The organism is Flavobacterium plurextorum (genome assembly GCF_002217395.1).
Taxonomy (GTDB): domain Bacteria; phylum Bacteroidota; class Bacteroidia; order Flavobacteriales; family Flavobacteriaceae; genus Flavobacterium; species Flavobacterium plurextorum.
This window is the reverse complement of record NZ_MUHD01000016.1, coordinates 1-57,671: the sequence shown is the minus strand read 5'-3', so window position 1 is coordinate 57,671 and position 57,671 is coordinate 1. Positions and strand designations below refer to the sequence as shown.

Here is a 57,671-nt window from a genome sequence, read left to right as displayed (position 1 = left end):
ATCTCAAAGTCAAACTTTCATCAAATTCAATGGTGCAACAGCATTATTAGCTGTTCCAAATATTGGAGTAGAAACTAGTATTGGCGAGAAAACTACTTTTAGCTTTGATGTAATGGCTTCGTTTTGGGAATCATTCAATGGACATAGTCCAATGAAATTTTACACCTTTACACCTGAAGTTCGATACCATTTTAAAGAAAAATACAATGGTTTTTATGTAGGTGGTCATGCGGGTGCAGATATGTATGATATTCAAAAATGGAATTATTGGGATAGTAATCGATATGAGCACGGATTTGGTTACCGTTTTGGAGTTACTGTAGGATATAATATAAAATTAAGCGATAAGTTTTTACTAGATATTTTTGCAGGAGGCGGATGGCACCAAGGTTTTTATCATGGATATTATAATGATGGAACTCCAGGCAGATATGAAAAAGCAGAACACTGGAATAAAAGCGGCGAATGGCTTCCTTATCGTGGCGGCGTAATGATTTCTTATAAATTGTAATTAATTTAAAAGTTTAGGAAGTGTTTTTACATACAAATCTTCTACTTTTTTTCGAGCCCAATCTGTTTTTCTTAAAAAAGTAAGACTTGATTTTACACTAGGATTAGAACTGAAACATTTTATTGGAATCAATTCTGCTAACGTGTCAAATCCATAAAAATCTACTAGAATTTCTAGAATATTTTGAAGTGTAATACCGTGAAGCGGATCTTTAGATTTATTTTGCATTTCTATATAATATTTTAAAATAATAATAAAAAGACCGTACTTAAAAAAGTACGGTCTTTCTTTTTTACAAAATTAATGAATTGATTTAAAACAATTCAATATAATTAGAATACAAATTTAAATCCAACAGAAAGTGGAGTTGTTAAGTTTGGTGCACTTCCAGCTAATGCAGTATTGTAATAAGAATCAACATTTGCAACGTGAGCCAATCCAAAATTTGTTACAGTTGTTTTCTCTCCATTCTCTGGTTTTAGAGTTGTAGAAGTAAAGTTTGCTAAATCATAAGAAAACTCAACTGAGAAATTTTTTGTTACAAAATAATCAAAACCTCCTGATACAGATAGTCCAACTTGATTTACTTTTAAGTTACTTTCTTTTTCTTTCCCTGTAATAACCGGCAAAGCTAACTGTCCAAAGAAGTATAAAGATCCAGCTACATTCCAATATTTTCTTACTAAAGGCTGAATAACAAACAAGTTAGTATTCGCAGCGGTTTTAGCATCTGTTTCTGATTTAATATTAATGTAACCCAATCCTGCTCCAACGGCGATAGATGGTGTAACAAATGTTCCTACAATAGGCAGTACAGTAAGATTTGTGCCTTTTGTATCTCCACTTTTTGTTTGCTGATAACCAAATTGTGAGGTTGCAAACCAAGCTCCTTTTAACCCTTGACTAGCATCTTGTGCTTTTACTGATAATCCAAATAATACAATGGTTGCGATAGTTAAAATTTTCTTCATTTTTAATAATGTTTTTAAATTATGAAGCAAACTTATGAGTAAGTTTTTTCCTCAAAACTGATTAAAATCATTGTTTAAAAGAAATCTTTATTTATTTTAGATTGCATTAAAGTTTTTCAATTTTGTTTACATTTGCACTTATGTTAAAATCAGTCAATATACTTAATAAAAGAGCTAGGTTTGATTATGAAATAATCGATACTTATGTTGCGGGAATTGTCTTGACAGGAACCGAAATTAAATCTATCCGATTAGGAAAAGCTAATATTACAGAAAGCTTTTGCGAGTTTAATAACCTTGAACTTTTTGCTATCAATACTTACATTGAAGAATACTCTTTTGGGAATCAGTTTAATCATAAATCACGCAGTGAACGAAAACTTCTTTTAAATAAAAAGGAGCTAAAAACACTGCACAAAAGTGTTCAAGCAAAAGGTCTTACTATTGTACCTTTAAAATTATTTACCAATGAAAAAGGTCTTGCTAAACTGCAAATAGGTCTTTGCAAAGGAAAAAAGAATTACGACAAACGTGAATCGTTAAAAGAACAAGACACGAAACGCGATTTAGACCGTATTAAAAAAGCTTATAATTAAACGCTATTTTATTTTTAATCTGCTTTATTATTAATTTTTTATAGTTATTTTTACTACAAACAATATAACTATACCATATGAAAAAGCACTTAATTATGTTAATCGTTATTCTGTCACTTTCAAGCTGCGGCAGTAATACCTCTATTGTTAACAGTTGGAGAGATCCAAAGATAACAGTAGCTCAAGAACAATTTAAAAAAGTTTTAGTTGTTGCGTTGGTAAAAGATGAGGCCTCCAGAAGAGTTGCAGAAAACAGAATTGCAGCCAGTAATCCAATTTTTAAAACTTCTTATCAGTATTTAAATGAAACAACTAAACAGCTTTCGCAAGAACAAAAACTAAAAATTTTACAAGACGAACATTTTGATGGTGTTGTAACAATGCGATTGGTTAGTACTGAAAAAGAAACCAATTACGTTCCCGGAACTTACACTGGAATGTACTACGGTGGTTTTGACGGCTTATACACTGGAATGTATGGTTATGGTTTTGGAAATTGGTACGGAATGTATTCGCCAAATTTCTACGATCCAGGATATTATCAAGAAACAACCTCTTACATGGTCGAAACCAACATTTTTTCATTAAAAGAAAACAAGCTAATCTGGACAGGAACTACAAAGTCTGATTACGTTACAGATTTAGGACAAACAGTAGATGCGATTATGCAGACAGTTGTTAAAGAAATGAGAAAAGATGGTTCTCTTCCTCCAAAATAAAAGACACTTAAAAAAGCAACATCCAATTGTTGCTTTTTTTACGACTGAAAAAATGACTAATTTTGTCAAGACTTAAAATTTCATTTATATGAAATCACTTTTAAAAAATGCACGAGAACAAAAAGAATTAAAAACTCGTGAAGTTGCGCAACTTCTTGGTATTGATCAAGCTTTAATTAGCAAATTTGAATCTGGAACACGAAAACCTACAAAAGAACAAATTTCAAAACTAGCTGCTCTTTTAGAGATTGATTACGAAACCTTGATGATTGCGTGGTTAAAAGAAAAAATTCTTTATGAGATTGGCAGCGAAGAGTTCGCCTTGAAAGCTTTACTTTTAGCAGAACAAGAAATTCAGAACAATAACAAAAAACTAAATCCTGAAACTTTCCCATCTATAAAATCATTATTAGATGAAATTGAGACATTAAAAAATAAGATTTTATCTTTTCAGCACTTTGATCTGCATCGAATTTCTAAAATTTTGGAGCTTGAATTCATTTCAGAGATTAATAAAATGAATGGAAATTCTTTGACATTTCAGGAAACTAAAGCTGTAATAAATGAAGGTTTAATGATTCCCGGTAAAAATATGCAGGAACATCTTGAGGCCGTAAATCTTAATGATGCAATTGGATATATAAAAGATATAAACCAGAAGAAACTTCCAATATCAGAAAAAGATCTTCTTGCTGTTCATAATCTTATTTTTAGAGGAATTAAAATTGAAAACTCTGGAAAATATAAAGAGGAACCAATAATTATCAAGGAAATGAATTTATTTTTCAATTGGTATGAAACCAATAAAAATAACATGCATCCTTTACTATTAGCTACCGAAGCGCATCTTAAAATAATGTCAATCGGTCCTTTTGAAAATGGAAATATTCAAATTGCAAATCTTTTAATGAATTGGATTTTATTGAAAAGCGGTTTTGTTTTTGCCGTAATAAAAGGAAATGAAGAAGAAATAAACGATTATTTATCGACATTAGAATTCGCTCAAAATAAAAACGACAAATCATTATTCATCAATTATATCCTCCAAAAAGAAAAAGAAAACCTACTTCATGCCATAACATTAGTCCATTAAAAAAGTCCCGATTTAATCGGGACTTTTTACTAATTTTTATCTTCTAATAAAGGAACAAATCTAAACTCTCCAAATTCATGTTTTTCAAATTGAGTTTCGTTTTTTCTTATCAACAAGGTCATGATTTGAACATCTTCGCCTAACGGAATAACAAGTCTTCCTCCTATTTTTAATTGTGCCATTAATGGCTGTGGAATAAACGGTGCGCCTGCAGTAACAATAATACTATCAAAAGGAGCATAACTTGGCAGCCCTTTATAACCATCTCCAAAAGACAAGTGTTTAGGACGAATATTTAATTTTGGAAACAAATTGGAAGTTTTCTTAAACAATTCATTTTGTCTTTCTACACTAAAAACTTTAGCTCCCAGCATACACAAAACTGCCGTTTGATAACCAGAACCCGTTCCGATTTCTAAAATTTTATGTTCTTTTTTCACTTCCAATAACTGTGATTGAAAAGCAACGGTGTAAGGCTGTGAAATGGTTTGTCCTGCGCCTATAGGAAATGCCACATCTTGATAGGCATAATCTTCAAAACTTGAATTAAGAAAAAGATGTCTTGGAATTTTTTTTATCGCCTCTAAGACCGCTCTATCAGTAATTCCTTTTTGTTCTAAAGTGCTTACTAATTGATTACGAAGTCCTTGATGTTTGGCAGTGTCTTTCAAAATGGGTGGGTTTTATTTTGGCAAAAATAAGAAAACAAATCATCAAATATCAAGTACTTTTTAATCATTTAATTTCTATTTTTGATTTATTCTCTAACTCAAATGAATTCTAATATTTTATGAAAAAAAAACATACTTGTTTTATCTCTAATTTTTTCAATTTTGGGCTTTATTAGGTCTTTTTTTTTCGTTTTTTATGATTTTGACGATGTAACAGAGTTTATAAATCTTTCCTTATTTAGCAGTCAGGCGTATTATTATACAGGATTAGAAATTTACATTCCTAGATACTTAATTCATGGAAATTCTGTGGGCAGCAGTACTTCTCTGGATCTTCTAAACTTTTTTTTCTTTCTTACTTTTCTTTCAGGAACTCTTATTTATTATTTTTCAAAGTATAAAGAAACCAAATTATTAGCATTTAATTACAGCTTAATATTTTTAAATTCAATACTGCGAATAATCACTTTTCTACTTTATATAAATATTGAAAAACTAAGCTTTTACAATATTCTATTTTTAGTAATTTTTGTATTATATACTTTTATCTCATATTATATTATCACCAAACATTTAAATCCTATTAATGAAAATATTGTTAATGATGATAATTCTATTATAGAAAATCATCTTGAAAACGCATCAAATTATAAGCGTTTTTTAAACTTTGTGATTGATTCATTTATTATTGCCAGTATTACCTTTGCGTATATAGCTTACGCAGAACAAAACATTCAGTCAGCGACTTTTTTCAGCCATTTTAAAAGTACTTTCGGATATAATTTTGGTGTGCTGATTTTCTTTTCTGTAATTAAATTCATTTACTATTTTATCTTTGAATCTATCTTTAAAACTACGCCCGCAAAATTTCTAACAGCATGTTATGTAACCGATGAAGAAGGAAACTCACCTGTCTTTTCAATGATTCTAAAACGAACAATACTGCGATTTATTCCTTTTGAAAGCTTGTCGTTTTTAATGTCAAAAAATCTACATGATGATTACTCAAATACCTATGTTATAAATAAAAAGAGAGATTTTAAAATAGAGAAAAGATATTTACAAGTTTTATCCCTTAGTTTTCTGACAATACTCGTAATCTACTTTTATCATATATTTAGAAGAAATCATTTTTAAATGTTAAAAAACAGGAAATTGTATTTACAAATGTTTTTTTCTAAATATTAAATCGCTAAATCTTTATTGCATTAACTTTCACTTTAAACAAATAAATTATATTTTTGTTTAAAATACATTCTCATGTTAAAAGTAGGAGTTTTAGGTGCTGGTCATCTTGGTAAAATACATTTACGCTTATTACAACAATCTGACAAATACGAATTAGTTGGATTTTACGACGAAAATCAAGAAAATGCCGAAAGAATTTCAAAAGAATTTGGCTATACAAACTTCAGTACAATTGCAAAACTTATACACGCTGTCGATGTTATCGATATCGTAACACCAACACTTTCGCACTATAAATGTGCAAAAGTGGCAATAAAATCTGGTAAACATATCTTTATTGAAAAACCAATTGCCAATACTGTAGAAGAAGCTGAAGAAATTATTGCTTTAGCCAAAGAATACAATGTAAAAGGGCAAGTTGGGCACGTAGAGCGTTTTAATCCCGCTTTTATTGCTACAAAAGGAATGATCGAAAATCCGATGTTTATAGAAACACATCGTTTGGCCGAGTTTAATCCTCGCGGTACAGATGTTCCTGTAGTTTTGGATTTAATGATTCATGACATTGATGCTATTCTAAGCGTTGTCAATTCGAAAGTAAAAGATATTCATGCAAGCGGTGTTTCTGTAATCAGTGACACTCCGGATATTGCAAATGCCAGAATTGAATTTGAAAATGGCTGTGTTGCAAACTTAACGGCAAGCCGAATTTCAATGAAAAACATGCGTAAAACGCGTTTTTTCCAAAAAGATGCTTATATCTCAGTTGACTTTTTAGAAAAAAAATGCGAAGTAGTCCGCATGAAAGATGCACCAGAAGTCCCAGGAGATTTTGATATGATCTTACAAAATGCCGAAGGTGTAAAAAAACAAATCTATTTTACAAATCCAGATGTTGAACAGAACAACGCAATTCTAGATGAGTTAGAATCATTTGCAAATGCGATCAAAACAGATACAACTCCAGTGGTAACGCTTGAACAAGCAACTGATGCTTTGCGTGTAGCGTACCAAATAATCGATTGTTTCGATAAATAAAATAGTAAATAAATTTTAAAACTTAAATTAGCCACGTAATTTGCTTCAAATAGTGAATTCGTGGCTAAAATCATAAATATAATATCAAAATTCAAATGAAAACGATAGCTGTAATTGGTGCTGGAACTATGGGTAACGGAATCGCTCATACTTTTGCACAGAGTGGTTTTGTTGTAAAACTAATTGATGTTTCAGAAAAATCATTAGATAAAGGAATGGCAACTATTGCGGCCAATTTAGATCGTATGCTTGCTAAAGGTTCAATAACTCAAGAAGACGTTGCAAAAACCATTACTAATATTATTACTTATACTGACATTAAGGATGGAGTTGTTGGTGCTGATTTAGTGGTTGAAGCTGCTACAGAAAATGTAGAATTAAAACTTAACATTTTCAAACAGTTAAATGAAGCTTGCTCTCACAATACCATTTTAGCAACGAACACTTCTTCTATTTCAATTACACAAATTGGCTCTGTTGTAGCACATCCTGAACGTGTTATTGGAATGCATTTTATGAATCCTGTGCCTATTATGAAATTAGTCGAAATCATTCGTGGATACAATACGAGTGATGAAGTTACTAAAATCATCATGGATTTATCTGTAAAACTGGGAAAAACTCCTGTTGAAGTAAATGATTACCCTGGTTTTGTTGCTAACAGAATTTTAATGCCAATGCTAAACGAAGCAATTGAAACGTTGTATAATAAAGTTGCGGGAGTTTATGAAATTGATACTGTAATGAAATTAGGAATGGGACATCCAATGGGACCACTTCAATTAGCTGATTTTATTGGTCTTGATGTTTGTCTTGCTATCTTAAACGTAATGTACGAAGGCTTCAAAAATCCAAAATATGCACCTTGTCCATTATTAGTGAATATGGTTAGAGCAGGAAAATTAGGAGTGAAATCTGGTGAAGGTTTTTACGATTACAGCGAAAGCAAAAAAGCAGAGAAAATCTCTAAGCAGTTTTTATAAAAAAGAATTATCATGTCGATTCAATCGAATTTAAATACAATCAAAGAAAGCTTACCTGAACATGTAACTCTAGTTGCTGTTTCAAAAACAAAACCTGTTTCAGATTTGATGCAGGCTTATGAAGCTGGACAGCGCATTTTTGGAGAAAACAAAATTCAGGAAATGACTGATAAGTGGGAAGAAATGCCTAAAGATATTCAATGGCATATGATTGGTCATGTTCAGTCTAATAAAGTTAAATTCATGGCGCCTTATGTGAGTTTGATTCATGGTGTCGACAGTTTGAAATTATTGCAGGAAATCAACAAACAAGCTTTAAAAAACAATAGAATTATAGACTGCCTTCTTCAAATATACATAGCCGAAGAAGAATCTAAATTTGGTTTAGATGAAGATGAATTAAATGAACTTTTAGCATCTTCAGGATTTAAGGAATTAGAAAATATCCGAATTTTAGGATTGATGGGAATGGCTACTTTTACAGAAGATCAAAATCAAGTAAAAAAGGAATTCACCCATTTGAAATCAATTTTTGATTCATTAGAAAAAAATGACGCATATGGTAAAGGCGCACTGCAGTGCGTCTCTACAATCTCAATGGGAATGTCGGGCGATTACCAACTTGCGATCGAATGCGGCAGTACGATGGTACGTATAGGAAGCAGCATTTTTGGAGGAAGATAAAAAAGACTAAAAAAAACAATAATTCTTAACTAAGAAAGAACAAACGAATTAAACACAAATAAATGAAATCGATCATTTTACGAGAAATAAAATCTTTTTTCGGCTCACCTATCGGCTATTTGGTCATCGCAATTTTCCTGATAAGCAACGGCCTTTTTTTATGGGTTTTCGAAGGAGATTACAATATCTTAAATACTGGTTATACTGATCTGACTCCGTTTTTCACTTTAACTCCATGGATTTTAATTTTCTTGATTCCAGCCATTACAATGAGAAGTTTCTCTGACGAAAAAAAACAAGGAACACTAGAATTACTTTTAACTAAACCGCTATCGATTTGGCAGATTGTAAACGGAAAATTCTTTGGTTCTTTAATTCTTATTATTCTGGCAATCATCCCTACTTTTATTTATGTAAAAGTAATTTCAAGCTTAGGTTCTCCAGAAGGAAATATTGATATGGGAAGCACAATTGGTTCTTATTTTGGATTACTATTTTTAATAGCTTCTTATTCTGCAATTGGAATCTTTACTTCTACCCTTTCAGAAAATCAAATCGTTGCATTTATCATTGCCGTTTTTTTATGTTTTTTCTTCTATTTTGGATTTCAAGGCTTAGCAGGATTACTTCCTGGTTCTTCAAGCATCATTGCTGCATTTGGTATGCAGGATCATTTTAAAAGTATAAGCCGAGGCGTTATTGATACTCGTGATGTTATTTATTTTTTAAGCATCACAATACTATTTTTATCCTTTACCGTTTACCAATTAAAATCATTTAAAGCGTAATGAAGCCATATACTCAAAAAAACCTCAAAGCGTTAGGCATTACAATTTTTGTTTTAATTGTTTTAAATGTTCTCGGAAGCTTATTTTTTAACCGTTTCGATTTAACTAAAGACAAAAGATACACTTTATCTGAGACCTCTTTGCAAATTGTAAAACAGGTTAAAAATCCATTATCTATTAAGATTTATATGCAGGGAGATCTTCCTGCAGATTTTCGTCGTTTACAACAAGAAACTAAACAGTTACTAGAGGAATTTCAAGCTTACAATAACAATATTGTTTTTGAATTTGTTAATCCAATGGAAAACGAAGAAGAAAGCATGGACGTTGTAAAATCGCTTTACCAAAAAGGTCTTACGCCAATAAACATTACTGTTGATGACAAAGGAAAACAATCTCAAGCGATGGTTTTTCCTTGGGCAATTGCAGTTTACAACAATAAAGAAGTCAACATTCCTTTATTAAAAAATATAATGGGAGCTTCAACTACTCAAAAAGTAATTGGTTCTATCCAGCATTTAGAATATTCGATTGCCGATGCAATTAATAAAATCACTAAAGACAGACAGAAAAAAGTTGCCATTATTAAAGGAAACGGTGAATTATCTGAAATTCATATTGGCAAATTACTGAGACAAATTAAAGAAAGTTATTACATTGGTCCTTTTACTTTAGACTCTGTTGCTAAAGATCCAAACGGAACATTAGCTGCCCTTAAAAAGTATGATTTAGCGATAATCTCAAAACCAACTGAAAGATTTTCAGATGAAGAAAAGCAGGTTTTAGATCAATTTATCATAAACGGTGGAAAAACGATATGGCTTATTGATCAAGTTGCTGCAGACATGGATAGTTTATACAATCAATCCGGCGCAATTTTAGCTTATCCGAGAGATCTGAATTTAAATGATATGTTCTTTAAATACGGATTTAGAATTAATCCTGATTTGGTAAAAGATGAACAAGGAAGTCCAATAAAACTGGCGACAGGAGAACAAGGAAGTGCAACGCAGTATCAAGATTTTATCTGGAAATTTGCTCCGCTTGTTCGCCCTAACACCGAACATCCAATTGTAAAACATTTGGGAGGTATAAAATTTGATTTTGCCAGTCCAATTGATACTTTGAAAAACGGAATTAAAAAGACTATTTTATTGCAATCTTCTCAATATTCAAGACAAATTGGTTCTCCAGCTGAAGTTAATCTGAACGTTGTTGCCGAAAAAACATCTCCGCAAGATTATATCAATAAAGGATACTTAAACTTGTCTGTTTTACTTGAAGGAAATTTCCATTCCGCTTTTGAAAATCGTGTTTTACCATTCAAAGAAGACTCATTTCAGTCGAAAGGAAAGCCAACCAAAATGATTGTTATTTCTGATGGAGATTTGGCAAGAAATCAATTGGACAAAAACATGATGCCGGTTGAATTAGGTTATGATCAAAGAACTGGGAATCTTTATGACAACAAAGATTTTATGATGAATTGTATTAATTATCTGCTGGACGATACTGGACTTATTAACATTAGAAGCAAAGATGTTGAACTGCCTTTATTGGATAAAGAAAAAGTTTATGAAAATTATACCACAACACAATTCATAACTATCGGACTTCCAATTCTAATTTTACTGGTTTTTGGACTTATATTTACATTTATAAGAAAAAGAAAATACAGTAAATAGATGTTGATAAAAAAATTGGAAAACTAAGAATGTTTACGATATATTTGTAATCTGTATCTTCAGCATATCAATGCTGATGAATACTTCAAAAAATAAAACAAAAGACGATGAAATTTATAGTATCGAGTTCGTACTTATTAAAACAATTACAAGTTTTAGGCAGTGTTATTAACAGCAATAATACACTTCCTATTTTAGATAACTTTTTATTTGAACTAGACAATAATGAGTTGACAGTTTCAGCATCAGATCTTGAAACGACAATGTCAGCTACATTAACAATCGATTCTACAAGTAAAGGAAGTGTTGCAGTACCTGCAAAACTTTTACTTGAAATTTTAAAAACATTTCCTGAACAGCCTTTAACTTTTACAGTTGAAGATAATAATACGGTTGAGATCAGCTCTAACTCAGGAAAATATGCTTTAGCATATGCTGCTGGAGAAGAATTTCCTAAATCTGTAAATCTTGAAGAGCCTTCAGTAACTTTAGTTCCTGCTGATGTTTTAGCAACTGCTGTAAGTAAAACTATTTTTGCTGCTGGAAATGATGATTTACGTCCTGTAATGTCTGGAGTTTTCTTCCAGTTTTCGCCAGAAGGATTGACTTTTGTTGCTACAGATGCTCACAAACTTGTAAAATATGCACGTACAGATGTAAAAGCATCTCAAGTGGCAGATTTTATTATGCCTAAGAAACCTTTAAATATTTTAAAAAGTATTTTAGGAGCTTCTGATGCTGAAGTAAAAATTGAATACAACGATTCAAATGCAACTTTCTCATTTGACAATTATATTTTAACATGCCGTTTAATTGATGGAAAATACCCTAATTATGAAGCGGTAATTCCTAAAGAGAATCCAAACAAATTAATGATCGATCGTTCATTATTTTTAAGCTCTGTTAAGCGTGTTGCGATTTTCTCAAATAAAACGACGCACCAAATTCGTTTAAAAATTGCTGGAGCTGAATTAAATGTTTCTGCAGAAGATATAGATTACTCAAATAAAGCTGAAGAAAGATTGACTTGTGATTATCAAGGAGATGATCTTCAAATTGGTTTTAACTCGCGTTTTTTAACTGAAATGCTTACTAACTTACAATCAGACATGATTATGTTAGAAATGTCATTACCTAACAGAGCTGGAATCCTTACTCCAGTTGATGGTTTAGAAGAAGGCGAAACAGTTACTATGCTGGTAATGCCTGTAATGTTAAATAGTTAACATCAAAACTTCTTTTTGTTACAAGGATTTTTTTTAATTTCAAATTAAAGCCATATCATTGTAAAAAAAAATAATATCGCTATTAACCAACCATTTTTTATACCTAGAAACCGCAATTCTTTTTGAGAGTTGCGGTTTTTTAGTTTTAAAATATTTTCTATTCAAATTTCACTTTACTAGATTGTATTGATTTAACCGCAAAGCACGCAAAATTTTGTAAAAAACTTAGCGATTCTTTGCGCAAATCTTTGCGTGCTTTACGGTTAAATTTCATCCTTAACTTAAAAACCGAATCTTGAAACAAATATTTCTTATTTTTGTAATATGAAAATAGAAATTTGGTCGGACATCATGTGTCCGTTTTGTTATATCGGAAAAAGGCAATTGGAAACGGCTTTAGAACAGTTTCCTAATGACGAAATTGAAATTGAGTGGAAAAGCTTTCAGCTTGATCCAACAATTGAACCACAATCTGGTAAAGATGTTTACTCTTTTCTAGCGGAACGAAAAGGTATTTCTGTAGAACAATCTATAGAAATGCATAAAGGTGTCGTAGAGCGAGCTAAAAGTGTTGGTTTAGATTATCATTTTGATAAAGCAATTATCTCAAACTCTCTAACAGCGCATAGAATTATTCATTTAGCAAAAAAGAATAATCTTGGCGACGAGATGGAAGAAATTTTCTTCAAGGCTTATTTTACAGAAGGACGAGATTTAAATGATGCTCAAACTCTAATCGAATTAGGAACAAAAGCAGGTTTAAACTCAGAAGAAGTTAAAGAGGTTGTTGAAAATGAAAATCTTTATTTAAACGATGTTCATTCTGATATTCACGAAGCCAATCAAATTGGTGTACAAGGAGTTCCGTTTTTTGTTTTTGATAGAAAATATGCTGTTTCTGGCGCACAACCGGTTGAAGCTTTTGTTCAAACCATTAAAGAAGGGCTTAAATAATGATTTTAGATTTTTTATTTTAGAATGTAGATTTTAGATTATTTCCCATATGGTAAAGTTGCGCTCTTCGACTTCGTTCAGAGCAGCAAAATCTAAAATCTACATTCTAAAATCTAAAATTAAATAACTCCCATTTTCTGCATTAAGAAAGTAGCACTTTTATTTTTGCAAATTCCAGAGCGAAGTTTATAATCAAAATGAAGTTCGTTATTTTTAATTTCAACTTCAAAACATTGATTTGTTAAAATCTCTGGATATTCATTTGTTGTTAAACAAACCTCAATATCGTGTGTCGCAATTGCACCAATTGCTTTTCTAGCAATTACTTTCTTCACTACCTCGATAGTTCCATTTCGTTTATCATCAGAGTTTGTTCCTCTTAAAATTTCATCGAGCAATACAAATGCAGGACGTTCTTCTAAAGCGTCCATAATTTGTTTTAAACGCTTAATTTCGGCAAAAAAGTACGATTCACTGTCTGCTAAAGAATCCGACAATCGCATTGAAACTAAAACTGGAAGTGGATGAATATTGGCCTTTGAAGCACAAACAACTGAACCAATTCCGCCAAGAACCATATTAATTCCTAAACTTCTCAAAAAAGTACTTTTTCCAGACATATTTGACCCTGTTAAAATCATAAATGATTCAGGATAAAAGTGCGTGTCATTCCCTACTCTGCTTATCGGATTTAATAATGGATGACTTAGATTTTCGAAACCTATTTTGTATTCCGTATTAATTTCAGGATACACAAAGTCTGGATTATTATGTCCTAAATTTGCTAAGCTGTTCAAAGCTTCAAATTCTCCAATAATCGAAATCCATTTTTCAAGTTCTTCAGAATAATTTTCTTTCCATTTTAAAAGCGATCTTAAAACATGAAGATTAAATAAAAAGGTACCATTAAAAACAATTGCGGTCACCAAATTATTAATTGTATCCATTCTTGAAAACAATTCAGATAACTGTTTTAAATGTGTACTGGCAGTCGCATTTTTAAAAATCAACTGTTTCTGCAAATCGATTAATTTCTTAGATTGAAAAGTCTCTTTTTCTATTTTTTCAACTAATAAACTATATTGTTTTATGATTTTATCAACGTTATCGGCTTTAGCAATTTCTGAATGAATTCGCTTGAAAGATTTTCCCATAACCATCATATTGAATATAAAAATATAGGTCAAATAGGACAACAAAATGATTTTAGACGTAATAAAATACGCAATCAAAAAGCCGAAAAAAAGAGTTGGAAGAATAACTGAAAGTGCAATTAAAACTTTAGGTAAAGTATTATTTTTAAATGAATTCCAATGAAGTAATGATTCATAAGAACTTTTAGAATCGTTGCTGACGATTGCTAAAGCATGAAATTCCTGACGCCAATCGATCTTTTTATTTAATTCATGAATTGCCTCCTGATTTTCAAGAATTGTTTCATTAGGGAACAGAACTAATAATTTTTCTGCTAATGTTTTCTTACCAATAAAAGTAGCAGTTCGGTTTAAGTTTTGAAATAACGAATGATCTCCAAAAACATCTAAATCGTAAGCATACGGATGATGAAAATCATTGAATTCGATTCCGTTTTCGAAAGGAAGCTTCTCTCTTTTTAAAAAAGAAATTTCATTTTCATTGATCTTTAATAATGCTTTTGTAAGCTCTTTTTTAAAGGATAATTTAGAATGGATTCTCATTAAAATAAGAAAACCAACAAAAGATAAAAAAGCAAAACCAACATAAAATAATTGATTTGTTTTGATGTAATAAAACAACATAAACAAGCATAAAAAAACGCTTAACAGTCTTAAAATACTGATGCTGTTGTATCTTTTATTGATTTTATTAAAAACTTTTGTGAAGTGTTCAACTTTATTCTGATATAATTCCATCTTTAATGTTTAATGAAATACAAATATAGGTTTTACACTTACAAAAAGCTTGAGTTTAAGAACGAATTCAATTTTCGTGCATTATCAAAACAGGTATAGAAACTTCTTTTGTAATTTTTTTACTAAAACTAGATTCAAAAATCGATTCAAAAAAAGATCTCTTGTGCGTGATAGTTGTCAGAATATCAATGTCTTTATAAAGAATAAAATCAAGAATAGTTTCTTTTATTTCGTCACTTGGCAGCACTAAAAATTCTACATTCTCAGCTGCAAATTCTTTTTCCCATTCTTTAATAGTTGCATCAGCAACATCGGTATCAGATGATCTTACATATAAGCTTTTTACTTTTGCATCTGTTTTCTTTGCAATTTTCAAAATCTTTTTAAGTACTTCTTTGTCTTTCTCACGATAACGGGTTGTAAAACCAATTGTTTTGATTTTCTTAAACTTAGCATCGGCAGGAATACACAAAACCGGCACATCAACTCCTGAAATTACAGAATTAGTATTTGATCCTGTAAAGAATTTTGTCCAGTCAGAAGCGCCGCTTGTTCCCATTATCACAAAATCTATCTGATCTTCTTCTACTGCATTTTTGAGATTGTAGATTAAATCGCCATCCATTAAACGGTGTTTAATAACAATATCTTCTAAATTTCGTTCTGCTGCAATAGCGCGAAGCTTCGGAATTTCATCTTTAAACATTTCGAACTTTGCCAATTCTATCGAACTATAAATCGAGGCATAATTCTCTGGAAAGAACTGGCTGTCATAAACCGGAATCTCAAATGTATGAAGCAAAACAAGCTCGGCTTTGACAATCTTAGCAAATTCTAAAGCGTGTACAAACGCATTTGTTGCTGCTTCAGAAAAATCCGTGGGAAATAATATCTTTTTCATTTTATTTGAGTTTTATAGGTTTGTTACTCAAATTTAAACATTATAAAAACAAAAAGGCCTGATAATTATCAGGAATTTAACACTTAATAATTTCTTAATAGGACAAATAAAAGAAGTTATTCTCTGCCATAATTCAATCACTAAGCTCTTTTAATGATTTCTGCTTTTTTTATACCTTTGCACTATGATAAATCAAGATTCTATAGTTGCATTGGCTACTCCATCTGGAGCTGGCGCTATTGCAATAATTCGTATTTCAGGTGCTGAAGCTATTTCAATTGGTAATTCTGTTTTTAAATCCATTAAAAATAAAGACTTAACGAAGCAAAAAACACATACTTTGCATTTAGGTCATATTATTGATAATGAAAAAACACTGGACGAAGTTTTGATATCTGTTTTTAAAGGTCCCAATTCTTATACAGGCGAAGACACTATCGAAATTTCTTGTCACGGTTCTACTTATATTCAGCAGCAGATTATTCAGTTATTATTGCGAAAAGGATGCAGAATGGCTGATGCCGGAGAATTTACTTTAAGGGCTTTTTTGAATGGAAAACTTGATTTATCGCAAGCAGAAGCTGTAGCCGATTTGATTTCATCAGATAATGAAGCTTCGCACCAAATCGCCATGCAGCAAATGCGCGGCGGATTTAGTAATGAAATTGCTAAACTTAGAGAGGAACTTTTAAATTTTGCTTCTTTAATTGAACTTGAATTAGATTTTGCTGAGGAGGATGTTGAATTTGCCGACAGAACGCAGTTTCATGAGTTATTAAACCGAATTGAATTTGTTTTAAAACGTTTAATTGATTCGTTTGCAGTTGGAAATGTAATTAAAAACGGAATTCCAGTTGCAATTGTTGGTGAGCCGAATGTAGGAAAATCGACGTTGTTGAATGCTTTATTAAACGAAGAACGTGCAATTGTCTCAGACATTGCAGGAACAACTCGTGATACTATTGAAGACGAATTGGTGATTGGCGGTATTGGTTTTCGTTTTATAGATACTGCTGGAATTCGCGAAACTAAAGATGTTGTTGAAAGCATTGGAATCAAAAAAACTTTCGAAAAAATTGATCAGGCTCAGGTTGTGATCTATTTATTTGACGGTTTAAAGTTCCAGGTTTCTAGTTCTGAGTTTGTTTCTGAAATTGAACAAATCAAAAATAAGTATCCACTAAAACCTTTAGTAATTGTTGTAAATAAAAAAGATATATTGTCTGCTGATGAAGTTTCAAACATTACAACTAAGCTTGAAAATTTAAATGCAAAACTTTTATTGATATCTGCTAAAGAGAAAATTGGTGTTGAAGATTTAAAGAATGAATTGCTTTCTTTTGTAAATACTGGAGCGCTTCGTAACAATGAAACTATAGTTACAAATACAAGACATTACGATTCTTTACTTAAAGCTTTAGATGAGATACAAAAAGTAAAATACGGTCTTGAAACCAATCTTTCAAGCGATCTTATTGCGCTTGATATCCGTGAAGCTTTGTACCAATTTGGATTGATTACTGGTCAGGTTTCTAATGATGAATTGTTAGGGAATATTTTTGCTAACTTTTGCATCGGGAAGTAAATACACTTTCTTTAAGTTTCTAATACTTTCTCTTACTTGACTGCCATTGATTTAGCTTGATTTTTACTTTCTAATATTATCTTTAGTTTGTACATTTGTTACACTCCTCGTACACCTTATCAAAAATAAGGTGTAAAAATGTACACCTTATGATAATCAGTTTAAAGAAGAAAAAATTACAAAATGGCAGATATAGTTTATATCTAGAATATTACAAAGGATCAACCGTTAACGCAGCAGGCAAACGTGTTCATTTGAGAGATTTTGAATATTTAAAACTATATCCATATCAAGAACCAAAAACTGCTAATGAAAAAAAAGAGAATAAGGAGATAGAGGTTTTAGGCGAGCAGATACTTTCAATCAGAAAAGCTGAATACTTTCAGGGCAAATTTGATATTAAAAACAATACAAAATCTAAAACTCTATTTTTAGAATACTATAGCAATCAAGCCGAAGAACGAGTTGACTCCCCAAAGAATTACGGAAACTGGACAGCTTCTTTTCTACACTTAAAACGATTCTGTAGTCCAAATACAACTTTTAATGAAGTAGACGAAGAATTTGTAAAAGCATACAGAAATTACCTGGATAAAGATGCTAAAACCAAAAGCGATCTTCCATTATCCCAAAACTCTAAGTACTCATACTATAATAAATTCAAAGCAGCGATACGCTCTGCTTTTGAAGATGGCTATCTTACTACAAATCCAGTCAAAAAAGTAAAAGGATTCGAGCAAGGAGAAAGCCAAAGAGAATATCTAACTTATAATGAGTTAGTATCAATGAGTAAAGCTTATTGTAAACACGATGTCCTTAAAAGAGCTTTTATCTTTTCTTGTCTGGTTGGTCTTAGATGGTCTGATATCAATACACTCGTTTGGAAAGAAGTTAGAGATGAAGGAGATATTAGCCGAGTAAATTTTAGACAAGAAAAAACCGACGGGGTAGAATATTTATATATTTCTGTAGAAGCAAGAAAACTTCTCGGAGAAAGAGAGAATCCTTCTGATCGTGTTTTCAAAGGCTTGAAATACGGAGCTCATTTTAATGCTGAAATTTTAAGATGGTGCATGCGAGCAGGATTAACAAAACACATCACATTTCATAGTGCCAGACATACCAATGCAGTTTTGCTTTTAGAGAATGGAGCTGATATTTATACGGTTTCAAAACGATTAGGTCACAAGGAATTAAAGACAACTGAAATTTATGCCAAAATCATTGATTCTAAGATGAAAGAGGCCGCTAACTTAATCCCTAACATTAATATCTAAATAACATGCTAGATTCTTACTTCAGATTCAAAGACAAACATTACAAAACTTTAGATTCCTTAAAAGACAATTTAAACTCTGAGGGAAATAATTTATTCACTGTCAAGAAAATTAAAAAGCTAAATGACTATCAGTTTTTTCATTTATTGAGCCATTTAATGTACCACCACCCTATTGAATATTTTACTTTAGATACCTTGAAGTTATTTTTTGAAACCAAAAAAATAATTTTAAATGACAACGATTACGATGACGATTATTTACCATTTCAGGATTTTGATAAGAATTATACAACAGTACCTCCTATAACTACCTTTCACCACTACATTACTCATAATTTTGCTGAAGGAGTAGGTTCTTTGGTTAATTATTATTTAAGCACAAAAAAGTACCCAAAAAAAATCTGGCTTACGAAACTTTTTATTTTATCAGATAAAATTCTTGAAGATATACATCAACAAGTTAGTACGGTAAAATATTACTTTCGTAGATACATTGAAAATGAAGAAAACCCCGATAATTACCTGAAGGTCAACTATTCAATGGAGATCGTAGTAGCATTAGAAAATTATGAAATAGTACTTCAACAATTATATAAAAGAATTCACGAAAAAATCTCTATCCTATCCAGTTCTATCTGTAAGACTGGGAATTACAATTTAACCACAAATGATGAAATTTTAGAAAAATTCTACTTTCGCTTGGAAAAATTCATGTTCATAGATCAGAACAAAACTACATTGAATCAATTCATTGAAGTATTGAAACTTGATTGGCAATCTCATAACTCTATTATTCATTTTCAAATGGATAATATACAATTTAGATATTTCATTAACTGCATTAATCAATTTTTCAAAACTAATATCTCAATGACATCCATGTTTTACTCTGGAAACATTGAGACCAAAAATGGTAAAATAAACCCAAGTGCCATTTATACTTCAGTCTCTAAAAGCATTATAAAACTGCCTAAAAAACACAAATTGATCGAATCTATTTTTGAAAATTTATAGAAAAAGGTTAAGGTGTCTTAACCCTTTAACCTTTTTCTATTTTCCTTTATTGACATTTGCTACCATAACGATAAAACAAATCACTTATGGAAAGCAATGCTATTATTCAAAAACTAACTCAAATCGAGAAACTTATTATTGGGACAAACAAACAAATCTTCACAGTAGATGATGTTGTAAATTATACGGGGTTTTCAAAAAGTTATGTATACAAATTGGTCCATACAAACATCTTACCCTATTCAAAACCAAATAACCGAACACTGTTTTTTACCAAAACAGAGATTGACGAATGGTTACTTCAAAACAAATCAAAATCTATTTCACAAATCGAAAAAGAAGCAATTAATTATACAAATTCTAATAAAAAATAAAAGCGTCCAATTCCGACAAATTGTGACGCTTTACTTAATTTTTTAATCCCTTTGTATCTGACAAAGATACGATAAATCTTTGTTACATAATGAATAGTATAATCGAAAACAACCAGTTCAACGAAGCAAGGGTAATTTCTATACCCCATAAAAAATCACAAAATGGAGATCAATTAAGTCATCATATTGATTTACCTTATTATGTCACTGCCGATTTTAAAGACATAGAAAATGACATAAAAAAATATAAAATCTTTATGTCAGACAATAGAATCTATATCAGAAGAAAAAAAGATAAAGACGAAGATGAGTCTTATTATTTTCAGGAAATTTCCAATTTTGAAATTAAAATTTTGCAACACATTCAGGACGAAAAATTTCCAATAAAACTTTTGAAAGTTAAAAACGTATTTAATTTAGAAAAGATTTTTGATATACCTTCAGATCTATTCAATACGCTTGGAAGTTTTGAAAACTGTATCGCTCGTCAAGGAAATTTTTTATTTACGGGCAATGCTTTAGATTTTAAAATGCTAAAATCCTATTTATTTGACAAGATGGGTAATGGACATAAGATCGATAGTTTAGGTTATCAAGTTGGCTTTAAATTCTGGCTGTGGAATAACAAAGTCAATTTGTTAAACGGAGAAAGTTTAGCAATAGACGAGAACGGCATTTTTACTTACAACAATAAATCGTTCTATGTACCTTCAGCAAACAAAATCTATTTCAATAATATGTCCGCTTTTCTACCTCAGAAAAAAATGATTACGATTGAATCTGATGTGTCTATAAGTTCTTACCTTCAAATGATGATGGAGGTACATAAAGACTACTCTATTACTGCAATTCTCTTTACCATTAGCAGTATATTTCAAGACATTATTGTCAATGAAATTGGAAACTTCCCCATTCTTTTTTTGTATGGTCCTGGATCTAGCGGTAAAGACCAGCTAGCTGATTGCTGTCAAAGCTTCTTTGGTATACCTCAATCTGCAATAAATTTAGAAGGAGGTGCATCAACACTAAAAGGACAAATTAGAAAATTTGCTCAGTTTACAAATATTATTTGTCATTTATCAGAGTACAAACGTGGAGATACTAAACTAGATGGAACCATAAAAGGTTTTTGGGATCGACGTGGATATGAATTTGGAACAATTGAAACCAAAGTGAGTACGGACACTGTACCTATTTTATCTTCAACTTTATTGACCGGAAATGAATATCCTGAATCCGAAGCTTTAATATCAAGACTATTATGGCTCGAATTTCAATCGAAAGCATTTACTCTAGAAGAGACTAAAAATTACGATATCTTAAAAGACTACACTAAAAAAGGAGTCAGTCATTTTACAGATACATTATTAATGCATCGCTCATTGGTTGAGACCACTTTTAAAAGTAAATTCAGGCAATGTAAAGAAAATTTCATACCAAAATTTGATGTTAAACATACTAGAGTAATCAGTAATCTTGCTGTTCTTGGTTCTATATATGACATTTTCAAAGATTTAATTGTATTTCCATTCACCTATAACGAAATGATCAAACATTTTGAAAAATGTACCGAAAACCAAACTAGAAAGCTAAATTCTTCAAGCATTAGTACCAAGTTTTGGGATTGCTTTTTAGCTTCTATGCGTGGTATAAAAGATGATAGGATTGTTGTATTCAGAGACCTCAGATTAGACGGGAATAACCTTTGTTTTCAATTTACTAGCTGTTACAACAAAATACAAAGACAGTGGATGCAACAATACAGAGAAACAGCTCCAAATAAAGCTGCATTACAAGATTATATAAAAAAAGATCCTTGCTACCTAAAAGAAGTTAGCAGTATTAAATACGAAAAAGGAAAGAACGCAAGAAATACTTCCGGCTATTTAATTGACATTTCAAAATTGCAGATTCAAGATGAAATTATCAATGCTATTGAATGGCAGATATGCGAACAATTAGCCCAATAATACCTATTTACTTTCCTACCCTTCCTACTTTTACTTAAATCATTATACATTAATACTTTAAGTTAAAAAAGTGGTAGGAAACGTAGTCGGAAGTAGTCGGAGATAGTCGGAAATGATTTTTGAGTTTCCGCCCACTTCCGACTACTTCCGACGTAATTCAAGTGACAATTACGAGCTAATCACTTAAAAATAAACAAAGTAGGAAGTGTCGGATAGGTCGGAAGTGATTTCGCTTTTAATAGAAGCCTTTTAAAGTTCTCATTAAACTATTGCTATTGAAAAAAAACATAAAAAAATTATCTCATGAACTCGTATCAAGCAAAATTAATTCCAGTCGAAACAATTTTAAATTCATTGGGATTCCATGCAGTAAGACAAACAAGCAATGATCTTTGGTTCACAAGCCCTTTTTCAAACACTGAAAAAACACCATCCTTTCATGTGAATACACAAAAAAATTTTTGGTATTGTTTTTCAAGTGGATTTGGTGGCAACACATTAGATCTAATTATAAAATTTCAAAAATGTACCATTAGCGAAGGTTTGGCATTTCTAGAAAACTTTGATTCTTTTTCTTTTCAAAAGCAAATTACAGCTGTTTCTCAAATAAAAAAGACAGAAAGCGAAACTCAGATAGTAAAAATTGTTCCAATCGAACATATCGCCTTAAAACAATATTTAGCAGGTAGATGTATAACCAAACCTTTTATTCATTTTCAGATAAAAGAAGTTCATTATGAAGTGAATCAAAAAAGATACTTCGCAATTGGATTTAAAAATCGAAGTGATGGATGGGAACTTAGGTCAAAATATGCAAAAATATGTATAGGCAAAAAAGACGTGACATTTATCGACAATCGAAGTGCAACATTGAGGATTTTCGAAGGTTTTTTCGATTACCTCAGTTTCTTGCAAGTTAAGAAGAATAAAATTGAAGATCAATTTGATTATTTGATATTAAACTCAACAGTTCTACTACTTAAAAATGTAAACATATTAGAAGATTACAAAACAATTGAACTCTATTTAGATAATGATAATACAGGCGAAAAATATACCAATATCATTAAAAGTAAACATCCTGAAGCATTCGATTTTAGATTAATGTATAAAGATTCCAAAGATATAAATGAATGGTTGATAGCAAATCATTTGAAGCTAAATCAATAGTGTCAAATCGGTTTTTTGATTTTTTAAACTAACCAATCCAAACAAAAGGGAATGAATAATAATTTTAAATGAAGTCAATTAGCGAGGTGTGTTAAGATACGTATCTAAATGAAAAAATCTTCGATTTTTTCATTTAGACGAATCATAACTCCTCGCACTACGTGAAAGCAAATACTCCAAAGTCGTATTTTAATATAATTTTTTATTTATGAGTAATATCAATAAAAGCGGCAGACCAAAAAAAGAAATTAAAAAGAATTTCAGAAAAGAAATTTTATTTTCAGGAGACGAATTCAAACTTATAACTATAATGTTTTCTGAAAGTGATTATAACAACATGAACGACATGATTAGAGATATTCTTTTAAAAAAGAAATATAGAATCGTAACATTCAATAATGATGCTAGAATCGAAAAAAACATCTTAATTGAAGAGGTTAGAAGAATTGGAAATAACTTCAATCAATTAATAAAAAGCTTTAATGAACGGAAAATGGATTCATTTAGCAAAATTGAAACGGAGATGTTATTAAAAAGTCTTGCGGAAATAAAAGAAGTTTTTTTCAAAATTGAAGATATAGCTAAAGAGAATTACTTACCAGAATCATGTAAACCACTATCGTAAGTAAGTAAGTAAGTAAGTAAGTAAGTAAGTAAGTAAGTAAGTAAGTGCTTAATTAATTACTTTAGTAATACATTACTATAGTCCTATAGCAATATACTTATCAGTTAAATCTTGATCTATAAACCCATAAAAAAACATGAGTAATATATTACTCAATAATCATTATTTTGTTAATTTATAACCTAAACGTTACATAATGGAAGATATAAAATCCCTAGAAGAATACATGCTTCTAATTGGTCAGAAACTTGAAAAGCTCCGTCAAAATATGGATTTTGTACAAAGCGACATCAAAGATGAAGTTGGAATAAGCAGAAAAACCGTGAGTTCTATTGAGAATGGAAATAATTTTTCAGTAGAAAATTTAGTAAAATTATTAATTACTTATAACCGAATAGAACCTTTTTTAAACGCCCTCACTCTACCCTATGATTTTGATATTAAACAATATAAAAAAGAACTGAAAGAATTTAATAAAAAATACAAAAATGAATGGTGGTTCAATCAAAAAAAAGAAGTTTAATAATTGAAAAATTATGCTTAAAAACATCAATACACTATGGAACAGTATTATAAACTTATGAATGAATATTCCGGAACAGAATTATTCAAAGAAACCATTCATTTTATGAATATGTCTTTTCCTGAATGGAAAACCAACCGAGGAATTGGGTTTTCTGCTGCTGAATTTATATTGCATTGTATGGAATTTTTAAATCAATGTACTATGGACAAAAAAGATGAGGACTTTAATCTTGAATCTTTGAAAACAATCTATCTGAGCGTAGCGGAAGATTATCAAAGATTTAAAACAGAATATCAATTTTTATTTTCATCTTTTGCATTGGAAAAATTTACTGCTGAATATGAGAATGAAATTGAAGACGAATATTTGACTGATTTTAGGTATAATAATTTGTTTGATACTTTTTTGAATCAGGAAATTGAAAAGATGACATACGATTTTAAATAATTAATAAAAAATATATCAGGAATTTTGATTGAAGATTATCAGATAATTTATTACGTAATTTTTTTTTAAAATTAAACATTTGGCCAAATTTTTTTTATTTCCATGCACATAGTTTCAATTTCTTCCAAAGTTTTTTCAATTTTTTTTGGTGCAGAAATAATACTGTCCGCAAAAACATCAACCGAAAAACATAATTCAGGTAAAATGATTATTTCTTGATCTTCAAAAATTAAATCGAGATACTGATAAATACAAGTTGCGACATATTTAGATTGATCTCTATCAAATAACTCTGATTTAGATACATGTAACTTTAGTCCACCCAAAAACCACTTACTGTCTATTAAAACCTTAATTATTAAATCAGGAGAAACTAATATCTCAACATCAGCCACATAAAATGATCTTACCTTTTGTTTTGCTATTATTTCATATTTATGTTCTTTCAAAATGCTTGGTAAGGTCATTTTAATATAACGTTCCATAGCATCAATCGAAACCGTTTTGTCGTTCTTCTTCCACGGAGTATCTGGATTCCTTTGTTTGAGTTCTTCAATACCTTGTAAAACAGGTACAATATCTCCTCCATTTCCTATAGCTTTTTTAATTCTAGCTTTTGCCATAGCGTATCTACCAACTAAAATAGCTGGTGGATTTTTCTGCTGCTTAACAATAGCCCTTTTTTTTGCATCAGATACTTTTGAAAATGTTGCCAATTGATTAATGGAAATTCTATATTCGGCCATATTATTTATGTTTTATTAAAATTTTTAATTTCAATCTATGTCAAGCTGCTATTTAGAATAGTCTAACCTTACATTATTAATCATTTTCAAGCTATATTTCCTCGACTATCTCTTCGACATCTTCATAAACCTCAAGTTCATTATTTGCAACATCTTGCGGAATAATCATCTTATTTAAAGCATTTGCAATTCGTTTTAATCGGTTATCGTAAAACAAATCAAAATCATTCTCCCAAATACCATCTTTATCAATATCAATAAAATGAGTTTTCATAGTTTCCGCTAACTCATCATTTTTTGAATTAAAGCTTTTCATGTAAACTCCTGGGCTTTTAGCTTTTATTACATTTTTATTCAAAAAACCATCAACGATAGTGATATTCACAATATGATTAACAAAAAAGTACTCTTTCTCCTTTTTGTTTTTATTCATCCATGCCTTAGGAAAAAAATGATGATAATTTTTACTTGAAGCAATTTTTAACCAACTGTTGTCTATAATAACATCCAAATTATTATCAAATGATTTTGGTTTTTGTTTTGCGAATAAACATAAAATTGCCTTATTGAAAGATTTACCAGTACTAAACCAACCATGAGATTCGACAAATTCTTTATTAATTATAACCGCCCATTCGTACCTTGGTAGCTCATTTGCAATTATTTTATCAATTTTTGCTATATCCTGTACTAATTTACCTTCTACACCCGAAGAATATCTAAAACCCAATGAAACCCTCCAAAAGAAATCTTCTAATCTTTTTTTCATTTCACCAGTAGGATTGTGTTTATGTTTGAAGAAAAAGTAACTAAATGGAACGATTAAGGCATTATATGGCAAAATTCTACCAACAACAATGCCGTAACTTCTAAAAAAATCAATACTACTTTTTATACAATTAACAGCTTCATCCCAAATATTAATGAAAGCCATCTTGTCTAATTTTAAGATTGTTTTTCTAGTGCAATCTTTTTCCAATAAAATAGATATAACTTGAAGAATAGTTGCTGAAGGAATAGTATCATAATGACTTGCGCTTAATTCAGACGAAAGTTCTTCATATTTTACTGATAAATCAAAAATTTCCTCTTCAGTAGAGTTGCCTTTTTTATATTCGAAAATATGATAAGTTTTGGCTACCATAATTTCAAAAAGGGACAACGATTTACCTCCCACATTCAATCTTGTAAATACTTCAGTAGCGACATCTATTTGAGCATTTTTAAGGTTTATTATTGAAAAAGTGTAACCTGTCAGAACATTTCTATAGTAATCTAGTTTTTCATGATGTTCGTCAGGATAGGCTTTGAAAATTGCATATCCTCCTTTCATTAAATCTGTAATTTTTATTTTGTTTTCAAAAGTTCTATTTTCAAGATCTGTACTTACAACATCATCATCGTCAGAGGCCAATAAATCAATATAAATTTCCGAATAATCCGTTGTTTTCCCATCTTCCTCTCCAATTTTCACCCCTTTTAAAGCTGAATACAGTGAAGTCAATCGCTGTTGACCATCAAGTACATAGTTTACAAATTCACCGCTCTTTGGTTCTGGTAAAGAAATATTACCCAAGTTTCTTACAGATCTTAATCGCTCGTTTGTTCTCCAATAAATAAATGTTCCGATCGGATAACCTTTTATAATACTATCTAATAATTTGGCAGAATCCTTAATACTCCAAACAAACTTTCTTTGAAATTGTGGGATTTTTACTTGACCAGTTTCGATTTCACTTAAAAGGTCTGAGTATTTAACAGATATATTTTGTAATGATGTGCTCATTTTGTTTCTAAATTTTATCAACTAATTATTGTTTAAGCGATGTTGTTCCCAAGTAATCAAATCAAAATTATCAATAACTCCTTCTATGAAAGAAATACCTTCAGCAGTTAATAACCCCATGAAAATAAATTCTCCCATTTGATGAAATTTATGAAGCTTTGCTTTTACTAAATAAGAATTCTTATAATTTACTAAATATGGCTCACCTAAAGCATTTTCATTATAAAAATGATCTTTTGCTAAAGCGACATTTTGATTTTGATAATCTGTTGAAGTAATCATTGCCCCTTGAAAATCTAAACCATCAAGATGATCATAAAAAACAATAAAATGCCCTCTTTCAAACTTTCCATTTTGTATTTGTCCACGATGATTTTCCACTCCTTTTAAAATGTAACCTCTTTGACATTCTTCAACTGTGATTATTTCCCCAATTACCATTTCATTTTTTTTTAGTTTTAACATCTATTCCTTCTTCCATCTTTTGATTACTTCATCAAAGTTTACATCATTCCAAGTCTTTTGCCATTCATCTTGAAATTTAATAGACTGGGATTTAGGTTGAGGATTTGGCATATCTAGTTTTACTACAGATGGAATTAAAGTTGCATCACCTACAATCAAGCATTCTCCAGCACTAAGATTAGGCAAAATATCTGCAATTGCATTTGAATTTTCGGGCATTAATGCTTTTACATAATTTTGATCATTTACATTAGTAAGTCTTAAAGAAATAAAATTATTGCATTGTGAAAAAATAGTTTCTGAAACCTCTGAAGGTCTTTGACTAACAACCATTAAACTTAAACCGTATTTCCTTCCTTCTTTTGCTATTCTCTCTATAGATTTTTTGGAAGCTTTATACTCTGCCCCACCTGATTTTGGAATGTAATTATGAGCTTCTTCACAAACAATCATAAAAGGAATATCGTTATACTCTTCTGTAGTATGTTTAATTTTTGAATAATGGAAAGCAAAGTCAAAAACTAATCTTGATACCAAACTGACCGTTATACTTAATACTTCAAAAGGAATTCCACTTAAATCAATAATTGTAACATTAGATTTATCCAAGTATCCTAAAAACTGTTTTAATACATCTCCAAAATCTTCAGTAGAGTGGATATTTCCATCAGGTTTAGTTGATTTTAATATAAAATCCAATCTCTTATCAGATAATTTAGTTTCAAGTCTAGATATGAACCTGTTAAATTCTCCATGAAAAGCACCATTAGATGCTTTATTCGCAACGGCAGTAGATTGTGTAACAAAATCAAGTTTATCATCAAAATACAAAAGCTTTTCCGGATCCGTTATTAAAGTGGTATCACTTAACTTTGGACAATTTTCACCAGCTAACTTACTAACTACTTCATGATTCAAATTCCAAATATATGTATAAACTTCTTGGATACTAAAATATACTGGAGTATCATAATTTATTTTATCTTTTAAAGTATGGTTATATTTTTCTTTGTTTAATATAACTGCACGTTTAAATTGTGATACTTGGTTATGATGATTGTTTTCATTTCCTTCAATAAATAAACTCTCTAGTTCTTCCGAATTCATTAACCAATAAGGTAATTGCAAGGTGTCTACATCTAAGTTATTAAGTGTGAAATTTTCTTGTGTTTGCAGATCAAATGCAGATTTATATTCCGAGTGGATGTCAAAAATTATTATATGAGAATTCTTCTGATTACCAACATTAATGTTCTTTCCATTATCTATTCCTACAACATCTTGTAGAATTTTTGAAACTGTACAAGATTTTCCTGATCCTGTCGAGCCAACCAAAGCTATATGTTTACCAAAGAATTTGTTTGCATCTATTTTAAAATCAACACCATAATTTTGTACGAGCTTACCAAAAGGAAAATTAAAATCTTTATTTGAACTATAAATTAAATCCATCGTTGTTTCTTCCATTACAAAAACTGGTTCTGTTGGACTGGGTATCAAAGATGCTCCTCTAGTAAATACATCACCTTCTATATATCCAATAGGCTGAGTTTGTAAAACAAACTTTAATTGAGATGATAATTCAGAAAAAGTTGATTTAATATTCTGAATTATTGCAACAACTTTATTTAAATTACCATCTGAAATTTCAACATATTTTCCAATTTGGAGTTTCTTTTTATTTTTTTCAAATATTTCCGTACTAATAATTTGAATTGATATTGAATTTGGGGATGATTCTAAAACTTTTCCTATTTCTGTTGTACTCATAATGTAGTTGTTAGTGAAAGGAGATATTTTATTTCATTTATCTCCGGGGTTTTTATTTTTTCAATATTACTAGTGCTTGTTATTTCAAAAGGGAAATCATTATCTGATATAATAAATATTTCATCTGCAACTCCTGAAGCGTGTACTTGGTCAAAATCATTTTCATGATTGCATAACCTTACTTTAAATTCTATATTACTATTTGAATTTTTAAGAGGTTCTCTTAAAAATCGTTTAATATCAAATACTCCTGCTTCAATACCTCTGACAGGAATTACATTTTTAGAAGCAATTTTTCTCCAAATCGAATTAATTACATCCTCTTCACAGATTAAACTAAAAATAGGACATTGATTTAGTTTAATCTTATTGTTGTACTTTACTACAAAATCTAAAATTAGATTGGACGCTTTTGTTTCAAAATCAGAAATATAATTACTGTCTAATACAATTAGCCTTACTCTAGAATTTATATTTAAATTATCTCGAAGTTGCTTTCTTCGTTGCTTTAATAATTTATCATATGATTGTAATTCTCTCGTCCATCGAGTAATTGCTGTCTTCTTTTTCGACCTCAGATTATTTAAAAAAGTAGATTTTTTTACAATTCGTTCAGTTTCTATGTGCTTGATACTGTATTCTGCAATTGCATGAATAGCATTTGGATAAAATATTTCTTCAGCATCTTCAGTACTAAATCCTTCTCGGGATAGTGAAACTATAACGGATTTTTCTGTATCGGCTAAGGATGCTCCAAAGTGAATTTCAAATACATCTATAAATTCATCAATTTGAGCAAAGCCTGTTAGCTCTGCAGTATACATTTTATACGCCTTTGCTTCACTTTTTAGTATTTGTTCAATTTCAGTTTTATTGAGTTTCTTAATAGAACCAACCGTTTCATTTGGGAAGTGTGCATGAAGTCTATATTTTATACCTGCTGTTTGATTATTCTTAAAATGAAACAACATTTGTAATACAGGCTTATAAATATCTGAAAGTGTAAATTTTGTTTTACATTCATGATATTTACATTGAAAAACTTCATAACCTAATGGTGTTAAAATATCAATATCTTCAATTATCCCTTCAATAGTTATTTCAGAATCACTAGTATCTTCAATAATTTTTTGTAATGTTATAATAAATTGGTAAATAAAACCTTGTATTGTATAATCTGCCGTCCTACTCATGTTTGTATTTTTAGACAATTGTTATTTTTTCTTCTCTTTTGCAAACAACTCACTTGTATATTTCTCATACAACTCAAACAAAAACTCCATGCGTTTGGCCTCAGAAGTAAAAGTTTGTTTACTATAAGCTAAATCAACGGCTTTATCTAATTCAGTATGTGCTTTTATTAAAACCGGAGGCATTGTTAATGGATGATATAAATCTGCTAGTGAACTAGTAGGGAAAGATGCTCTTGTATCTAAAATATTTTGAGCTTTTTCTTCAATAGATTTTATTTGCTTAATAGAGGGATTTTCTGGCCATGGATAGTTATTGTAAACTATATCTTTTGAATATCTATAGTCGCTTTTAATTCTTCCACAAGTTGTTTTTATCCAAGTTAAGTGCATTATTGATTGGATGATTCCAAAATGAAATAAGCTTGCATTCGCAATCGTCATGCAAGTATCTCCTGCAATATTATTTTTAAAAAAATATCCAAGAGGTATGTATTTTCTATTTTCTGACGAATGTCGCGGAATTAAAATAAACGTATCAGGCTGATTTTTATCACGGAATAAACTTGGAATAGCTGCAAATTTTTGTGTAGATGTTGATATACTAGCAAGTCTAAACTTTTTCACTAATTCGATACGTTTTAAAACTTCTGGCATTTGTTTTAATTCGTTAGGTTCTGCATCAACTAACCATAGACACCAACGTTTACCATTGTTTAAAAATTCATAAGCTGAAATTAATGGCAAAATAAATTTTTCAGAACTTGGCTCTTTTAAAATAAGTTCTCTTTTGTCTTCATCTGACAGGAGTAAATAACCACCATCTAGAGGCATATTGCCAAAATTCATTTTTGGAACATCACAAATTGGATTTGTTTCTTTTGTTATTAAAATATCTTTTGCATCAACCAAATAGGGATTAATATTTTTTGCTTTTATCTCGTGTGCTTCCCCTTTTATATCTTCATATTCAAAAATACTTTTATTAATAGTATCAAAGTTTGCGAAACCAACAATTACGCAATATACAGCTGCATTCCCCTTTGCTTCATTACTCCATCTAAAAGTACGATGTGCAAAATGAATTTTTATTTCATATTTATTTAGCATTTGTCCCCAAAGTATACTGGTTTGCTCCCCTTGTACAATAGAATTTGTCGAAACGAATGCTACTTTTATTTTAGTTTTTTGAATATATTTTGCAGCTTTTAAGTACCAACCTGTTACATAATCTAAAATACCACATCCTCGTACGTTATTAAATTCCTTTACAATTTGATTTCTCTGAAATTGGCTCATAATTTTTGAGCCAATAAATGGTGGATTTCCAATAATAAATGAAAGTTCATTTTTGGAAACAACCTCTTCCCAATCAACTTCCAATGCATCACCATGATATATTTTAGCTGATTTTTTCAATGGCAAACGTGCAAAATACTGTCCAAATTCATTACTAATCTGCATGTTCATCTGATGGTCAATTAACCACATAGCAACTTCAGCAATACGTGCAGGGAATTCTTCATATTCAATACCGTACATCATATCTACATCTAACCAGATTATATCACTTATATCTAAAACCCCTTGCCCAGATTTGTATGTTGCACGTAATACTTCCAACTCCAATAAACGTAACTCACGATAAGTAATAACTAAAAAGTTACCACAACCACATGCAGGATCTAAAAATTTTAATTGACTAATTTTTTTATGAAATGCTGGCAATTTATTTTTACTACCTTTTACAGTTTCAAACTCAGCCCAAAGTTCATCTAAAAATAAAGGCTTAATTAATTTTAAAATATTGCTTTCACTAGTATAATGAGCACCTAAGTTTCTTCGCTCTTTAGGGTTCATAACACTTTGAAACATCGAACCAAAAATTGCAGGTGAAATTTTACTCCAATCGATATAACAGCAGTCCAATAATGCTAATCGCATTTTGGTATCAAAACTTGCCATTGGCAAAATTTCTTCGAATAATTTACCATTTACGTACGGAAAATCATTCAATTGCTCATCAAGATTTTTAAAACGTTTCTCCTTGGGTGTATTTAATACCTGGAATAATTCTTGAATTTTGGAAGCTAAATCACTTCCATCTTCAGCCGTTCTGTACTCTATATAATCTTGAAATTGTTGCTTGTCAAAAATGGTAGTATCTTCTGCAAATAGGCAAAATAAAATTCTAACTAAATACACTTCTAGCGGGTGTCCTTCATATCCAATTTCTTCTAATCGATCATGAAGTTTTCCCATAAATTCTGCCGCTTTTATATTGGCAGGATCTTGCTCTTTATAAGTTTTCTTTTGATAGCCTAATAGTGCCCCAAAACTTTGAACATTCAAAACCAATTCATCTAATGCAAATTGTAGCGTTGTTTGGTCCTCTGTATCATACAATCTAAAAATGTTAAAATCGCATACTAAAACATATTTTGGTAGTTCATTTTGTTTTAGACCATGAGTATAATCTATAGCTTGCTGAAAAGCTTTATCAAGATTTTTTCCTCGACTTTTCATTTCAACCAAAATTGTACCTTTCCAAAGTAAATCGATATAGCCATCAGCGTCCGAAAGTTTTTTTACTCTATGCTCGAAGGTTCCTATTTTTTTTCTAGTAATTCCAAAAACATCAAAAAAAGCGTCTAAAAATGGCTTGGCATCAGCCTCTTCATTAGTAGTATTTTGCCATTCTTTAGAAAACCCTAATGCACGATCCTTTATTTCATTCCAACTTAAAGCCATAAATCTATTTTATTTTGTAATGTTTCAAATATAAAGTAATTTTAACAAGAGTATCTACATATATTTTAACAACATGGGTTAACAAATATATATATTTATGAATTAATAGATTTACGTTAAACCGTAATCATATATTTTTTACATTCCTTTGCTTTCTTTTAGTAATAAAATAATAAATTTTAAACTTGCGGTGAAAAAACAATATAATCACCGCATTTTTTGCGGAGAATAATCACTATATTTACCGCATAAACCTAAAATCCATGGCAATCTATATTCATCAACTTAAAAATTGGCCTAATCTACAGTGGGAAGAGACAGAATTTATTTCGTTACTAAGCGAAGTCAGAAACTTTCAAGGTAAACTTATGGGCAAGGTTGAATTGCTAGGTTTCGAACTAAAGGATGAAGCTAACTTAGAAACCTTAATTCAAGATGTAATACAAACTTCAGAAATAGAAGGAGAAATATTAAATCCTGAATTGGTTCGCTCCTCAATTGCAACAAGACTTGGATTAGAATATTCGGGTTTAGAGCATTCCGATAGACACATTGATGGAATCGTAGAATTAATGCTAGATGCTACTCAAAACGATAACAAAATATTGACAGATGATCGTTTGTTTGGTTGGCACGCAGCATTATTTCCAACAGGAAGAAGCGGTATACATAAAATTGAAGTAGCAAATTGGCGTTCAGGAGACATGCAAGTGGTTTCCGGTGGAATGGGACGAGAAATAGTTCATTATGAGGCCCCAAAAGCTCAACAGCTTGTGCTAGAAATGAAACAATTCATTAATTGGTATAATGACGAACAAAATTTAGAATCATTGTTAAAAGCCGCCATAGCTCACCTTTGGTTTATAACCATACACCCTTTCGATGATGGAAATGGAAGAATAGCTAGGGCAATTACAGATATGCAGCTTTCAAAATCTGATGGTATTAATCAAAGGTTTTACAGTATGTCTACTGAAATAAACAAACAAAAGAAAAGCTACTATACAATACTAGAGCGAACTCAAAAAGACAATTTAGACATTACCGAATGGATTATTTGGTTTTTAGAATGCTTAAAAAACAGTATCCTTTACTCTAGTGTAATCGTTGATAAAGTGGTGAAAAAGCATCATTTTTGGGTCAAAAATACAAGCAAAATAAGTAATGAGCGTCAACAAATTATGCTTAATAAACTTATGGACAATTTTGAAGGTAACTTAAATACTAGCAAGTGGGCCAAAATGGCTAAAACTTCTCCAGATACTGCTCTTAGGGATATAACAGATTTAGTCAACAAAGGTATTTTGATTAAAGCTGATTCAGGAGGAAGAAGCACACACTACATCTTAAAAGATGCATTTTAAGAAATTTAATAAAAGTTGATCGTTAAGAAAGTTAAATTTGTTACTCTTTCTTTTTAAAATATTCAGTATAGCCATAACCCAAATTAAAATATAAAAAAATGAACGATATATTAATAGAAACTAATAGTATTTTAGTTCATTCATTCACCACACTAATTATTTGTTAATATTAGTACCAGCACATGGATTTTATGAATAATTTACTATTAATTTCAGGAAATGGATAAAATATTAGACAAAATAATTAATTTTCTTGATAATAAATCAATACATTTTGGCTTAAGGACTTCTATACTTATCATTTCTATCTTTGTTCTAACTACTTGTGACTACTATTTTGAATTTTCTTATGATTACCATCTAAGTAATAAAATAGAAAAATTAGAATCAATTGATAATCTAAAAAAAATATATAAAAATGATGCTCAAAAACTTACGGAATTGACTGAATTAGAAGATCGGATTTATAAAAGAAGACACTATTCTGATAGGTTACGGGATTTGGATTTAAATCAACTCAATCTTTTTAAAAAATCAGATAAAACTGAAATTAAAAGTCCAGTTATTAAAAATGATAATACACCTGCTAAAATAAATGTTCGGTCATTGTTTTGGATGGTTTTGACATCTAATTATTTTTTTATTATTTTGATTATTGGCTTAATAATTATGCCTTTTACTGGTTCTGTTCATAGAGAGTTAAAAAATATTTTAGGCTCTATTGCGGGAATAATTATCATTATTGGCATTATATATATAGTCACTGGGATTGCTTATAAGATTCCTTTGTTATGGAATAGACCATACTTGAATTATATACTTAATATATTAATTCACTCACCTTTCATTTACTTGATGTTTTGGTTTAATAAAGCAGGGAAAAACTAGTATTTATACGTAGAAGAGAGCGTGTGGGAACACAAATTTTAAAACACGTTGAAAAAATAGCAAAAGAAAAAGGAGCAGAAATTTCAATGCTTGATACGTTTGATTTCCAAGCAGAGGAATTTTATTTAAAAAACGGATACAAACAGGTTGGTGAAATTAAAAATTTTCCAATAGGATGTAGACGAATATATTTCTCCAAAGAACTAGCCTAATAAAGATCCCTATCTTTCAATTATACTAAATTTCCATTATTGATAATATCGCTACACCTCCTGTACACCTCTCCCCTCTTGAGAGCTTATAAACAAAGAGAAGTTAGATATTGTATCGGGAAATAAATGACAATACAAGATTTAGTTGGTGATTATTCAATTTCGGGAAAGAATCAAGACGAAAACCATGAAATAACCTATAAAGGTATTTTGAGTTTATCTTTGGATAAAAACAACCGAATTAAAGCAAAGTGGCTTATTAATAATTCACAAGAACAAAAAGGTTCTGGTTTCTTTAAAGACAATATTCTGGTCATAAATTTCAGCTATAAAGGTGAAGACAACAAAACTTACAAGGGAGTTGCTGTCTATCGATGCATAACTAAAGATGTTTTGGATGGATTTTGGTCGGAAAAAAACGGAAATCCGCTCTATTTAGGAGCTGAGCATTGTTTGAGGATAAAAAGTACTGAAAAGCTAAACTAAGTTCAAGGAATAAAAAATTATCGTTTTATGAACGCGGTTTAGCCAAGTTTCTATCGTACATAACAATAGTTCCTGCCACGGCAACATTTAAACTTTTTACTGATTTGAATTTTACTAAATGGTGGCATTTTTCCATTACTTTTTTGGATAAACCGTGATCTTCTGCGCCTAATAAATAAACACAACGTCTTGGATGTTCGTAGGTTTCTAAATCAGAAGCTCTTTCGTTTAGTTCAACACCTACTAATCGCGCTCCTTTAGGTAAGTTTTCAAGAAATGCTTCAAAAGTATCGTAATGAAAATAAGGAATTGCTTTTACGGCATCGTGAGTATCACAGGCTTGTTTGGCATATCGATTTCCTATGGTAAATATAAAAGTAGCGCCTAAGTTTTGAGCTGATCGCCACAAAACACCCAAATTTTCAGGCGTTTTACCATTTTGTATTCCTATTCCAAAGTATTCGTTTGTAAAATTATCATTCATAAGGGCAAAAATACAAACTGTCTAAGTATAAATCAATTTTTTATCTATGACTAGGGAAATTATATTCATTATACTGTTTATCATTTTTGCTTCATAGCTGATATGTCAAATAATTACGAAATTCGTTTAATTCTAATTTACCACCAATAAAACACTTGAATTCAATGCTTTACCAAACATAGCTGTATCGAATTCTATGGCGTATTATTCTTTGGCGGAAAAAAGAAATGCGAAGGCTTGCTTAAAAAATATCTAAAAATTGCACGTGCCACTTGTCTCAATTCTAAAAGAGGAATGTTTCGCGAACGAAATGCAAGACCAAGTGACAAACTAAAACTTACCATAAAATTGACTAAACCGATAATCCCAATCCCCAAAATAGACCAGAAAAACATCCATTCAGTGACATAAAAATCGGCTCCATATAATGCCATTGCAAAATTTCCACTAGCAAAAGTAATATGCCTGATATCGATATTTAATCCGAAGAAAATTCCAATGAAAACAGTACTTCCCATAAAAACACCAAACCAAAAATTGGAAATAATTCCTGCCCATTTTTTCTCATATAACGATGCTAGTTTCTTAGTCCACTTTTTACCTAAGCTTAACTTCAACAATGGATGTTCCTGAATACGATAGTAAATATGGTTGTGTTTATCGCGATTGGCAATACTACCGGCAATAATTCCAGATAAAAACAAAAAGACTCCTGCTATAGCCGCGTGAAATATTGCTGCTGAGTAAATAGGATTTAAATCGTAAATTAACGTCGGCCACTTTTCTTTGGCAATATTGACATGAAATGTTTGATTGATAAGCCAGATTCCAAGCAATGAAACTGGAAAAGCTATCATTACATTCCCAACAAATGCTATAAATTGTGAACGAAATACTCGTGCAAAGAATACGGCAAATTCTTTATACTTATAGTTTTTCTTGTCTTGCGATTTATGCTTAAATCCTTCTTGTAAAGCTCTAACTAATGCAGAAGCTGTCATTGCAGGTTGTTTCGTAGCAAGTGTAAAACCAAGAATATATATAATGATGAATCCTATAGAATAATTCATGCTGTATAGAAAAATATGTCCAAATCCACTGGTATGAACTTTTCCTAGCAAGAGTTTGATGATACAAAGTATTCCAACTATAAAACCTCCTCCTGCTGCTGAGTAAAACATTTTATAGTATTCCTTACGATCATTGGTAATATAATGTTCGCCAGTATTGGCAGTATGCTGTGTTATTTCGTATGATAAAAGCTGGGTACTTTCATTGACCAGTTTCTGAATATTGTTTTTATCGCAATTGTATTTAATAAGTTTATACGAAAGTGAAATCGTATTTCTTTTAGCCTCTTCATTATTACCTTGTATTAAAAGCGGCAACAATGCTTTTAAACGCTGAAGCTGCTGGCGGATTCGTAAAAGGCTTTGATTAACATGTAATGAAATTCCAAATTTACTGCTGTTTTTAAATGCAGTTTCTATATAATCTACGCACTGTTTGTGCAGAATAATTAATTGTTTGTAGCCTAAATCATATTCATTAATTGATTTTTCAGAAGATTCGATTAGTCTCTCATTCATTAGCAATAATTCTCGCTGAAAAGCGATAAATGGACTTTCGAGATTTTCATATTCTGGAACCATGCGTATTACATCTGTTTCCATTGCAGAACCACAAATTCTGTAGGTAAGAACTTCCATTGCAAAAATAAGCTCATTAAACGATGAGTTATCTTCATCGGTTTCATAAATAGGACGAAACTGCAACAATGAAAAAAGCTCGAATATTTGTTCTTGCGGTATTTTTTTAATCCATATTGGATCAGTATTGACAAAGAATATCTGATTTAAGATAAATTGTAATGTATCTTTTTCAGGCTGTTCGGGAATTAACTTGGCGAAAATCCTTTTTCGGACTTCAAAAAAGAAATTAGCATCTTGAAGAATTCCTGCATCTGAAAGAATTTTATTGAACTTCTTTTTTTCTAAATGAGCGTTGATGCAAACCATCAATCCTTCACGATAATTTTGATTCTCTTGCAGAAGATTAATTAATTCTGACAAATCAACTAAAGCATCTGTTTTTGGATTTTTAGGTCGAATTAAATTTACTAATTCTACTAGCAGCTCTATATTTTCTATTTTAGATTTCCATAACTGGTCATTATTAAAGTTTTTTTCGAAAAAGTATTTTAATGTCATTTTAGGTTTTCTCCTCAATTTCATTCTATCAAGTTTAATTATTGCTGTTTTTACAAATAAACACATTCTTTTTATTAAAAAAGGTCAAATTAGTATTGAATTAAGGCATTTAAATCAATTCTTGATTACATATTGTGTAGAAAAGAATTTTACTTATAAAAAAACTGTCCAAAAATAATCTGGACAGTTTTTAATTTGCTGTTCTAAATAGCTGGTTTATTCAAAAAAATATAATTTAATACCTATATTTTAAATTTTAATTAATTGTTTTTAAAGTTATTCACGATTACCAGAATTAGTTAATGTAAAGATAACCGCTTTTTTCATCAACTGAACCATCGATTTTCACATAACGAAGTATATAAAAATAAGTACCTTCAGGTAGATTATTATCTCCTCCTATTGTCGATCTTCCTTCAGAATAGCCTTTAAAGACCTTATCTGTGTTATCATATCCTTTGACATTGTAAACTTTTGCTCCCCAACGATTAAAAATTGTTACTTCGTTATCAGGATAACATTCGATACCTGCTATTTGGAAGGTGTCATTTTTATTGTCACCATTAACTGAAATCGCATTAAAAACTTTAATAACACAACCACTTAATTTCAGTACAGTTGGGTTATCACCACTTTCGTCAGTATCGTCAGATAAATCCGAAATGGTAACATTTGTATAATTTGTACCTAAAACTGTAGCTTGATTTGCCACTGTTCCCGCATTAACATCTGACTGTTTAATGCTATAGATCCCTTTAAATGTGGTAACATCTCTTTCTCCTGCTGCTAAGCTTATTGGTCCTCCAGTCATCACAATTCCCGGAAGCGGATCTTTGACGGTAATGTTTGTTAAAATTGATTCTCCTTTGTTGATAATGATAAACGAATAAGTAATTGTTTCTCCTGCCTGTACCATACCATCACCATTATTATCATCAAATACTGCATGTTTAATAATAGCAATTTCTGATTTTAGTCTAAAAGAAACTACGGTGCAATCAGGACAAACTGGACTATAATTTGGATCATCAGCACTTACTGGTGTTGGATCTTTTGAATCTGCAATCACAAGAATGCCTTTATCTGTTTGCCCATGAACCTCAGCAGTATTATACACAGCACCCTTAATTAGGTCTTGTGCGGTTATTATATGCAAAGCTGTAAATGTTGTGGCATCGAAAGCTCCTGGTGCCAAACTTGACAAAGGTCCTCCCGTAACCGGTGCTGTTGCATCAGTAAGCATAATATCTCTTAAAGTAACTGTACCTGTATTTTCTACTTTAAAAGTATATAATACGCTGTCTCCTACATTAATTTTGCCATCGTTATTAGTATCTTGATATACACCTTCTTTCCACAACACTAAATTTGATAATTGATTGAATACCGTTACTGTTGGATCATTTGGTCCTACAAGATTTGTATCATCACTATCAGATAACGTTGTTACAGGTATATCTTTAGGCGTTAAGGCCGATACACTTGCTTGATTACTTACTGTTCCATTGTCTGCATCCAATTGTGTTATAATGTATTCTGCCTTAAAAGTGCTAGAGTCGTTTTCTCCAGGTTTAAGAGTAATTGGTCCGCCTGTTACTGCAACGAGCGGATCGATGATTACAATTGTACTAAGTGATACATTACCCGTATTAGTTACAGAAAAACTATACCTAATACTTTCTCCTGCCTGCACAAAACCGTCTCCATTTGTATCATTAAAAACAGCAGACTTTATTAGGGTAATACTTGAAGTCTGAGTAAGAGCTGTAATCGTTGCATCATCATTATCTTGAGCTGTACCCGAAATATCTGTTATGGTACTTAAATCTGTTAATGTACCAATAGTCGTGGCTGTATTGGTTACATTTCCCGTATCGATATCAGATTGCTGAATCGTATAGGCTGCTGTAGCTGTCCCTGTATCTCCAGGTGCCAAAGCAGCTGGTGTGGTTGCCAAATTAACGCTTCCTGTTAAAGCATCGTTGACTACAACATTGCTAAGGCTGACATTTCCTGTATTGGTTACTGCAAAAGTATACGTGATAAGATCGCCAACTTTTCCTGTTCCTCCAACTGCCGCTGTTTTAACAAGGGCAATACCTGAAGCCTGATTAAGAGTTGTAATCGTTGCATCATCATTATCCTGAGCTGTACCCGAAATATCTGTAATGGTACTTAAATCAAGCAATGTACCGATAGTTGTGGCTGTATTGGTCACATTTCCGGTATCGATATCAGCTTGCTGAATCGTATAGGTTGCCGTAGCTGTTCCTGTATCTCCGGGTGCCAATGCAGCTGGTGTGGCTGCCAAATTAACACTTCCTGTTAAAGCATCATTGACCACAACATTGCTAAGGCTGACATTTCCGGTATTGGTTACTGCAAAAGTATACGTGATAAGATCGCCAACTTTTCCTGTTCCTCCAACTGCCGCTGTTTTAACAAGAGCAATACCTGAAGCCTGATTAAGAGCTGTAATCGTTGCATCATCATTATCTTGAGCTGTACCCGAAATATCTGTTATGGTACTTAAATCTGTTAATGTACCTGTAGTTGTGGCTGTATTGGTCACACTTCCTGTATCGATATCAGATTGCTGAATCGTATAGGTTGCCGTAGCTGTTCCTGTATCTCCGGGTGCCAATGCAGCTGGTGTGGCTGCCAAATTAACACTTCCTGTTAAAACATCGTTGACTACAACATTGCTAAGGCTGACATTTCCGGTATTGGTTACTGCAAAAGTATACGTAATAAGATCGCCAACTTTTCCTGTTCCTCCAACTGCCGCTGTTTTAACAAGAGCAATACCTGAAGTCTGAGTAAGAGCTGTAATCGTTACATCATCATTATCTTGAGCTGTACCCGAAATATCTGTTATGGTACTTAAATCTGTTAATGTACCTGTAGTTGTAGCTGTATTGGTCACACTTCCAGTATCGATATCAGATTGCTGAATCGTATAAGCTGCTGTAGCTGTTCCTGTGTCTCCGGGTGCCAACGCAGCTGGTGTGGCTGCCAAATTAACGCTTCCTGTTAAAGCATCGTTGACCACAACATTGCTAAGGCTGACATTTCCTGTATTGGTTACTGCAAAAGTATACGTGATAAGATCGCCAACTTTTCCTGTTCCTCCAACTGCTGCTGTTTTAACAAGAGCAATACCTGAAGTCTGAGTAAGAGCTGTAATCGTTGCATCATCATTATCCTGAGCTGTACCCGAAATATCTGTAATGGTACTTAAATCTGTTAATGTACCAATAGTTGTGGCTGTATTGGTTACATTTCCGGTATCGATATCAGATTGCTGAATCGTATAGGCTGATGTAGCTGTTCCTGTATCTCCAGGTGCCAAAGCAGCTGGTATGGTTGCCAAATTAACGCTTCCTGTTAAAACATCGTTGACTGTAATAGCTGTAAGATCTGAATCACCTGTATTTGTTACACTAAAAGTATAAGTAATAACATCTCCTACTGCACCTGTACCGTCAACTACTGCTGTTTTAACAAGAGCTATTGCAGGTGTTACTACAAGTACTTCAGCAGTTGTAGTATTACAGTTCGATGGGTTTAGATTCTCACAGATTCTATAGTTAACAATATAGTTACCAGATAACGTTCCTGCGTCTACAGTAATTGTTCCGTCTGCATTTAAAGTTAATCCTGCGGGAACATTTACTTCAGATAAAATAATATCTGACGGGTTTAGAATAGTTCCGTTAAGTTTATCATTCAAAAGAACAGAAGTTGTTATACCTCCATTTATTCCGTTTATTGGCATTACGCTATAATTATCCGGTGCTGGATCAATTAGTGCGGGACTCACCACTACAGCAGCGGTAGTTGTATTACAATTAAATGGGTTTAGATTCTCACAAATACTATACGTTATTATATAAGTTTGCGCGGCTGTATTAGGGGCGACTGTAATTGTTCCGTCTGCGTTTAAAGTAAGACCTGCGAAATAATTTCCCGGAGTCAGAGTTACGTCAGCCATATTTACTGCTGCACCATTTAATCTATCATTTGCTAAAACAGAAGTTGTCACACCACCGTTTGTACCGTTTATTGGTAAAAGCGAATAATCATCTGTATTTGCCTCTATTAATGGTGCTGTTACATTTACAGTAACAACGGCATCATCGCAATTATTTGGATTTACTGCTTCACAAATTTGATACTCTAAGGTATAATTTCCAGCTGGTGTTCCTGCATCAACCACTACATTAAATCCTACCAATGTAATCCCCGGAATAGTAGCACTCAAAAAGCTAATATTTACATCTGCAGGTGCAAATGAAGTTCCATTCAAAGTATCATTCGATAATACATTTGTAAAAGAAATTCCTCCATCTGCTCCATTTACGGGATTTCCGGTATCATCATTCGCTGTTATTACTGCTGCTGTTGGCGAATTGACTTTAGCGGTATCTGTACATCCGTTACTGTTTGTCCAGATAAAATTATAAGTTCCCAAAACAGTAAAACCAGTAATATCTGTATTAGCATTATTAGGGTCTACAATTGTTGCTGTACCTGGATTTCCTGCTTGTGCAGTCCATGTTCCTGTACCTGTGGCAGCCATTGTCGCAGTCCCAAACTGAACTGCTACCTGATCAATTCCTGCATAAGCCGTTTTAACGGTTACAGTCGCTGGTAAACTTATCGTTCCTGCTACATCAATTTCATTAAATGTAAAAGAGATTATATCTGCTCCGGCATCAGGATCTAATTTTAATAAGTTTGGATTATAGTCCGAAATTACCTGCCCGGCAGTTACTACAACATTATTATAATATAATACTCCATTAACTGGTAAAGTAACTATCGTAATATCGTTTGTGCTTTCGCTGCCATTTAAAATAATATTTCCAGAATCGCTGCCGGTTAGAATTGGTACATCTATTTTTTGAGATCCACCCGGATCAACTTCGCACGAAGCAGCATCATTAGCAATAGGAATTTTATTTACTCCAAAATTAGCATTACTAACATTAACAGTACTTACTACGATATTATTTAATACACCATTGACAGTACCGTCATTACCAGCGCCAGCTCCTAAATTTTCTCCAGTATTCACCCAATCTGCAGGTAAACTTGCTGCAGGAGGTACAGCACCTATAGTTCCGGCCGTAGTACTTAATACAATACTATAAGTACCTGGAGTTATGGCATTAAAACTGTAAATTCCATTCGCTGCAACGGTTGTATTTGCCTCAACATTTCCTGCACTATTTACTAATATTGCGGTTAAACTTCCGCTTAAATTTGTACCAATACCATCAACAGTATTAGGCGGAATTCCGTTTAGACCGTTGCGATCATCAAAAACATTTCCGCTTAATGACGGAACAAAAATATAATCTTCGACTTCTCCATTTTCAAAAATATCATCATAACCTGTAAAAACTACAGGAATACTAGCTACTACAAGTCTCGTTTTATATAATGAAGTTGCGGTTGCGGGTGGCAAAACTATTACGTTTGCTGTTGAACCCGCTACTCCACTGCCACTGTAAAAAGCTGGATGACCTGCAGCATCAAAATCATCAGCAAAATTTCCGTTATTGTTCCAGTCAAACCATAAACCATAATTTACCGTTGTGCCAGGTGTATTACTACTTAAACTAATACCATAAACGCCGCCTGAACTTGTTGGTGTAATTAATCCATCATCAAAAGTATCAGCAGATGCTGTGGCATTTCTTAAAGGTGCAGGCTCAATACTGATTTTTGCTCCTGCCCATACAGCTCCGTTTGATCCAGATGGTACTCCATCAACAGGACAACTTAACACTCTTGCCTGGGCTGATGGCCACGGAGCTGCTATATCTCCGTAATCGTAACCATCTATACTTCTTACTCTAAAACTTGCTATAGAAGTACATCCGCCATTTGAACCTGTTACACTGTATGTACCTGGTGTACTTACTGTAATGCTGTCTACATTTGTTTCTCCGGTACTCCATGTATAAGTAAGTCCCGGTGCTATTCCTGCTCCATGAAATAAAACAGCAGCGGGAACAATTTGTTTGGCTATCGAAGGACCAGCATAAGAAACTCCTAAATTGGCTGTTCCTGTATCGCTCTTAAAATAATTAACTTCTATAGCATGATACCCTTCGGATAAAACGATTGGTGTTGAAGCAATTTCGGTTGCAGCATGGCTGCCGTCATTACTTACAACTAAAGAACCATCAATATATAAATTACTACCGTCGATACTATTCGTATAAAAAGTATAGCTTCCTGCTGTGGTTATGTTTATAAAACCAGAATATTTAGCTCCGTAATTTACCGAAGTTCCAGTGATGCCGGTAAGACCAGCAAGATTCATTTGTGATGCAAGACCACTATTGGTTGGTTGTTGATTATAAAAACCGTTTGTTACCACAGTAAAATTTGAACTGCTAAAAAGAGACAATGCGTTGTATGCTAAGAATGTTTCATAATTAAGTCCTTGCGTAAATCCTGCAGCACTTAGCGTAACTGAAGAATTTGCACAGCTTAATTTATTATTGCCTGCAATAGTAAAACTTGAAACAACTGATGGACTCACCGTTACAGTAGTGCTGCTGGTTATCTTACATCCAAATTTATCTGTATAAGTACAGGTATAAACTCCGTCATTATCAGCGGTAAGACTTGTTATCTCAAAATTTGCCTGAGTACTTGTAAAACCATTAGGACCTGTCCAACTAATACTTGCAGGAACTGTACCCGCAGGAATAGCAGTAGACGTAAACTGAACTGTCGAACCTATACAAGACTGAGATGGCGTAGGTGTAATATTGATAGCGTCTATTGGCATGTCTACCACAAGAGTTTCAACATAACTACAGCCGTTATCATCGGTAACAGTTAACTTATAACTTCCTGCATTTGCAAGTGTTGGGTTATTTATAACCGGATTGGCCAAATTACTCGTAAATCCGTTAGGGCCTGTCCAGCTATAACTGGTTACAGAAGCATTGTATCCTATTGCGCCACTGGTCAAAGTTATAGCATTAGAAGCACAAGTATGTTCTGCTTTTGGAAACAATACGATGTTACCAAAATCAGAAAAATTACTATAATCTCCTCCTCCGGTCGAAAGCATGTTTTGATAAAAATAAAAATTCCCCGCTGTGTTTTCAATCTTAATTACCTGCCCCTTAACGAAAGTACCTGTAACATTTTTTCTTGCATATTTCCAGCCTGGTATTCCTGGTATCGGTAAAAAATCAGCAGCAGTTATAATAGAACCATCGCCATTAAGCAAAAAATTACCCACAACTGCATCTGGTGCTACAAAACTAAAAAAGGCATTAACTGCCACAGTTGGATATTGAAATGCCAATAAGTGAGTTCCTTTACAATCAGCAATTGGAGTTAACAATCCCCCTCCTATTTCCTGATTAAATCCCCCTATTTTATAAACCATAATGGGTTTATCTGCTTTGAAACTAGCTGCATTAACTCCCGTTGGTAATAAATGCTTTTCGAAATCACCTTTATTTAAAACTACATTTGTTGTTGTCGTACCATCAAAAATGGTTACACTTGTACCATCTTCAGAAGCAAAAATATAGGCTAACTCTCCACCTTGCGAAAGATTGGCTCGTATATGAACATATTCAAGACCAAATTTACTTATTGGCACTAATTGATCTCCTGCATTATCGGCAGCCGTTCCGGAAAAGACCACTAAATCATCATTATAAGTTACTACCACCGGCAAATTACTACTTACTAAACTCCCCGCTAAATGCCTTCCTGTCCTTAATGTAGCTTCAGCAGAATAACTCTGTCCTTTATTTAATGTAATTACAAATGGTACATTTGCTCCATGCCCCACTATGGCTTGCGATGGGGTAATCGTTACTTGTGTATCATCCTGAGTCGCTGTAACTACAAACATCGCTCTCGAGTTAGGAATAGGAGTCGAATTATTGAATGAACTCTGTCCAGGCACAATAAAAGAAGTTCCTAGAGCATTAGGTCCGCGTAAGGGCATAGTTCCATAATTATTATATTGCTCATTCGCATAGTAAGCACCCATTTTTCCATTAACCCTTATTCGCAATCCTCTATCCAAAATAGTATTTGCAGGCTCTACTGTAAAATCATTTATAAAAGGAGTTAAATCAACAGTTCTTGCTGCTCCCGGAGGTACAGCTCCTACAATTGGAGCAAAAGCTGGATTGGCAGGCATATCAATTGTATAAGTGGCATACTCTGTACTCGAAATTCCGGTAAAATGTAATAATTGAGGCGATCTGTAATTGGCATCCCATCTAGGTACACCATACCAGTATTCAAAATCGAATGTTCCTGGTGCAGTTATCTGACCTAAAGTCAATGTAAAATAATCTCCATCTGATAAATCTACTCCGTTAAATTCTAAAAAGTCATTTGAGGCTCCCACAAAACTTGCTCCGGTAATAGGTGTAGCAGATGCAAAACTATTAACATTATTTTTTAATAAAGCAACTGCAGCTAAATTGGGATTTCGAACTAATTCTGGCATATTACCCACGAAAATCCTGATAGTTACATTTGTTAGATTTCCAGATTTGCTCACTCGCCATACTCTTTGCAGACGTTCTCCGTATCCTGAAGGAGCATCTGTAGAACGTAAATTAAGATTTGCTCCGTTATCTCCAGTAACAAAATAGTCCCCATTATTAAGCGGAACAGGATTTTCTAACATTAGAATAGCATCATCATTACCACTTTTTGAAGCGGATATATTAAGTCCTGATCCATCGTCTTTTGTAATTCCTACTACATTATTAGCATAGCCGCTATGTGATGTAGTGCTGGGATATAATACAGTATTAACACTATTAATGTAATCTACTGCTACAGTCTGATCTAATGTTGTACCATATTTTAGAGCCAAATAGCTTTCTATTTGATTTCTCTCAATCGCACTAACATTCCTATTATAAGCAATTACTTCGGCTATACTCCCACCCATTGGTTGTGCGGTATAGGCGCCTTCTGCGCCTAAACTAATCGTTCCCGGTGCAGCAGTAGCAGTTACTCCTGCAGCGGCTGAAGCCTGTTTTCCGTCAAAATAAAAAAAGGCATTTCGGGTGCCTGCCGAAAGGCTAATTGCAGTATTAATAGTTGGTTTTGTTCCTATAGGGATATTACCACCATCTACAAAAGCTCCGCCAAAAAAACGTGCCAGATTATTATATGGTCCTAACAGCCAGTTAGTACTACCTTGCACAGCTCTTCGAACGGTTACGGTAGAACTCGTACTGTTATAAACCACAAAAAAACTATAAGGCCTACTAGTTATAGAGGCTGTCGTAGTCATAGCATCATCAACTAAATCGAAATCGACTGATGGATTACCATTAAAAAGTTCTGAACTAGCGGTGAAACCAGGCTGCAACGAAGCGGTATTTTGCACCGCATCAAAACCGCCGCCACTTTGATCCTGCCAAGTGGTTACAGTGCTGCCGTTTGTGATTACTCCGGCATCGGCCTTAAGCCATAGTCTTAGATTCGCATTTATCCCACCCGGAGCTTGTGCGTACGATATCTCATGAGATACTAAAAATATAAAAAAAACTATGATACAGTTTAAGTACTTATTTCTCATATTTAATGAATAAGTTAAAAATAATATTTGATCTTATGTAATTATTGCTAGTACAACTAGACTTAAAAAATTATTATAAAAAAAGTTATGAGTAAGGCATAACTAGATTGTAAATAAAAAAAAACATCCCTTCGTTGCGAGTTGCAAAAACCCGAGAAATTATTACTGCTATGTATAGATTTGGCTTTTTTTGTGCAGTAATAACTCTATAAAATTACAAATATTTTTTTTTATTTACATAAAAAACAAACCACAATACACTGTATTGCAATACATTAATTTATAATTACTAAATATTAATGCTTTTTTTAGAATTCTTTGTAATTCTGACAAGTAAAAGAAACACGATTTTATAAATTAGCCCAAATGAATACACTATTGTCTAAAAAACTTTGATAGACGTTCAAATTATAAAAATCACTTTCTATGACTATACTTTCATATTTATTCCAGTTGAAATAAAATCTAAATGATTATAAATTTATCCTTTTCAAAGGCATTTCGGCATTAAAATGTAATGTCGTAACATCTTTAAAAGCGTTACCTTCTGCATTCAATTCGCCATAACCCTCAAGAAGTTGGTCTCCTTTTATTTTAAAAGCAACTTCTCTTACTGATTCAACTCCTTCAGAACTAAAAACGTAATAACCTAATAAAATACCATTCTCTAAATGTCCTGTAAAAGTGCCTGAGTTTTTATCTTTATTCCACAAAGAATAAATTAGTTTTCCTTTTATTACCTTTTCGACACTAGTAATTTCTAACGAAATAAAATTATGGTTATCATTAAAAATATAGCAGCCGGTTGTTAGAGGAATTTTATTTTTTACTTGTTGAGATTCCTTTGTAACAGGATTTAAACTTGATTTATCATGATGTACATCTTTGCATTTTATGCTTACAACATATGCAAATACCAACAAAAGCAACTTTTTCATTTTATACTTTTTTTTAATTAATTTGCGACTAGGCGTAATTTTCTAAGCTAATCGCACTATTCCTTTTTTAATCTTTATCCAGCTTTATGTTACTCTTTAAAAATAATTTTAAAACAGCTGCCATGTCCAACTTTGCTGTTTACTTCTAATTTTCCGTTCATAGCATCAATTTGGTTTTTTACCATATGTAACCCTAAACCAGAGCTGTGATCTGCAGCATGAAATGTTTTGAAAATATCAAATAATACGGCGCCATATTTCTTTAAATCTATTCCCAATCCGTTATCTGTCACAGTGAATACTTTTTTCTGATTTTCGATAAAAAAATCAAACTTTACTATTGGCACTCTTTCGGGCGAGGCATATTTTATTGCATTAGTAGTTAAATTCAATAAAACACTTTCTAAATAAGCAGGGTTAAAAATAACCTGAGATCCAATTGCTACATTATTGATAATGGTTACACTCTTTTCGTTTATCTGCGGTGCTATTACCACTAAAATCTTTTTTAAGAACTCACCTAAATCTAAAGATTTTACATTAATGCTTGTATTATTTTGAATGCTCACCACCTCCGATAAATGTGCTATTGTATCGTTAAGATCATTAGAAACAATTCGTATATTCTCGAGGGTTTCTAAAGGGTTGCTATCTTTTATCAAATCATGAACATCGAGCAGCAATTTTATATTACCTATGTGAGATTTTAAATTATGAGAAACGATATGGGTAAAATTTAATAACAGTTTGTTTTGCTCATCATGATGTTTTATTATTTTTTCTAATTCTAATTCTTTTTCAGTTTGAAAATAAACGTCAGTATAAACTCCGGTTACCCGTAACGGTTTGCCTTCTTTGTCTCTCGCAATTACCTGAGCTTTGTCTATAATCCATTTATAATTTCCACTATTAGTCAATACTCTGTAGCAATGTTCGTAAATACTGACTTCTGTGTCAAAACATCTTAGAATAAAAGCCGAGTACATTTCAAGATCATCAGGATGAACTAATTTATACCACATATCCCAATCGTCAATTATATCATCTGATTCTAACTCAATAATTTTTAATGACTCGGCAGAAAAAAAAACTGTATTCATTATTATATCCCAATGCCAAACCCCCATGCCAAAACTTTGTAAGCCCATTTCAAAATTATTATTAGCAATTTTATTTCTCAAAAGGTTCCTTTATCAAATTTTTCATATAGGAATCTACAAGCCAAAGACTCAAACTACAGTCTGAATCCAGCCCTTTATTCGATAACTCCTTTAAACTATTTTGCTCATTTTTAAGAATAGTTTTTTTTTGAGTTATAAAATATAAGTCCGTTATTTTATGAAATAGTTTTATTAGAAAAATCTTAATCATATTTACACTTTAGACATCTTAATTTTAAATATTCTTTTTATGTCTTTTTTTTTACGAAGCATTGGTAATGTAAAATTTTAACTCGTCCCGTATTTCTGATTTTAATTTGGTAGCATCAAACAAAAGGAGATCATCTACCATTTCTAATCTTGATTTTATGTCTTTATTAAAAGCGCAAACAATCAATGGAATACCTCTTTGAAAAATTCGCATAAGATCATATAATTCTTTTTCTGAATTAATGACAAACAGCATAATGGAATAATGGCTAATTACATTGTCGAATTTTTTAAAATTTTTGTAGACATCAAATGCAAAATCTTTTTTTAACTCGTACTTCAAAAACCTAGAAAAACAATGCTGGCTATCATATACGAGTACTTTTTTCTTTTTCATATCTAATTCAATTTGCATTTTTATTCAAGAGAAGCCTGCTCATTCTTTTCTCAGTCCTAAAAAGAATGAGCCTATCTTTTACCAATAAATGACTTCTAGTTAACTTATTACCAATTTTTACATTGCTATAATGATAAACTGACTTCTTCTGTTTTGTTGGTGTTCTTGTTCAGAACATGCTACACCATCGCTGCATTTGTTTATTAATTGACTTTCTCCGTATCCTTTGGCTTGCAATCTATCTTTATCAATACCAGATTTGATCATAAAATCCATTGTAGATTGTGCTCTTCTTTGTGATAATGTTAAGTTATATCCTTTAGAAGCCCGGCTATCTGTATGCGAAGCCACCTCAATTTTCATATTGGGATATTGTTTCATTACCTCGACTACTTTGCTAATATCTAAAGCTGCATCTGGACGAATATCTGATTTGTCTAAATCGAAATAAATCATTTCGATTGCAAAAACTTTGGCTAAATCAGTTCCGGTTGTAATTTTTTCAAGATTTTTTTCTATACCGATATTTACCTCCGTTTTTCCTTCTTCGAATGGTAATGTTACTTTTTCTTCAGTAGTTAAATAATCTTCTTTAATAACTCGTATGTAATATACTTTTCCGCATTCGGCCTTATCGTAGGTAAAACTTCCTTTGTCATTGGTCAAAAACTCTTTTACAACATTCATTTGCTCATCAAGCAATATAACTTTGGCTCCAGCCAAAAGAGATTGTGTTTTTTTGTCTGTAACAGTTCCTGCTATCAGTTGTTCGCAAGACAATTTTTTGGTTTCTGTAAATCCATAAATATCATCATAGCCTTTTCCTCCTTCGCGATTAGACGAGAAATAACCTTTTTGACTAGCTGTACTAATTACAAAGGCAAAATCATCCATTGAGCTGTTTATTGGAGTTCCTACATTAGAAACATTTCCAAAACTTCCGTTTGCATTCATTTTAGATACAAAAACATCTAAACCACCTAATCCCGGATGTCCGTTTGAAGAAAAATAAAGCTCATTCTCTGCCGATATAAACGGAAAAGTTTCTTTGCCCTCAGTATTTATCGTGTTTCCAAGATTTTCTGGAATTCCAAAAAGATCATTGTTATAAATTGTTACTTTATAAATATCAGAATCTCCAAGAGTTCCTGGTCTGTTAGATGCAAAGTATAATGTTTTTTCGTCAGCACTCAACGCCGGATGTGCCGTACTGAAATCATCGCTATTAAAAGGAAGTTCTATTATATTGGTCCATTTACCATTTATAAGGGTTGCTTTGTATATTTTTAACAAATTTTTGCCTTCAGAATCTTTTCCTTTTCTGCCTTCATTATAATTGTTGCGGGTAAAATACATTGTTTTGCCATCTTTGGTAAAAACCGGAGTAGCTTCATTGTATTTAGAATCAACAATATTCGAAAGAGGTTGTGTTTTTTCTAACGTACCATTTGCGCCTATTTTTGCTGTGTATAAAGCTGAAAAAGCCTGATTCGTCCATTTTTGAATGCTTTTTGAAATCCCTCTTTGTTCACGAGTACTTGCAAATACAATTTTATCCTCTAAAAACGAAGTCCCATAATCTGATAGTTCAGAATTTAAATCAAGTGTTTCTATATTATAACGTCCTGAATTTTGAAGAATTACAGCATAATAATCTTTGTTGGCTTCATACAATTTAGCTCTCGAATCATTACTGTTTATTCTATTAAAAGCATTCAGCATTTTATCTGCATTATCATAATCCTCAATTGACTTCAGCGTTTGCGAATAACGATAATAATATTCCGGATCAACAGTTTGATTGAGCAAAAAAAGTGCTTCGTACCATTTATTTGCCTGTGGTAATTGCCCATTAAAATAATAAGCATTTCCTAGTTTTTGAAACAAATCGACTGATTTATAGCCATTTTTAGCTACATTTTCATAGATCTTAATGGCATCAATATAAGCGAACTGTTCATATTCTTTTTCGGCTTTTTTAATTTGACTATTTTGAGCGTGACTTTCTAATCCTAAACCTAAAATTAGGATACATAGTAGTATTTTTGATTTCATTATAAATATCGTTTAGAAGAATCTTGGTGAAACAATCTTATCAAATTTCTTAAACAACTCAAATCGTAGAAAAATTTCATGTGATCCTGAATTGTAGTTGGCTAATTTTGTGGTTTCTGCATCATAGGCATATCCTATAAATAAGCCGTCGCTTACTTGAAAACCAACTAATGCACTTAAAGCCGCACTCCAACGATAGGCAACTCCCGCTGTAAATTTTTCATTAAACAAAAAGTTAGCAGATAAATCGACTTGCAATGGTGCTCCTTCGGTCATTTTTACTAATGCTGATGGTTTGAACTTTAGATTATAATCTAAGTCGAAAACGTGTCCTGCCATGAAGTAATAATGAATTTTCTCTTTGGCAACATAAGTAGACATACCATTATAATGACTGGTTTCTAGTAATGCCGGCGCCGAAAGTCCTACATAAGTATTGTCTGAGTATAAGTAAACCCCTGCTCCAACGTTTGGTGAAAACTTATTATCTATATTTTGCTGATATCTCGGATCTGAAGGATCATAGATATCTAATTTGGTATAATCTACGTTTATTAAATTCGCACTTCCTTTTACTCCAAAAGCTAATTTATATTGGTACGAAACATCGATCGTATACGAGATATCTGCTGCCAAAGTTGTATCGTCTGATGGCCCAATTCGATCATTAACTAACGAAAGTCCTAAACCTACTCTCGAATTTTCTATAGGCGTATGCATAGAAAGTGTTCCTGTTTTTGGTGCTCCTTCGAGCCCTACCCATTGCGTACGATAGAGTCCAAAAATACTCATAACGTCTCGAGAACCCGCATATGCCGGGTTTATAACCGTTGGGTTGTACATATACTGTGTGTATTGCGCATCTTGTTGTGCACTCATATAATTGCTAGTGAGTACAATAATTATCAATAACCCTATTTTTTTAATATTCATTTTAATTATTTTTTTAAAGAATAAATCGAAGTGTTTCTAATTTACAGAGTTGGTTTAACTCTTATGCATTGCAAAGCACTACTGACAAACTCAAATTTTTAATTATCTTGATTTATATATAGATAGCCCGTTTTATCTTTGACCTTGGTATCTGTTTTATATTTTAAAATATAGAAGTAAGTTCCGGTTGGTAAACCTGCGCCTCTATTTACCGTTGCGCGTCCATCTGAGAATCCTCTAAAAACACGATCTGTTTCGTTATATCCGTCAGTACGATAAACCAAAACTCCCCAACGATTATAAATTTCAACACTATTGTCAGGATATTTATTGATACCCTTAATAAAGAAAAAATCATTTTTACCATCGTCATTCGGTGATATCGCATTATAAACAATCAAATCATCTTTCTCTTCCGGAACTTTAGTAACCCTTGCCAAGGTAAAAATGCCATAGCCTGAAACTTGTGCCGTAACCATTGTTTGCGCTGCATCTGTAACACCGCCCTCAGAAATCCATTTTCCTGAAGGAACATCCCATCGTACTATTTGTATTTCTGTATCCTTACTATCCTCATAGATGTAAGAAGGTGTAGTGTCCGGATTTAAAGTAAGAGAAAGCACAATACTAGTAAGTCCTTTATCTTTTGTGATTTCCCAATATTCTTTATTATCGATTAATTGAATATTATCTTCTTTACTGTTATGCGGATAAGCAGGATCTGAATTTTGAAAAAAGTAATGTGATGTATAAGCATCCTGACCATTATCTGAATTGGCATGAATAGATGGGCGATAATATTGTGCATCACCTACAGGATATTCAAATGATGCTGTTCCTATTTTTGTAACTCTTCCATCAACAAAACTGTTGTTGCTTACATTGGCATGCACTGCGTTACTTTCGAAAATTACCCGACCGTTATAGCTATCAGCATCGATAATCCCTTTTTGAAAATCAGCATTCCCAGAAACAGAAATATCTGTTGCTAACAAAAAAGGAACGGATTTATATTTGTTATTAAAAACAACATTTTTAAAACGGGAATAAACAATAAGAGAAGGGATATCTCCGTCGATAATTTGTTCTTCGTTTCCTGTAAAATATGTTGTTCCTTGTTGTGAGGTGGTAAAATCTACTTTGCCATCATTCGTTAAATGATTAAAAAGATGTACTTGCCCATCGTTGATGAATTCTCCCGTAGAAGTATTTTTAAAATCAAAATATACAGAAACCAAAGTTCCTGGTTCAACTTTTATCTGATCCGGATTTAATAGTTGTGCTTGCAGACTCCATGAAGGATAACTAGCCAGAATACCCAGAATCGTCATTTTTTTTATAAATGGAAATTTATTTTTCATAAAAATTCAGTTTACTGCTTTGCGCAGATTAGAAATAAATGAATCTTAAAATGTCTTTTTAAAATTTAATCACTAATATTTTATAATACAAAGAGACAAATTCCAGCAGCCCGAATACGTCAAATAAACAGCAGATTAAGACATGTTTTTTCAATAAAAAACAAGTGAAAGCAATCAATTCGTTTAAAAATTGATCATTGCACTTGTAATATGATTTAGGAAAAAGGAGTACAGTCTTTACTAAAAACTGTACTCCATAATAGTTATTTTTTTTTTGCTGCAATTTCTTGTACCAATTTCTTAAGAGCTTCTAATTCATTTTGTTGCTCTTTTTGATTTTGTTTCAGTAGCAAGATTTCATTTTGCTGCTCTTTTACAGCCTCTACCAATACTGGAATAATTGTAGTATAAGAAACTGAATAGTAACCTTTGTCATCAATCGTAACTGCTTCTGGCAATACTTTCTCAATATCCTGAGCAATTACCCCTAATTGATGTTTTTGATCAAAACTCATATTTTTAAACTCATCAGCTCTCCAGTTATAACCTACTCCTTCTATCTTCATAATTTTATCTAATGCATTTGTGATTGGTGCAATGTCTTTTTTGAATCTTCTGTCTGATGATTGCGACCAAGTAGTTGTTCCTCCTGCAGCACCATTAACATAAAATCTATAAGAAGCGTTTGCATCACCCTGATTGATTGCCAAACTACTATTTGTTCTATTATAAACGAATACCCTATTTTGAAACAAGTTAGCACCTGTTACATGAGATAATTCGAAAATATCGTTTCCTCTTCCATTAAGTGATGCTCCTAAAATCCATCTGTCATTTGATGCATTTCTTATAAAATTAAGTTCTATAGGATTATCATAATTTCCTGTCGAAAGTCCGTTATTAATATGCATGGTATTTCCTCTGATAACACCAACAACATCTAGTTTTTGCCCTGGATCCAGTTTACCAATACCTACGTTACCATTACTAGCAATAGACATACGTTTTTGATTATTAGTCCAAAAATCTAATCCCCATTGGTTTCCGTTTGTTGCTGTTCTATTTGATGTAATTCCTTCTCCACTAGTAGTAGTTCCAAAATATAAACCTGTTCTAGTTGTTCCGTTACCTACCTCTTCACCATCTATTTGTAGTGACTTAGAAATTACCGCATTACCTACAACACTCAATTCTTTACCTGGATTATTAGTTCCAATACCAATTCTCCCCATTTGATAAATATTTTCTGTATTAGAAGTAGCACTGTTTGTTGTACCAGCCACTCTCCAAGGTTCTGCACCAATTGATGCAGGCATCCAGCTAGTTCCAGCCCAAGCTAAAACTTGGAATGCTGTAGGAGCAACTGTACTTATTGGTCGACCTTGTAATTGATTTGCATTCCATAAATTTGTTGTATTTAATGCTGATATTACACGATTTGTATTGTCTACTGCTATACCTGTACCAGCTGTATATACTGGCGCTGGGTTTCCGGCAGGACCTGTTGCTCCTGTTGCTCCAACATCACCTTTATCTCCTTTTGGACCTGCTGCACCAGTGTTTCCTGTTACCCCTATTGGACCTTGCGCTCCAGTTGCTCCTCTTGCACCGGCAGCACCAGTTGCTCCTGCATCTCCTTTAGGACCTGCAACTCCAGCTAAACCTTGTGGTCCTGTTGCTCCAGCATCTCCTTTATCTCCTTTTGTTCCAGCAGTACCAGTTGCTCCTGTTAATCCTATCGGACCTTGAGCTCCTGCATCTCCTTTTGGACCTGCAA

Annotated in this window: 46 protein-coding genes (1 of these 46 running past the window's edge); 25 read left to right on the top strand and 21 right to left on the bottom strand. The window is 32.1% G+C overall.

Features of this window, described 5'->3' with window-relative positions; translation table 11 throughout:
* On the top strand, positions 1-511 hold the 3' portion of the coding sequence (locus B0A81_RS08935) for a DUF3575 domain-containing protein (protein ID WP_089057918.1). The gene continues 44 nt to the left of window position 1, outside the view; only the last 511 of its 555 coding nucleotides appear in the window; its start codon lies off the left edge, out of view; it ends in the stop codon at positions 509-511.
* Here B0A81_RS08935 and B0A81_RS08930 read toward each other — a convergent pair whose 3' ends face one another.
* Both B0A81_RS08930 and B0A81_RS08925 read right to left on the bottom strand, forming a co-directional pair.
* On the bottom strand, positions 512-739 hold the full coding sequence (locus B0A81_RS08930; RefSeq protein ID WP_089057703.1) for a VF530 family protein: 228 nt from the start codon (positions 737-739) through the stop codon (positions 512-514).
* Positions 740-843: 104 nt separating this feature from the next.
* Positions 844-1,482, bottom strand: a complete 639-nt coding sequence (locus B0A81_RS08925; RefSeq protein ID WP_089057702.1) for an outer membrane beta-barrel protein — start codon at positions 1,480-1,482, stop codon at positions 844-846.
* 140 nt (positions 1,483-1,622) lie between these two features.
* On the opposite strand from B0A81_RS08925, the gene smpB reads away from it, so the two are divergent.
* From smpB to B0A81_RS08910, 3 genes are all read left to right on the top strand, one after another.
* On the top strand, positions 1,623-2,078 hold the full coding sequence (gene smpB, locus B0A81_RS08920; protein WP_089055825.1) for an SsrA-binding protein SmpB: 456 nt from the start codon (positions 1,623-1,625) through the stop codon (positions 2,076-2,078).
* Between the two features lie 77 nt (positions 2,079-2,155).
* Positions 2,156-2,797 (top strand): DUF4136 domain-containing protein, encoded by a 642-nt coding sequence (locus B0A81_RS08915; RefSeq protein ID WP_089057701.1) that lies wholly within the window; start codon positions 2,156-2,158, stop codon positions 2,795-2,797.
* Positions 2,798-2,885: 88 nt separating this feature from the next.
* Complete coding sequence (locus B0A81_RS08910; RefSeq protein ID WP_089057700.1) at positions 2,886-3,890, top strand: helix-turn-helix domain-containing protein; 1,005 nt, start codon at positions 2,886-2,888, stop codon at positions 3,888-3,890.
* 29 nt (positions 3,891-3,919) lie between these two features.
* Here B0A81_RS08910 and B0A81_RS08905 read toward each other — a convergent pair whose 3' ends face one another.
* Complete coding sequence (locus B0A81_RS08905; RefSeq protein ID WP_089057699.1) at positions 3,920-4,561, bottom strand: protein-L-isoaspartate(D-aspartate) O-methyltransferase; 642 nt, start codon at positions 4,559-4,561, stop codon at positions 3,920-3,922.
* A 162-nt stretch (positions 4,562-4,723) separates the two neighbouring features.
* On the opposite strand from B0A81_RS08905, the gene B0A81_RS08900 reads away from it, so the two are divergent.
* The 8 genes from B0A81_RS08900 to B0A81_RS08865 all read left to right on the top strand — a co-directional run bounded on the left by B0A81_RS08900 (position 4,724) and on the right by B0A81_RS08865 (position 13,107).
* Positions 4,724-5,698 carry an RDD family protein gene (locus B0A81_RS08900; protein ID WP_165768049.1) on the top strand — a complete coding sequence of 325 codons (975 nt, stop codon included), beginning with the start codon at positions 4,724-4,726 and terminating at the stop codon, positions 5,696-5,698.
* A 123-nt stretch (positions 5,699-5,821) separates the two neighbouring features.
* The gene (locus tag B0A81_RS08895; protein ID WP_089057697.1) at positions 5,822-6,787 is read left to right on the top strand and encodes a Gfo/Idh/MocA family protein; all 966 of its coding nucleotides are present in this window, start codon (positions 5,822-5,824) and stop codon (positions 6,785-6,787) included.
* A gap of 95 nt (positions 6,788-6,882) precedes the next feature.
* The gene (locus tag B0A81_RS08890) at positions 6,883-7,770 is read left to right on the top strand and encodes a 3-hydroxyacyl-CoA dehydrogenase family protein (protein WP_089055830.1); all 888 of its coding nucleotides are present in this window, start codon (positions 6,883-6,885) and stop codon (positions 7,768-7,770) included.
* A gap of 12 nt (positions 7,771-7,782) precedes the next feature.
* Positions 7,783-8,454: a YggS family pyridoxal phosphate-dependent enzyme gene (locus tag B0A81_RS08885; protein ID WP_089057696.1), complete on the top strand. Its 672-nt coding sequence runs from the start codon at positions 7,783-7,785 to the stop codon at positions 8,452-8,454.
* Between the two features lie 62 nt (positions 8,455-8,516).
* Positions 8,517-9,242 carry a gliding motility-associated ABC transporter permease subunit GldF gene (gene gldF / locus B0A81_RS08880; RefSeq protein ID WP_089057695.1) on the top strand — a complete coding sequence of 242 codons (726 nt, stop codon included), beginning with the start codon at positions 8,517-8,519 and terminating at the stop codon, positions 9,240-9,242.
* A complete protein-coding gene (gene gldG, locus B0A81_RS08875) occupies positions 9,242-10,927 on the top strand; it encodes a gliding motility-associated ABC transporter substrate-binding protein GldG (RefSeq protein ID WP_089057694.1) in 1,686 nt (561 codons plus the stop codon). Before gldF ends, gldG begins: the two co-directional genes overlap by 1 nt.
* A 107-nt stretch (positions 10,928-11,034) precedes the next feature.
* Positions 11,035-12,153 (top strand): DNA polymerase III subunit beta, encoded by a 1,119-nt coding sequence (gene dnaN / locus B0A81_RS08870; RefSeq protein WP_089055834.1) that lies wholly within the window; start codon positions 11,035-11,037, stop codon positions 12,151-12,153.
* Between the two features lie 324 nt (positions 12,154-12,477).
* Positions 12,478-13,107 (top strand): DsbA family oxidoreductase, encoded by a 630-nt coding sequence (locus tag B0A81_RS08865; RefSeq protein WP_089057693.1) that lies wholly within the window; start codon positions 12,478-12,480, stop codon positions 13,105-13,107.
* Positions 13,108-13,226: 119 nt separating this feature from the next.
* Here the strand turns inward: B0A81_RS08865 and B0A81_RS08860 are convergent, their stop codons facing one another.
* Positions 13,227-14,999, bottom strand: a complete 1,773-nt coding sequence (locus tag B0A81_RS08860) for a MutS-related protein (protein ID WP_089057692.1) — start codon at positions 14,997-14,999, stop codon at positions 13,227-13,229.
* Between the two features lie 67 nt (positions 15,000-15,066).
* Complete coding sequence (locus tag B0A81_RS08855) at positions 15,067-15,900, bottom strand: universal stress protein (RefSeq protein WP_089057691.1); 834 nt, start codon at positions 15,898-15,900, stop codon at positions 15,067-15,069.
* 184 nt (positions 15,901-16,084) lie between these two features.
* Here B0A81_RS08855 and mnmE point away from each other — a divergent pair, with 184 nt between their 5' ends.
* From mnmE to B0A81_RS08810, 9 genes are all read left to right on the top strand, one after another.
* Positions 16,085-17,485, top strand: a complete 1,401-nt coding sequence (gene mnmE / locus B0A81_RS08850) for a tRNA uridine-5-carboxymethylaminomethyl(34) synthesis GTPase MnmE (protein WP_089057690.1) — start codon at positions 16,085-16,087, stop codon at positions 17,483-17,485.
* A 149-nt stretch (positions 17,486-17,634) separates the two neighbouring features.
* Positions 17,635-18,762, top strand: coding sequence for a tyrosine-type recombinase/integrase (locus B0A81_RS08845; RefSeq protein WP_089057689.1), 1,128 nt, complete (start codon positions 17,635-17,637; stop codon positions 18,760-18,762).
* A gap of 5 nt (positions 18,763-18,767) precedes the next feature.
* Positions 18,768-19,778, top strand: a complete 1,011-nt coding sequence (locus B0A81_RS08840) for a hypothetical protein (RefSeq protein WP_123922173.1) — start codon at positions 18,768-18,770, stop codon at positions 19,776-19,778.
* 86 nt (positions 19,779-19,864) lie between these two features.
* Positions 19,865-20,152, top strand: coding sequence for a helix-turn-helix transcriptional regulator (locus tag B0A81_RS08835; protein ID WP_089057687.1), 288 nt, complete (start codon positions 19,865-19,867; stop codon positions 20,150-20,152).
* 89 nt (positions 20,153-20,241) lie between these two features.
* Entirely contained in the window at positions 20,242-22,122 is a 1,881-nt protein-coding gene (locus B0A81_RS08830) for a hypothetical protein (RefSeq protein ID WP_089057686.1), read from the top strand.
* Between the two features lie 303 nt (positions 22,123-22,425).
* Positions 22,426-23,292 carry a toprim domain-containing protein gene (locus B0A81_RS08825; protein WP_089057685.1) on the top strand — a complete coding sequence of 289 codons (867 nt, stop codon included), beginning with the start codon at positions 22,426-22,428 and terminating at the stop codon, positions 23,290-23,292.
* 208 nt (positions 23,293-23,500) lie between these two features.
* Positions 23,501-23,917 (top strand): plasmid mobilization protein, encoded by a 417-nt coding sequence (locus B0A81_RS08820; protein ID WP_089057684.1) that lies wholly within the window; start codon positions 23,501-23,503, stop codon positions 23,915-23,917.
* Between the two features lie 196 nt (positions 23,918-24,113).
* Positions 24,114-24,440 (top strand): helix-turn-helix domain-containing protein, encoded by a 327-nt coding sequence (locus tag B0A81_RS08815; RefSeq protein ID WP_089057683.1) that lies wholly within the window; start codon positions 24,114-24,116, stop codon positions 24,438-24,440.
* 36 nt (positions 24,441-24,476) lie between these two features.
* Positions 24,477-24,890, top strand: coding sequence for a hypothetical protein (locus tag B0A81_RS08810; RefSeq protein ID WP_089057682.1), 414 nt, complete (start codon positions 24,477-24,479; stop codon positions 24,888-24,890).
* Positions 24,891-24,961: 71 nt separating this feature from the next.
* On the opposite strand, the gene B0A81_RS08805 is transcribed toward B0A81_RS08810, so the two are convergent.
* The 6 genes from B0A81_RS08805 to B0A81_RS08780 all read right to left on the bottom strand — a co-directional run bounded on the left by B0A81_RS08805 (position 24,962) and on the right by B0A81_RS08780 (position 33,598).
* Positions 24,962-25,636, bottom strand: a complete 675-nt coding sequence (locus tag B0A81_RS08805; RefSeq protein WP_089057681.1) for a hypothetical protein — start codon at positions 25,634-25,636, stop codon at positions 24,962-24,964.
* A 91-nt stretch (positions 25,637-25,727) separates the two neighbouring features.
* Positions 25,728-27,422 (bottom strand): DUF262 domain-containing protein, encoded by a 1,695-nt coding sequence (locus B0A81_RS08800; RefSeq protein ID WP_089057917.1) that lies wholly within the window; start codon positions 27,420-27,422, stop codon positions 25,728-25,730.
* A gap of 21 nt (positions 27,423-27,443) precedes the next feature.
* The gene (locus tag B0A81_RS08795) at positions 27,444-27,863 is read right to left on the bottom strand and encodes a hypothetical protein (RefSeq protein ID WP_123922172.1); all 420 of its coding nucleotides are present in this window, start codon (positions 27,861-27,863) and stop codon (positions 27,444-27,446) included.
* Between the two features lie 24 nt (positions 27,864-27,887).
* Positions 27,888-29,657: an ATP-binding protein gene (locus B0A81_RS08790; RefSeq protein ID WP_089057679.1), complete on the bottom strand. Its 1,770-nt coding sequence runs from the start codon at positions 29,655-29,657 to the stop codon at positions 27,888-27,890.
* A complete protein-coding gene (locus tag B0A81_RS08785; protein WP_123922171.1) occupies positions 29,654-30,850 on the bottom strand; it encodes a hypothetical protein in 1,197 nt (398 codons plus the stop codon). The genes B0A81_RS08790 and B0A81_RS08785 overlap by 4 nt, the downstream gene beginning before the upstream one ends.
* Before the next feature lie 21 nt (positions 30,851-30,871).
* The gene (locus B0A81_RS08780; protein WP_089057677.1) at positions 30,872-33,598 is read right to left on the bottom strand and encodes a class I SAM-dependent DNA methyltransferase; all 2,727 of its coding nucleotides are present in this window, start codon (positions 33,596-33,598) and stop codon (positions 30,872-30,874) included.
* Positions 33,599-33,861: 263 nt separating this feature from the next.
* On the opposite strand from B0A81_RS08780, the gene B0A81_RS08775 reads away from it, so the two are divergent.
* From B0A81_RS08775 to B0A81_RS08760, 4 genes are all read left to right on the top strand, one after another.
* A complete protein-coding gene (locus tag B0A81_RS08775) occupies positions 33,862-34,962 on the top strand; it encodes a Fic family protein (RefSeq protein WP_089057676.1) in 1,101 nt (366 codons plus the stop codon).
* Between the two features lie 219 nt (positions 34,963-35,181).
* Entirely contained in the window at positions 35,182-35,850 is a 669-nt protein-coding gene (locus tag B0A81_RS08770) for a hypothetical protein (protein WP_089057675.1), read from the top strand.
* A 23-nt stretch (positions 35,851-35,873) separates the two neighbouring features.
* Entirely contained in the window at positions 35,874-36,062 is a 189-nt protein-coding gene (locus tag B0A81_RS08765; RefSeq protein WP_089057674.1) for a GNAT family N-acetyltransferase, read from the top strand.
* A gap of 126 nt (positions 36,063-36,188) precedes the next feature.
* Positions 36,189-36,548, top strand: a complete 360-nt coding sequence (locus tag B0A81_RS08760) for a hypothetical protein (protein ID WP_089057673.1) — start codon at positions 36,189-36,191, stop codon at positions 36,546-36,548.
* 25 nt (positions 36,549-36,573) lie between these two features.
* On the opposite strand, the gene B0A81_RS08755 is transcribed toward B0A81_RS08760, so the two are convergent.
* From B0A81_RS08755 to B0A81_RS21915, 10 genes are all read right to left on the bottom strand, one after another.
* Positions 36,574-37,032, bottom strand: coding sequence for an RNA methyltransferase (locus B0A81_RS08755; RefSeq protein ID WP_089055047.1), 459 nt, complete (start codon positions 37,030-37,032; stop codon positions 36,574-36,576).
* Between the two features lie 194 nt (positions 37,033-37,226).
* A complete protein-coding gene (locus B0A81_RS08750; protein ID WP_244281333.1) occupies positions 37,227-39,242 on the bottom strand; it encodes a site-specific recombinase in 2,016 nt (671 codons plus the stop codon).
* Between the two features lie 295 nt (positions 39,243-39,537).
* The gene (locus tag B0A81_RS08745; RefSeq protein ID WP_089057672.1) at positions 39,538-48,840 is read right to left on the bottom strand and encodes a DUF7507 domain-containing protein; all 9,303 of its coding nucleotides are present in this window, start codon (positions 48,838-48,840) and stop codon (positions 39,538-39,540) included.
* Positions 48,841-49,313: 473 nt separating this feature from the next.
* Entirely contained in the window at positions 49,314-49,778 is a 465-nt protein-coding gene (locus B0A81_RS08740) for a hypothetical protein (protein WP_089057671.1), read from the bottom strand.
* A gap of 89 nt (positions 49,779-49,867) precedes the next feature.
* Positions 49,868-50,959 carry a PAS domain-containing sensor histidine kinase gene (locus B0A81_RS08735; RefSeq protein ID WP_089057670.1) on the bottom strand — a complete coding sequence of 364 codons (1,092 nt, stop codon included), beginning with the start codon at positions 50,957-50,959 and terminating at the stop codon, positions 49,868-49,870.
* A 241-nt stretch (positions 50,960-51,200) separates the two neighbouring features.
* Complete coding sequence (locus B0A81_RS08725; RefSeq protein WP_208861312.1) at positions 51,201-51,545, bottom strand: hypothetical protein; 345 nt, start codon at positions 51,543-51,545, stop codon at positions 51,201-51,203.
* Positions 51,546-51,662: 117 nt separating this feature from the next.
* Positions 51,663-53,600 carry an OmpA family protein gene (locus tag B0A81_RS08720; protein ID WP_089057667.1) on the bottom strand — a complete coding sequence of 646 codons (1,938 nt, stop codon included), beginning with the start codon at positions 53,598-53,600 and terminating at the stop codon, positions 51,663-51,665.
* Positions 53,601-53,612: 12 nt separating this feature from the next.
* Positions 53,613-54,533: a PorP/SprF family type IX secretion system membrane protein gene (locus tag B0A81_RS08715; RefSeq protein WP_089057666.1), complete on the bottom strand. Its 921-nt coding sequence runs from the start codon at positions 54,531-54,533 to the stop codon at positions 53,613-53,615.
* A gap of 98 nt (positions 54,534-54,631) precedes the next feature.
* Entirely contained in the window at positions 54,632-55,894 is a 1,263-nt protein-coding gene (locus B0A81_RS08710) for a gliding motility-associated C-terminal domain-containing protein (RefSeq protein ID WP_089057665.1), read from the bottom strand.
* A gap of 263 nt (positions 55,895-56,157) precedes the next feature.
* A partial coding sequence (locus B0A81_RS21915; RefSeq protein ID WP_208861311.1) for a tail fiber domain-containing protein occupies positions 56,158-57,671 on the bottom strand: 1,514 nt, incomplete at its 5' end.

Coding starts and splice junctions, on each gene's coding strand:
- B0A81_RS08930 (WP_089057703.1), bottom strand. CDS start 739: ATGCAAAATAAATCTAAAGATCCGCTTCACGGTATTACACTTCAAAAT.
- B0A81_RS08925 (WP_089057702.1), bottom strand. CDS start 1,482: ATGAAGAAAATTTTAACTATCGCAACCATTGTATTATTTGGATTATCA.
- smpB (WP_089055825.1), top strand. CDS start 1,623: ATGTTAAAATCAGTCAATATACTTAATAAAAGAGCTAGGTTTGATTAT.
- B0A81_RS08915 (WP_089057701.1), top strand. CDS start 2,156: ATGAAAAAGCACTTAATTATGTTAATCGTTATTCTGTCACTTTCAAGC.
- B0A81_RS08910 (WP_089057700.1), top strand. CDS start 2,886: ATGAAATCACTTTTAAAAAATGCACGAGAACAAAAAGAATTAAAAACT.
- B0A81_RS08895 (WP_089057697.1), top strand. CDS start 5,822: ATGTTAAAAGTAGGAGTTTTAGGTGCTGGTCATCTTGGTAAAATACAT.
- B0A81_RS08890 (WP_089055830.1), top strand. CDS start 6,883: ATGAAAACGATAGCTGTAATTGGTGCTGGAACTATGGGTAACGGAATC.
- B0A81_RS08885 (WP_089057696.1), top strand. CDS start 7,783: ATGTCGATTCAATCGAATTTAAATACAATCAAAGAAAGCTTACCTGAA.
- gldF (WP_089057695.1), top strand. CDS start 8,517: ATGAAATCGATCATTTTACGAGAAATAAAATCTTTTTTCGGCTCACCT.
- gldG (WP_089057694.1), top strand. CDS start 9,242: ATGAAGCCATATACTCAAAAAAACCTCAAAGCGTTAGGCATTACAATT.
- dnaN (WP_089055834.1), top strand. CDS start 11,035: ATGAAATTTATAGTATCGAGTTCGTACTTATTAAAACAATTACAAGTT.
- B0A81_RS08865 (WP_089057693.1), top strand. CDS start 12,478: ATGAAAATAGAAATTTGGTCGGACATCATGTGTCCGTTTTGTTATATC.
- B0A81_RS08860 (WP_089057692.1), bottom strand. CDS start 14,999: ATGGAATTATATCAGAATAAAGTTGAACACTTCACAAAAGTTTTTAAT.
- B0A81_RS08855 (WP_089057691.1), bottom strand. CDS start 15,900: ATGAAAAAGATATTATTTCCCACGGATTTTTCTGAAGCAGCAACAAAT.
- mnmE (WP_089057690.1), top strand. CDS start 16,085: ATGATAAATCAAGATTCTATAGTTGCATTGGCTACTCCATCTGGAGCT.
- B0A81_RS08845 (WP_089057689.1), top strand. CDS start 17,635: ATGATAATCAGTTTAAAGAAGAAAAAATTACAAAATGGCAGATATAGT.
- B0A81_RS08840 (WP_123922173.1), top strand. CDS start 18,768: ATGCTAGATTCTTACTTCAGATTCAAAGACAAACATTACAAAACTTTA.
- B0A81_RS08835 (WP_089057687.1), top strand. CDS start 19,865: ATGGAAAGCAATGCTATTATTCAAAAACTAACTCAAATCGAGAAACTT.
- B0A81_RS08830 (WP_089057686.1), top strand. CDS start 20,242: ATGAATAGTATAATCGAAAACAACCAGTTCAACGAAGCAAGGGTAATT.
- B0A81_RS08825 (WP_089057685.1), top strand. CDS start 22,426: ATGAACTCGTATCAAGCAAAATTAATTCCAGTCGAAACAATTTTAAAT.
- B0A81_RS08820 (WP_089057684.1), top strand. CDS start 23,501: ATGAGTAATATCAATAAAAGCGGCAGACCAAAAAAAGAAATTAAAAAG.
- B0A81_RS08815 (WP_089057683.1), top strand. CDS start 24,114: ATGGAAGATATAAAATCCCTAGAAGAATACATGCTTCTAATTGGTCAG.
- B0A81_RS08810 (WP_089057682.1), top strand. CDS start 24,477: ATGGAACAGTATTATAAACTTATGAATGAATATTCCGGAACAGAATTA.
- B0A81_RS08805 (WP_089057681.1), bottom strand. CDS start 25,636: ATGGCCGAATATAGAATTTCCATTAATCAATTGGCAACATTTTCAAAA.
- B0A81_RS08800 (WP_089057917.1), bottom strand. CDS start 27,422: ATGAGCACATCATTACAAAATATATCTGTTAAATACTCAGACCTTTTA.
- B0A81_RS08795 (WP_123922172.1), bottom strand. CDS start 27,863: ATGGTAATTGGGGAAATAATCACAGTTGAAGAATGTCAAAGAGGTTAC.
- B0A81_RS08790 (WP_089057679.1), bottom strand. CDS start 29,657: ATGAGTACAACAGAAATAGGAAAAGTTTTAGAATCATCCCCAAATTCA.
- B0A81_RS08785 (WP_123922171.1), bottom strand. CDS start 30,850: ATGAGTAGGACGGCAGATTATACAATACAAGGTTTTATTTACCAATTT.
- B0A81_RS08780 (WP_089057677.1), bottom strand. CDS start 33,598: ATGGCTTTAAGTTGGAATGAAATAAAGGATCGTGCATTAGGGTTTTCT.
- B0A81_RS08775 (WP_089057676.1), top strand. CDS start 33,862: ATGGCAATCTATATTCATCAACTTAAAAATTGGCCTAATCTACAGTGG.
- B0A81_RS08770 (WP_089057675.1), top strand. CDS start 35,182: ATGGATAAAATATTAGACAAAATAATTAATTTTCTTGATAATAAATCA.
- B0A81_RS08760 (WP_089057673.1), top strand. CDS start 36,189: ATGACAATACAAGATTTAGTTGGTGATTATTCAATTTCGGGAAAGAAT.
- B0A81_RS08755 (WP_089055047.1), bottom strand. CDS start 37,032: ATGAATGATAATTTTACAAACGAATACTTTGGAATAGGAATACAAAAT.
- B0A81_RS08750 (WP_244281333.1), bottom strand. CDS start 39,242: ATGACATTAAAATACTTTTTCGAAAAAAACTTTAATAATGACCAGTTA.
- B0A81_RS08745 (WP_089057672.1), bottom strand. CDS start 48,840: ATGAGAAATAAGTACTTAAACTGTATCATAGTTTTTTTTATATTTTTA.
- B0A81_RS08740 (WP_089057671.1), bottom strand. CDS start 49,778: ATGAAAAAGTTGCTTTTGTTGGTATTTGCATATGTTGTAAGCATAAAA.
- B0A81_RS08725 (WP_208861312.1), bottom strand. CDS start 51,545: ATGAAAAAGAAAAAAGTACTCGTATATGATAGCCAGCATTGTTTTTCT.
- B0A81_RS08720 (WP_089057667.1), bottom strand. CDS start 53,600: ATGAAATCAAAAATACTACTATGTATCCTAATTTTAGGTTTAGGATTA.
- B0A81_RS08715 (WP_089057666.1), bottom strand. CDS start 54,533: ATGAATATTAAAAAAATAGGGTTATTGATAATTATTGTACTCACTAGC.
- B0A81_RS08710 (WP_089057665.1), bottom strand. CDS start 55,894: ATGAAAAATAAATTTCCATTTATAAAAAAAATGACGATTCTGGGTATT.